The sequence below is a fragment of the Candidatus Brocadia sp. genome (genome assembly GCA_021646415.1).
Taxonomy (GTDB): domain Bacteria; phylum Planctomycetota; class Brocadiia; order Brocadiales; family Brocadiaceae; genus Brocadia.
Genome location: SOEU01000002.1, coordinates 115,344 through 173,014, shown reverse-complemented (window position 1 = coordinate 173,014; position 57,671 = coordinate 115,344). Strand labels below are relative to the sequence as shown.

Sequence of the window (57,671 nt, the reverse complement as noted above, 5' to 3'; positions counted from 1 at the left end):
CCCCTTCTTCCGGCTGTTTTCCCGTAAGGTTGATAGCTGCAGTTGCAGCCTTAGCTTGAATAAGTGCGGTAATATATTCTACAATGCTTGTGGCTATAGCGATGAGGAGGATCGCAACCCCAATAGCAGGAGGAATATTTAAATTCCCTGTAATAATTCCGGTACGCAGGGCAATCATAATGGCACAGATAAATCCATAAAAACCCTGGGTGCCTGGCAATGCCATGAGTACAAGCAGTTTTCCAAATAATTCTGGCTTTTCCGATAAAATACCTGCAGCCTGAGATGAAGCAATCAAAATACCTTTCGCAGAACCCAGACAACTTATGGTGACTACAAGAATGGCTCCAATGATAACCCAGCCGAAACCAGTTTGTACAAAATACAACTTTAGTAATTCTGCCATGATACACTCCTATGATATTCATTCCGAATCGTTTTCTGTAATATGTATCCGTTGGTTACCCAAACCGTAAGGTTGAAATTTTGGGGCACCTCCTTCATAAAATCGTCCAAAAAATTCAAGAAAGATTAACCGTGCAGGATGAATAAAGGCACCGAGAATACTCATGACAAAGTTAAACATATGTCCCAAAATCAGGGTGATTACAAAAAATACGGCACCGATAAAAGTCCCTGTTTTGAACAAAGTCGCTACGATGTTAAATGCCATACCAACAATCGTTGTTGTAAAACTAAGGGCCAGAATGCGCGTATAAGAAAGGATATCCCCAATAAAACCCGTACACCCATAGGTACCTACAATGCCGTATAAACTAACAATCCCTGTGAAAATTTTACCAATCAAACTCTTTTCGTTACGTCCCTGCGTTGAGATCAATCCAACCGCACCAATGATGGTCATATATTTCCCAATAGTGATGATGTTACCGGGTATTTTTAGAAAAATGGTTGATATCAGGATCAAAAATCCTGGCAGCATAATAAGCCATAATAATCCGTCACAGATTGCATTCAGAATATTCTTTCTTCTCAATTCTCCATACATCCTGAGCGTGATGCCGTAAAATTGGTTCAATACACCCAGTGCTATGACAAACAAGAGCGCCATAACAGGTTTTGAGAGAGGGTCCAATAGCGTCAGCCTTTCTTTTATTTTTAATAAAAGATTGTTCTTGCCTAAATACATCGGATTATAGAGATCTCCAGCCCATCCGCCGGTAACGGCACCAAAAATCATCGTGCTAATACCAGCATAAAGGAAGAGTTTCAAGAAGTTGGAAAATGTTTCAGATGATTTATATTTCCTGGCCAACCATGCGGAAAAAGCCGTTAAAAACACCCCATAAAACACATCCCCAAAACAGAGTCCAAAGAAAATGAGAAAGGATATCATCACAAAGGGCGTTGGATCGAACGTAAAATAATTGGGTAATCCAAACATGTTTATTAATAATTGGGCAGGTTTGAAGAATTCATTCAGCGCAATGGAAACGGGTACTCTGTCAGCCGGTGAAGGTTCTTCATAAACAACCGATGCCTGCGGAAATTTGCCGTGGAGTAATGTATCGAGTTTGCGTTTGTCTGTTTTTTTGACATATCCAATTAACACAAAGACCCTTTTGGATATGATACACCGATGCTGTGTAAGAATCTTATTTCTTTCGTTTTCCCAGTATCCAAGGAGTATCTCCAGAAAACGCCATTCCCCGGATAGTTCAAGGATACGACGACGAATCCGCTCTTGCTCTTGAATCATATGAGACATTTCCAGCGCTAATTCATCTCTACGGTCTTTTACGTTACCCGATAGGGCCGGGAAAGGTATCTCCTTAAAACCGAATTTTTCAAGAATTCTGAGTGCGTCATCCTTATCCTTATTTAAGTACGCGAGGAGGATTTTCAGTTTTTCTTTAGCCTTTGAAACAATCTGCCATGTGAAAAACTCATTGGTTGATTCATTTTGTAAAAACCGATTCCATCGAGACTCAGATACCTGGCAGTAAAAGAAGGAGACATGCTTAATGCTTCTGAGTTGAGTAAATTCAATTGACAAGGGTAAAAAATCTGTAAGTTTGTCCAATTCTACCTTTAGTTGTTTTTGCCTTTTTTGAAGGCTTACGTATTTTTCATATTGACTTTGACATTCCACAAAGAGGGATTCGATATCTATACGAGAAAGTGTTTGATCTAATTCTTTGCGGGTAATTTGCAATGGAAATGGAAAGAGACCCTCAACAAAGCTTTTCTTTTTCTGGACGAATGTTTTAAGAATGGAAAAGATGGTATTAAGTCTGTAAATATTCTTCTCAATATCATTAGAAGTGGTAGGAAATCTCTGAAAGGATGGAATTGCCGAATTGTCGAGTTGCGTAAAAGTGTCTGTAATATGAACGATATTCAAATAATAGAGTTGGCTGAGAAACCGCTGCGAAACCTTTTCTGGGAGTAGAATGGTCACTTTATCGACCTTCTGAATAGCCATACTAGCTCTCGTAAATGTTTTTTACTACCCAATTAACAGCATCTTGCACGATTTGATTATTTCTATGGAGGAGGTTTTTTTTTAACAATTTAAATTCATTTCTCAGACGTTCTTCTTCTGATTTTTGCAAATCGAGGGTCTTTGATTTTAATGTTTCAAGCTTTTGACGGTATTCATTCTCAATGATTGCTTTCATACATCCAATCTCATGGTGAATACCGGCAATAATCTTCTCTGCTTTTTGTTTGGCATTCCTCACAATAGTGTCAGCTTCTGACTCGATTTCCAGTACTTCTGCGATAAGATGGTTGCTCATAGAGAATTTGTTCTATAAACTTGCTGAGCCTTTAGCTCATAAGAGTGCAGAAAAGCAAAGTGTGGCAAGTTAGGTAGGGCTGTCTCTTTACAATGGTTGTTGTCAAACAGTTTCCTGTCATCCCTGAAACGGGAATTCATATTTTACCTCTGCGTTCTCTGCGGCGTACTGAACTGTTACCGACAATAATAAGGTATTTGTTATTTATGTTACGTTGAAATGTGCACCGTTTCAAGAAAAAACCAATTATCTGTGAATGAGGGATAAATAGTTTAAAATATTTGCTATTCATAGAATTGATTTTTAGAATGTGTCATAAGTTTTAAATATTTCGTTAAGGAGTCGTTTTGTATGGGAAATATATCTTCGCAGGAATTAGTGGCATTAATATTGAAATATCTCGATGTAGAAAGATTAAAAAAGGAAAATCCCTTAGCTACCGAGGAAACGATCAATGCATTTTTTCAAGAAATCTTAGAAACGAAGAAAGGGAAGAAACGGGTCGATATTTACCTGCCACACCATGATATGACTCAATACAGACAGGAAGGTTTTCGCGAACTTATCATCCATACCGATGGAGCATCAAGAGGAAATCCGGGTAAGGCGGGTATTGGTGTAGCCATATTCGATAAGGATTATCGTCTTGTTGAGGATGTATGCAGATTTATCGGAGAATCTACAAATAATGTTGCTGAATATCGGGCGATGATATTTGCAGCCCAAAAGGCAATTGCCTATAATGCTAAAAAAGTCATCTTTAGGACTGACAGCGAACTCCTGGTTCGACAACTGAACGGTGAATACCGCGTAAAGAGCCCCAATATCCTGCCCCTTTATAGTGAACTTATGAAACTCCTATGTAAAATACCCACATGGAAGATTCAACATGTACGCAGGGAGGAAAATGTCATTGCTGACACGTTGGCCAACCGGGGCATTGATTTATCGGCGTAGTACAGCGTTAAATAAATAATTGACTAATACTTACAGGTATGATATAGTTTCAGTCTGCAATTTTTACAACAAGTGTTCATTGTACATCATGAGTGTTTTAGGTCATGATAAACAGCTCTAGACTATTACAGGCTACAAATTTAGTTAAAGAATACACGAATGGTGAGCGCACAGTGCCTGTCTTGCAAGGTATTAACTTATCCATTGAAAAGGGTGAGATTGTAGCGATTGTGGGTGCCTCTGGTGCAGGGAAAAGTACGTTGTTGCATATCCTGGGGATTTTGGATACGCCAACCTCTGGTTCTGTAATATATAAAGGAATAAATCTGACTCAGTTAAGTGCGAAGAAACAGGCAGACATGCGTAACCGTGTTTTCGGTTTTGTTTTCCAGTTTTACCATCTCCTGCCTGATTTTACTGCCTTGGAAAATGTTTTGCTGCCTGGTTTAATTGGAAGTGGGTTCTCAAAATGGAGGGCAATAAATAAAAACTACAAAGATCGGGCAACTTTCTTGTTAGAAAGGGTTGGTCTGGGCAATCGCTTGACGCATAAACCTTCGCAGCTCTCTGGTGGTGAAAGACAACGGGTTGCTATCATACGGGCACTGATTAATAACCCCGAATTATTGTTATGCGATGAGCCAACGGGTAACCTTGATACAAAGACAGGCCATGAGATCCGAGAATTAATATGGGATCTAAATAAGACATTGAATCAAACAGTCGTGATCGTTACGCACGATGAAGAAATAGCCAAACATGCCGTACGGGTTGTAAGAATTGTTGACGGATGCATTCTGGAATAGAAGGAAGAGAAAGGAGTAAAAATTACAGCAATGGGATTGAAGATTTATATAAATGGCCAGATACTTCCTCAAGAAGAAGCCAAAATATCGGTTTTTGACCATGGGTTGCTTTATGGAGACGGTGTGTTTGAAGGGATACGCGCCTATAATGGAAAGATATTTACGCTGGATCAACACCTGGATAGACTTTACACCTCTGCGACGGCCATTGCTCTCAAGATACCCATGACAAAGACTGAAATGGCAGATGCTATTAAAAAAACAATGGAAGCCAACAATCAGACAGATTCGTACATCCGGCTTGTGGTTACCAGGGGAGTAGGAAAACTCGGATTGGACCCTAACAAGTGTTCTATACCACAGGTGATCATTATTACGGATACGATTGAGCTTTATTCAAAAGCACTTTATGAAAAGGGACTCGATATCGTAACCGTTTCCACGATCAGGAACCATTTTTCTGCCCTTGATCCCAAGATCAAATCTCTCAATTACCTGAATAATATCCTGGCAAAGATTGAATCAATACAAGCCGGTGCTGGGGAAGCATTAATGCTCAATAAAGATGGTTATGTAGCGGAATGCGCTGGTGATAATATCTTTATTTGTAAAGATGATATCCTTTTGACTCCTCCGGCGAGTGCAGGAATATTAATAGGCATTACCAGAAACGTCGTAATGGAATTGGCTACCAAGATGGGAATTCAGGTCCGGGAAGAATTAATGACTCGATATGATTTATACATTGCCGATGAATGTTTTCTAACCGGGACAGCCGCGGAAATTATTCCTGTTGTGAAAATTGATGGGCGAGTAATCGGTACGGGCAAGCCCGGAAGCATCACTCTTGACTTGTTAAAAAGGTATCGCGATCTTACGAGAAACGGTTTTTAGGCAGATTCTTTTAGCTTTGGAGCTGAGAATGAGGCAAAAACCATAAGAGATATGCCAACGCAAATCAGACTATCGGCAACATTAAAAGTAGGCCAATGATATTTGTCTCCGATATGCAAATCTATAAAGTCTCTTACATATCCATACCATATTCTATCCCAGAGATTTCCTGCTGCACCTGCCAGAATAAGACCTAAAGCAAAGTTTGACGCAAAAAGTGACTTATCAGATTTCATATAAATATATATAATGGCGGCAATTGCTATGATTGAGAAAATAACAAAGGCGTTGTTTTTACCGGGGAACAGCCCAAAAACAACGCCTTCATTCTTACTTTGCAATATATTGATTAATCCAGGGATTAAATTCACCTTTTCAAATTCATCTAATTTGGAGAATACAACCCATTTTGATACAATGTCTACGATAACGCCAAACACGGCCGGTATAACAAATGTCGCAGGGTTTTTCATAAAATCTATTTTAAAATGGAATCCATCTCCTCTTCCCTTTGACAATCTATACAAAGTTTTGCATAGGGTACAGCCTTTAGTCGTTCCTTATTTATTTTTTTCCCGCATATTTCACAAATGCCAAAAGTACCTTCTTCGATCTTTTCCAAAGCGGTATCGATATTACGCAGGCTTTCTTCTCCGCTCTGGATAAGCTCAATCATAAGATCTCTTTCGTAGTTGTCTGTACCTACATCAGCCATATGTATCGGAACGTTTGACAAATCACCAGACGCATCTTGCCTGGATCTTTTTAATGCCTCTCCCTGCATAGAATCCACTTTTCCGACGAGCCTTTCTCTTAAAGAAAGGAGGAGCTTTTTAAATTGAGCAAATTCTTCTTTCATTATTCCTCTCCATAGTATATTAAAAAGATCATGACGTTTCCTACTGCCTACATTAATTAACGTAAAGTCGCATTACTATAGCATATAATGAAAAACTAGTCAATAAAATTTGAGACCGTGTTATTTGCAAAAGATTTCTGGTAAACTCAAAATCCTATTCTGTTAATGATTCAGGCATACAAACTTTAGGGCAAAGCTACTACGAACGAGTCATTGGTCATAAAGTGGTGTAACTGCCTTGTTTACAGGACAAGCTCTATAAAGCAAAGCGGGACAATGTTGTACAACATTGTCCCGCTTTTTTTGACTTGAATATCTTGAATATAATGTATCAATTCTGCAATTCTTTAATGTCCCTTTTTTCTTTCCTTCGTCTTTTCTTGAACAATATCGTTTATCTGCCAATTTCGTTCAAAAGCCGTGCAAGACTTGTATGCCACATCACGCATAAGGATGTTACAAAAGACATCTTTGCCATCCAGGACAATTGCATAATTACATCCAAAACAAATACTCTTCTTATTATTATTTTTTTTATTTTTCATCTACTTATACTCCTCAAGTGGTAGTAGAAATAAGAACAGTCTAATTCTACTTGATAAACACAGAATAAGTCAATGTAAAAATACTGTACCTTTTTAACAGCCAGACAATTGAATTGTGATAGTTACGGATAATAAAAATTTTTGTAAAAATGTCCGAAATTACTTGCAAAATCTATTTGTAGATGTATTATTAACCTCAAATAAATAAAATGATTAAGTGATTATTGATCTATCCCAACTGGCCACAATATTATAGAATATTTGGATAAAGTTACTACAGTATATTGTTGTTTTACATAGCAACAATAAGCATAAGTATATTTTTGCCTTCCATCTTACTTAGGAGGAAGAGATAATGCGAATATTGACTAAACTGAAATATATCAACCTATGGATCTTTTTTGTTTTATTACTATTGACTGTAGACCGAGAAATAGCTTACGGGGTAGAGAATTTATATAAACATACGAAACATGAAGAAAGGTTTCGGAAGAGTTCCTATAGTAATTTCCATAATGAACTCAGTCATACTATCGGAGGATTGGAAGAAAAATCAGACGATCTTGAAGCCATGAATCAAAATCTTGAAGGCCGTGTTAATATGCTCGCATCAGAGAAGGATAAGTTGAAACAGGCATATGCCCAAATGAAGGCGAAACAATCTGCCATGGAAAAAGAACATGCCAAACTGAAAAAGAAGGCTACATCTTTGGAAATTGCTTATAAGAAATTGTCCAGCAAGGTTAACGTGGCGAAAACTTCTAAAAAACCAAAGTCGGTAGCCAAGAAAAAGTCCGTTACAAAAACAGCACAAAAGAAAGCTAGTACCAAGTCTAAGAGTACGGCCAAAAAAGCTTCCGGCAAAAATGTTTCCGGTGCCAGGAAGAAAGTGAGCGCACCTATTGTCCGATCCTATACCCCAAGAGTACCAGAAGTAAAAGCAACAGAAGAACAAAAAAGAGATGAGGTTAGTGGATTTGATATAAAAAAGATTAACGAGAAGGGTATTGAATACGGCAAGAAAGGTATGTATGACCAGGCAATAAAGGAATTTCAAAAAGTTGCAGCCATTGAACCCAACTTGGCTAATGTACATTATAACCTTGGTCTTGCTTATAAAAAGAAAGGTATAATATCGGAAGCCAATAGAGAATTTGCTGAATATGAACGGTTAAAGGGGCAAAATAATTAGGAATTCTTGGTAATCTAATTTCAAGTCACTTATCTCTACTGTGGATGATAAGCCAGGAAATTACCGACATCTGGTAAAACTATTTAACGCTGTAAAAGTATTTCTATCTGTCTTACGTTATCATCAACAATTGTTTCATCAGGTACCTTCTCTAATTCTGCACGTATGACATAAGTTCCTTCTTTTAATCCTTCGGTGTTCCAGGTATATACGATTTTCTGTGACGTCAAACCTTCCAACGTTTCAGCCTCCCTGCCAATTTGTTGTTTTGTTGTAGGACATGTTACCGTCAATATGGTTGTTACTTTCGATGCCCTTTCGTTCCCAATGGCTATTTCAATAGTAACTTTTCCTCCGATAGTGGCGCGCAATGGTGCATCCAGAGATACGATTGTCACACCATAGACTACAGACTCCGCTTTTTTCTTTTCATCAACACGACTATAAGATATTCCAGCTGATAAAAAAGTCCCTATGAAAAGAACTAAAATTATCCTCCCACACATCCCATTATATTTCACCCTCATAAATGATCTCCACGTTACCGGAATAAGATATACACAATGAAATTGTAATTACTTATTTTAAAAAGATCACAGAATGAAAATCGCAGGTTTTTTAGTATAAATCCATTAACTGTTTATTCTCTGCAACTACCCTGCCTTTCTTTATGGTGGTCTTTACGTGATTTATACCAAAATAATAAGGCAATTGATTGTAATCCTGGATGTCAAGAATTATCATATCCGCTTGTTTTCCGATCTCTATACTTCCAAGCCGATGTGCCATTCCGATAGCGTGTGCTGCATTTATCGTGGCAGCATTAATCGCTTGGGCAGGCGTCATACCCATCTTGAGACATGCCAGGGTTATTATCATTTGCATATTTGAAGTTGGGCATGTACCGGGATTAAAATCAGTTGCCAATGCAACTGGTAGTCCATTTTCTATCATTTTTCTTGCCGGCGCATAAGTATCTTTCATCAGAAAGAATGGTACACCCGGCAATAAAACACAAACAATATTACTCTTTTTAAGTCTTACTATATCACGCTGTTTGATATTGTCAAGATGGTCTGCTGATATTGTATCAAACTGAATAGCCAGTGACACACCACCGATATCCTTAAATTCATTGGTATGTATCTTTACCCTAAAACCTAATGCCTTTGCTGTTTTAAGAATTCTTTTCGATTGTTCTGTATTGAAAGCCCCTTCGTCACAAAAAACATCGCAAAAGGGTGCATAAGGTTTTACTTTCGGTAGCATATTGCATATTAAATTAACATAGCTATTCGGGGCGTGCTTATATTCGGGAGGAATTACATGGGCACCGAGAAAGGTGGCCACAATGTCTGTTTGATGTATTTTTTGCAGACATTGTATTGTCTTAAGTATTTTGAGTTCGCTTTTCATATCGAGTCCGTACCCACTTTTAATTTCCACGGTAGTTGTACCATGCAAAAGCATAGTGTCGAGGTGTTTTCTCGACAGTTCAGCAAGATCCTGGATTTTTAGTTTACGGGTATTTTCAACGGTACTTAATATTCCTGCCCCTTTTTTAAGAATTTCTAAATAGGTCTCTCCTTGAATACGCTGGACGAACTCTCCCGTACGGTCACCACCAAAAATGGCATGAGTATGACTATCTACAAAGCCAGGCAAAACAACTTTTCCAGCAGCATCAATGATTTTTGTGTCTTTACCATGATGCTTTTTTTTCAGTTTTTTGGTCGCGCCAATATCAATAAAATTTCCGTCTCTTATGACAACTGCACCATCCTTAATAATCCCGATTTCATCCATCCTGTGAAATGTTTTAGGTTTTTGGGATGCGCCTGCAACAGTCACCAATTGACCAATATTCTGCAAGAATAAACCGGGCAACATGCTCACGATTCCCTTCGATTGGGCACCTTATGGTCACAGTATTTATGGTATTCTTCCGGGGTATTCAGATTGACAAGGGGCTGTGTGGATGTGTCCAGTTCCTTGAATTCCTGCTCATCGACAATTTTTACCTTTACTTCTGAAAAAAAATCGATAATTCGCAGTCGCCCTTCATTAAGACAACGATACATCGGCTGTATGCACTTCTTGGAATAAAAAGCATGCAGTGGTTCCAGCCCGCGGCTTGTCTGTGGTACGACCACATCGTAGCCATCGATCCGTTCTCTGAGATAAAGGATTATCTTTTCGTGGATAAAAGGCATATCACAGGCTATCACGAAGGAGTGAAAGCTTGAAGAGCGCATGAGACCAGCGCAAATGCCACTGAGTGGGCCTCTCTCTGGCATTATGTCGGATACAACAGGTAAGTTCAGATGGTTATAAATACTGACATCGTTTGCAGACAGAATGATTTCGTCGAAGATTCTTCTCAGCCTTGCTATTTGATGTTCGATGAATGTTTTATCTCCGTACGTAAGAAATGCTTTATTAAAACCCATTCTGCGGCTTTTCCCACCTGCCAGTATAATCGCTGTCACTTAACATCTCCCAGTATTAAGCCAAAAAACATTGACACTTCAATTTTAACTGTGATATAATAAAAAATCAATTTTATATATTTTTATATTCACCATAACTCTCTTTTTTGCAAAGTTTACTCCTATGAAAATCCGTGTAGCTGTTACCATTTTTTCTTTGATGCTTTCTGTTGATATGTTTTTTATCCAACTGATCTTTGGAGAGGCAACGCGCGATGCCAAATCTGCGAAGAACGAACCCTTGGTTATTACTGATAAAAATATTGTGGCAATCGTAAATGGTCAAAAGATTACAAGGCAGGATCTTTATAGCCTGCTGATTGATACGTATGGAGAGGATGCGCTAGATGTGCTTATCCGAAGAACGCTGATCTATCAAATGGCTGAAAAAGAAGGGGTTAATGTTACAAGTAGTGAAGTAGAACAGAAGTTAAAGATCCTTATTAACAGTGAAATTGAAGGCTTAATGCGCACGTATCGGATAAAAGACAAGGAAGACCTTGAAAAAGAGTTAGTCAAGATCGGCAGCAGCATTGCGCAACTTGAAGAAAAACTCTCCAGAAGGATGAGAAAACAGGCCGAGTTAGAAGTTGTTGCCGAAAAACTTATGGCAAAGACAATTACCGTAACAAACGAAGAACTACAGAGGGCATACGAGAAAGAGTATGGTGAAAAGATTGAGGCCAGCCAGATAGTCTTTAGAACCCGCAGGGAGGCGGAAGATGCGCTCAAAAAATTAAAATCTGGTGCCGATTTTGCCACCCTAGCAAGAAATGAATCTGTCGATCGCGTCTCTGCAGCCAGGGGTGGAAAGATGCAGCCTTTTAGTCCAAAAGACAGTTTGGGTGCAGACGTGGCGCGCTTAAAGGTTGGAGAACTCAGCGACATTATCAAAACAGATTACGGCTATCATATTATTAAAATTCTCGACAGGAAACCAGCCAGTAATAAGAGTTTTAAGGCAGTCAAGGGAGAATTGGAAAAGATCGTCAGAAATCAACAGTACAAGGAAAGAATAGGACCCTGGCTGATTAGTTTGATAGAAAATGCATCGATTACTAAAAATTTGGTCCTTGATTGAATTTCAAACAGTCGTTATCTCTGTAATGATCTACAAATGTAAAATGTTCTTTTATGATAGAGCAATATCGATTTTCTAGAAAAGGATGCAATGTCAGAAGAGTTTGTGATTAATGTCGCTGATAGAGTAAAGCAATTACCGCCTTATCTGTTTGGACGATTAAACGCCTTAAAATATGAAAAACGACGTAATAATATTGATGTAATTGACTTGGGCATGGGGAATCCAAATGACCCTACACCCCAGCCAATCATTCAGAAGTTGTGTGAGGCTGTACAGGATCCAAGAAATCACAGGTATACTGTCTCTGCTAATGGCATATTCAATCTCAGGCGTGAGGTTGCCAAGTATTATGAAAAGCAGTTCAGTGTGCCCCTTGATCCAGAAGAAGTGGTTTGCACTATTGGATCAAAAGAGGGGATATCTCATTTGTGTTTGGGATTATTGGAAACGGGCGATACTGTTGTGGTGCCTAATCCTGCCTTCCCTATCCATATACATGCTGTAAATCTGGCTGGTGGCAATGTTATCAGTGTGCCGCTCACAGAAGATGAGAAGTTTTTGCCAAACCTGATCAGTACAGCCAAAAATCTCAACCCTCGCCCAAAGATACTTATTTTAAATTTTCCCCATAATCCCACTGCTGCTACCATCGAATTGAGTTTCTTTGAAGAGATTGTTGCCTTCGCGAGAAAACATAATATTATTGTTGTCCATGATTTTGCATATTGCGGAATCGCATTTGATGGGTACAAGCCGCCGAGTTTTTTACAGGTTAAGGGTGCCAAAGAGATCGGTGTGGAATTTAATACCATGTCAAAATCATTTAACATGGCTGGCTGGAGGCTTGGGTTCTGTGTAGGAAACAAAGAGATTGTCAATACCCTGGCAAAAGTTAAGGGATATTATGATTACGGTATTTTTCAACCCGTGCAAATTGCCTCAATCATTGCACTCCGGGAATGTAATAAATATACAAAGGAGCAGGCGCAAATTTATCAGAGCCGAAGGGATGTACTTTGTGACGGACTGAATCGCATCGGATGGAACGTCAAGAAACCAAAGGCATCTATGTTTGTGTGGGCACCTATCCCTGAAAAATGGCGATCGATGGGTTCGGTGGATTTTGCTTATAAGCTCATCAACGAGGCTGAGGTTGCCGTTGCCCCTGGAGCTGCTTTCGGGGAACATGGTGAGGGATATTTGCGATTGGCAATTGTGGAGAACGAACTACGCCTCAAACAGGCTGTACGCCAGATTGATCGTGCATTGAGATAACCGCTGAGCGAATGATAACCATCGTTAAATCAAAATTAAAAACTTTTGTCGGCGGTATACACCCAGGCGAGGACGGGAAGGTTCTTACCCACGATAAGAAAGAAGTATCCATCCCGCTTCCCAAAACTGTGTATTTGTTCATGAGCCAGCATATTGGTGCTCCAGCTAAACCAATTGTCAAAAAAGGGGATATCGTTAAAAAAGGGCAGTTGATCGGCGATGCACAGGGTTTCATTTCTGCAAACGTGCATGCCTCTGTTTCTGGTAAAGTCATTGATATTGTGCCTTGGCCACACCCCATCACAGGAATAAAGTCTTCGGCCGTTATTATAGAAAATTCCGGGGATGATTCCTGGACTGAAGGTGTGAATGTAGCTTCTGATATCGATCTCATCGCCCCTGATGAGATCAGAAATCGCATCCAATCTGCAGGTATTGTAGGCTTAGGTGGCGCAACTTTTCCTACCCATGTAAAACTCACCCCCCCCAAAGATAAAACAATCGATACGGTCGTTATGAACGGTGCAGAATGTGAACCATATCTTACCTGCGATTATCGGCTTATGTTAGATAAACCTCATGAAATTATCCAGGGTTTAAAACTGGTTATGAAGTGTGTAGGATGTAAAAAGGCGCATATCGGCATCGAGGCAAATAAGGTTGATGTTTATACCCTCTTTAAAGATATTTTATCAAACGAGCCCCATATGAAAGTAGACTTGATGGAGGTAAAGTATCCACAGGGGGCGGAGCATCAGCTCATTAAGGCATTATTGAATAGAGAATTTAAACCGACACAGTTGCCCCTGGAGGTAGGTGCTATTGTAATCAACGTGGGGACGGCCTTTGCCGTGTATGAAGCGGTGAAATTCAGGAGGCCATTAATTGAAAGATTGGTCACTGTTACAGGAAATGGGGTAGAAAACCCACAAAATTTTTGGGTGCGTTTGGGAACGCCTGTAAGACAATTGTTAGAAGAGGCAAAGATTACAGCGAATGTCAATAAGATTATCTTTGGTGGTCCCATGATGGGTGTTGCACAGGGGAATATAGACACCGCCGTTACTATCAAAGGAACAGGCGGTATTCTTGTGTTAAGAGACGCGCAAAAGTGGGAATCCCACGCCTGTATCCGATGTGGGCGTTGCATCGATAGCTGTCCCTATGGGCTTAATCCCAGTGTGTTAAGTATCCTCTCTGAAGCGAAAGAGTTCAGTCTGGCGCTGGAAAACAACGTTTTGGAGTGCAAGGAATGCGGCTGTTGCAGTTATATTTGCCCCGCAAAAAGACCAATTGTTCATAGTATTAAATTTGCAAAAGCTGAAATTGCAAAACAAAAAGTAAAAATATAGATGATAACTTTTGAGAAGCAAGAAGAAATACGGATCGTTAAATCTCTTAATAAACTTCGATGCCAAACCAGATTCAAAGTAATACTCCCTTAATTGTTAGCGCGTCCCCCCATGTCCGCGATACGGAGAGTATTACCGGGATTATGTGGACTGTGGTGCTTTCTTTGATTCCCGCAGGGATTGCCGGTGTTTTTACCTTTGGATATTATTGCCTCTACGTTATCTTTTTGAGTATTGTAACCGCTGTTGTTACTGAAACAATCATTTTGCTGTTACGGAAACAACCCATGGTGAATACCATCAAGGATGGCAGTGCGATTGTTACCGGGATTTTGTTGGCATACACATTGCCCCCGGGTGTTCCCTGGTATGTCCCTGTTGCAGGTTCTTTCTTTGCAATCGCCATTGCAAAACATGCCTTCGGTGGTTTAGGAAACAATATCTGGAACCCGGCTCTGGCAGCACGCGCATTTTTACAGGTGGCTTATCCTGCCGTTATCAACTCAGATTGGCGCTTCTTGCAACACGGAATGGGCAACCTCGTTCATAGTATTACCAAGGTCGATCCAGAAGGCAAGCTGGTGGATGCTATCACAAGGGCGACACCGCTGGCAAAAGAAGCAGGGGCAGAGACATATCGCCTTACTCAGTTATTGATGGGAAACGTTCCTGGTTGTATTGGGGAAACTTCCGTAATTGCTTTATTGCTGGGTGGCGCTTATCTGATTTACAGGCGTTGCGTCAAGTGGTATGTCCCTGTTTGTTATATAGCAACGGTCTTTGTTATGGTATTGATTTTACCTTCACGAATAGTAACGCCATGGGCCAATGACCCATTTTATCATATCTTTGCAGGCGGGTTATTTCTGGGTGCATTCTTTATGGCTACAGATATGGTTACGTCTCCTTTAACAAAACGCGGGCTTTTCATTTTTGCAGTTGGTACCGGTGTGCTAACGGTGCTGATCCGTTTTTATTCTGGTTATCCAGAAGGGGTATGCTATTCCATATTGCTCATGAACACAGCGACACCCCTGATTGATCGATTTACAAAACCTCGACTCTATGGAACCAGGGCGAAAAAGGTTTAATATGCAAAAGAAGGCTCAATACACGATTACCCTGACGATAGTTTCTCTTTTGGCCTCGCTTGGGGTGTCGTCGGTTTTTTTACTTACAAAAGACACGATCAAAAGGAAGGAAGTGGCAGTTCGTACAGAGGCGCTGTATATTGTGCTTCCCGGTTTGGAAGGTTCTCCGGTGGAAGTAACACCATCGACGATAGCAGATCAAGACCGTGTCTATAAGGGGCTCAACAAAGCAGGGCAACTTATTGGTTATGCAGCATGCGGAGAGGCCCAGGGGTACTCGAGTAAGATTAAAGTCATGGTGGGAACTGACCCCGGTCTTGAAAAGATTATCGGGATCAATATACTTGCACAAAATGAGACCCCGGGACTTGGTACAAAGATGACTGATGTCGAAAGTACCTCCACGTTATGGAGTGTAATCTTTGGTAAGGAACTGAAAACAATTGATTTGGATAGCGAAGAATCCTGGCAATTGCCAGTTTTTGGACAGCCGGAGAGAATAAAAAAATTTGGATTACTAAAAAAAGCAAAAAAGCCTCTCCCGTGGTTTCAGGAACAATTTAAGCATAAAACTTACAATCAACTGGTCGTATCGAAGGTGAAAGATAACGAAAAGATCACGGCCATTACAGGTGCTACCATATCTACAAAGGCGGTAATTAATGCTGTACAGAATGCCATTGAAAAAATAAAGGGCGTTGTTCAAACCCCCGTCTGGGAAATTAAGTAGTTTCTTAAGTGCATGTTAGGAATTTCAAACACCCCCATAATCCTCCATAAACGGGGAAGATAGGGGGAAAGTAGCCGAAGGCCTGATTGAATGTGTAGGAATTTCAAAGTTTGCATCATAGCATACCAGACAACCCCCTGAATCCTCCTTTTCTAAGGGGACTTGAGGAAATCCCCCTTAATAAACTAGGGGGCAAGGAAGGTTGTTTTTAACTGGCATTTGTACTATATCTAAAAAAGTCGATGCCGAAGACATCCTAATTAAAACGGCATCGTAGTACGTGGTATATGAAAAGAATTGAAGAAATCAAACCCATCGTTGAATCCTTAGTATTTGCAGCCGAAGAACCCATTACTCTGCGTAAACTCACAGACATTATCGAAGGTGTTGATAGTTCTCAAATTCAGGAAGCCATTACACAGTTAAAGAACGATTATGATGTGCAGGGCAGGGCATTCCAGATCGAAGAAATTGCAGGAGGCTATCAATTATTTACCAAACCCGAATATTATGAATGGATAGCGAAGTTACGGAAAAAATCAGGAGAAACGAAACTCTCGCAAGCAGCCCTTGAGACGCTCGCTATAATTGCTTACAAGCAGCCAATATTACGGGCAAACCTGGAAGCCATCCGCGGGGTTCAATCAGGTCAAATTATCAGACTGCTCATGGAGAAAGACCTTGTTAAAGTTGTGGGGAGGGACGAATCATTAGGGCACCCCTTGCTCTATGGTACCACAAAAAAATTTCTTGAATATTTCGGATTGAAGGATATTAAAGACCTGCCTAAGGTTGAAGAGTTGGAAATGCCATAATAACTAATAGTTTAGCACTGCATTACCAAAATTGTGCAGTTTTGACAAAGATTTACGATATGTGATTTTAGATTTATGATTTATTTCTGTACTCCCTATTGCATCCGCAGATCGAAATCGTAAATCTGAAATCCTTTTATTTCTGGATTGAGCAGGCGGGCATTATCAGGTGAAATTCAACCGATTACATTCATGGTGTGTAGACTACAAAAAGGCCGTTCAGATTCAGGATACCTTAAGAGACCTATTAACCTTTAAAAAACCTACGGGAAAAATTTGTACCATAGCAGGGGCAGATGTTTCTTACGACAAGCACAGCGGCCAATTCTTTGCTGGTGTTGTTGTATTTACATTTGGTAAACGATTAGAGAAGATTGAGGAATGTATGGCTGTGGGCAAGGTGAGATTCCCCTATATCCCAGGTCTCCTTTCCTTTCGCGAAGCGCCCATCCTGCTTAAGGCATTTAAAAAACTAAGAAACAGCCCTGACGTCATCCTTTTTGATGGGCAGGGAATTGCCCATCCCCGTCATTTTGGACTGGCGTCGCACATGGGGCTGATCCTCAACAAACCCTCCATCGGATGTGCAAAAAGCCGACTGGTAGGTGAGTATCGTTGTGTCAAAAATGTTGCGGGGGAATATTCGAAACTCTTCTATAAGAACAAAGTCGTAGGCGCTGTCCTGAGGACGAAAGTAAATACCAATCCAATCTTTGTATCCCCTGGCCACAAGACAGATCTGCCGTTTGCTATCCGTATTGCTTTGAAGGCCTGCCGTGGATATCGTATTCCCGAACCAATACGACATGCCCATTTACTGGTAAATAAAGTAAGGAACGCGCAATAGGCATGCCAGTTGTTCCCGTAAACGAACAATATAATTGAATGATTTGAAAGAAAATATATAATGGTTGGCATTAACATAAACATGAATGCGGGTTGTTTTTTATTTCAGTTATGGGCAAAGCTCACTTAGTTTAAATTGACTGAACAGTATAAAAGTATTTACTCAATCGAGGGTATTGTATATGAAAATAAAGGCTGTGATCTTTGATTTGGACGATACATTGTACGATTGTACTGGTTCACTTATTGATGCATCCAGGCGGCGTGCTGCCAGGGCAATGGTCGAGGCGGGACTGCCATGCGCTGAAGAAGATGTCTATCAGTTACAAAAGGAACTTACCGATAGGCACGGTCCATACTATCTCGTATTTAACGAAATCGTGAATAGATATCATGCCGATGACAAATTAGTCAGCATTGCCTACAAGGCGTATAATAGTAGCGAAGTTTCCGAGATTAAACCGTTTCCGGATGTTATGCCTACCCTGAAGGAACTGAGGGATAAAGGCTATAAACTTTTTCTGCTGACCGTTGGCGTCCATGAACGACAGGAAAAAAAGATAAATATCCTTGGATTAAAACCATACTTTGATGAAATTGTAATCAATGATCAGGAAATCGGCCTTCTCATGGAAGATTGCATTCGTGATCTTATCGGAAGATATAATATTAATCCAGGAGAGGCCATCATGGTGGGTGACAGGGCACGGGATGAACTACGAATTGCCAAATTACTGGGAATGACCACCATCCAGATGTTGCATGGAAGATTTAAGTGTGAGCCTGCGGTAAATGAGTGTGACAAGCCGGACTATAAGATCAAACGCATTTTCCAGATTCCTACCATTCTCCAACTCAACAATATGGGAAAGACGCCTGAAAGACTTAAGATTGTTGCAATCGGAGGAGGCACGGGGCTTCCTATCATGCTCGAAGGTTCAAAAACATACAGCAAGCATCTTACTGCTGTGGTAACTGTTACCGATTCTGGGCGAAGTTCTGGTGTTTTAAGAGAAGAATTCGGAATACTCCCACCAGGGGATGCAAGAAATTGCTTAGTGGCGCTTTCTGAAACGGAAGAACAAGAACGGGAACTATACCAGTTGTTCCAGTACAGGTTTAATAGGGGTTCACTGGAGGGTATGAGTCTTGGGAATTTACTGATGACTGCATTAACGGATATAACGGGCAGTTTCGAAGAAGCCATTAAAAAAGCCAGTAAGATATTAAACATCCGGGGAAAGGTACTCCCCTCGACCCTGGACAATACTCATCTTTGTGCACAACTGGAAGATGGAACTTACATAGAAGAAGAATTTAATGTACGCGCAGTAGGGAAGCCACCGATCAAGGAAGTCTTTTTAAAAGACAACAATGTGGCATCTCCATCCGAAGCTGTAGAAGAAATTCTGAAAGCTGATATTATTGTAATAGGCCCGGGCAGTCTTTATACAAGCATTATAACGAATCTTTTAGTTTCAGGTATTCGAAATGCCATTCGAAACAGCAAGGCTACCAAGATTTACGTTTGTAATATTGTTACTCAGCCTGGCCAAACCGATCACTACAAAGTTTCTCATCACATCAATGCAATTATAAAATACCTTGGAGAAGGTGTGCTGGATTATGTTATTGTGAATAATAATATTCCCCGCAAGGACATTCTGGATAGATACCAGAAAGAAGGAGCCGGGGTGGTTTTAATGGATGATGGTGTTTATGATTTGAACGTGAATGTAAAAAAAGCCGATCTGGTCGAAGATGTTAACCAGAAGCGTATTCTCTGGGAAAAGCAAGATTTGCTCCGGCATGATCCAGACAAACTCGCCGATTCAATTTGCAGAGTATATGCAAGTTTGCCATTATTAACAACAAGTGCCAATCAGGCATAGAATTTGTGAATTCCTTCTGCATATGATATTTAGAATCATTCTATATTAGTACTTCGGCTATGTTCTGTCCTTCATACCGAATAATACTCCTCATCTTGCAATCACACAGAAAAGGGCACTGTACTTTTAAAAGTCCCAAGTTGCCGAAGTCCTGACCCGTATTTCTCACAGAAGGGAATTTGTGACATCAAAAAGTTTCAAAATACATAATGCGTTTGCTTTGCAAAACTGATTTTTGCAGACTGAAGCTTTGCCCTTCAGTAAAAACAGGACCCTGAATGACACCGGGTAACATATGTATTGAGATTTTTCATAAAACCTTACTAACAACATAAACAAATCAATAACATGGGAAAAGTCATTTCATTCATCAATTATAAGGGTGGCGTCGGCAAAACGACTACCACCTATCATATCGGATGCACCCTGGCCCTGTTTCACAACAAGAAGGTATTGCTTATCGATGTGGATCCGCAAACTAATCTGACCTTTCACTGCGTTGTACCCGAACGATGGGAATTATTCAAAAAAGATAATGGCACAATTGCCAAACTCTTTGAATTATATTTAAAAGATAGCTTTGATGCCCATCGCATAGAGGATATTATCTGGAAATCACCCATTGAACTTGTAACAAACGGTAAGGTTAACAGAGACCTGGTAAAAAACCTCGACCTGGTCCCGTCTGACGTCGATTTATTGGGCATTGATATCGAATTAGCTGCAAAAACATGGCGGTTCATAGAGTCGGGCTTTTATCAGGAACAACTTCAAATCTTCAGGCGAACGATCAAGGGTATGAAAGAGTTGATCGGTATTAACACTTCGAATGACATACGTGATGCCCTTTATTATATAGAGCAGCGTCATATCCTCAGAAAAGCAATCGACAGGATAAAAGACAACTATGATTATATCCTCATTGATTGCCCTCCCAACCTCTATCTGGTGACTCAAAATGCACTCGTTGCAAGTAATGCCTATATCATAACTACCATACCAGACCATATGTCAACCATAGGAATAAATATACTTATCAAGAAAATCAAAGAATTACATGATAAGATGCATCACAAATGTTGTCTGACGAATACAGAAACACAAAACATAACGATGCAAGGAATAGTATTTACCATGGTGCGTACCGTTGGTCAGAGTATCGTCAGCACCCATAAGGATAAAATGAATGAGCTTCGAAAGGACTATAGTAGCGTATGCTTTGAAAACTTTATTTCATGGGGCGCTGGCTATACCGAGGCTTCTGCACTGGCAGTCCCAGTATTTTTGATGGATGATGAAAATGCAAGGCGCGTCGCAGAACAGTATAAAGCGGTAACAAAGGAATTCTTAGAGAAAGTCAGTGGTGATTAACATGGCAAAAAGGAAAAAAAAACTCGATCTGATAGATACTTTAATAAAAGCAAAAGAATGCCTGTCATTACTTCCAGAGGAGAATGAAAGGCAAAGAATAACACAAATTATCCCGGAAATAATACAAGAACTTGATGTATTACGGGAAAGCATTAGTCGTTTTCCCGATGAATCTGAGACTCGTCAGGTATCCAATGCTATTCACACACTGGTATCATTTTTTGATACCCTGAAAGACAAACCCCTCCTTGCCGAAATACTGCTTCCAAAAAAGGCCAAACCCAGAAAAACGAAAAGCAGTATCGTTGATATTGATACTCTGCAAAAACAATTAGAAGGGCTACCCACAGAGAAGATCCTTGAAGAACTCACAAAACACAAAAAGGACATCCTTATTGAGCTTTCAACGAAGATGAATATAACAGCAAATAGAAAATTGACAAAGGACGCCCTGTCAGACAGGATTTTCAAGCTGGGATTTGCGAATAAGAGAGGTTATGATCTATTAAGCGGTAAAGATAATGAATGAGATTGGATACTTCTAAAAGAAAGGGGGATAAGTTATGGGAAACAAATCATTTGACCTCATTCGGCCTGTAACGTATAGGCTTATTCAACGCTTTTGGTTTATAGGGCTCTTGGTTTCGCTATCCGCTGTACCAACTATTAGCCAGCCAGCATTCAATTCGTTCATTCATGCAGGAGAAGTAACGTTGGAACCATACAGAAATTCGCAGTTTCTGCAAAGAAAAAAGGTTACAAGAAGGCCAAACAAAAGGTAAGGTTGGAAGAAGGTGCGGCAAAGGAGATTGAGCTTAAGATGAAGAAAAAGTAGTAAAACATTCTGAATCTTCCTTGCATCAAAGCTGGCAAATGCGATTCTGATAAAATCAATAAGTTCTTACGCGTATTCTGAACCTGAGATTCATGGCAGGAAATCAGGTTCGATTACGAATATTATAGACTTTTCAAGATATTTTATGAGTTTACTGAATGCCCAATAAAGGAACAATCATCAAGGTTTCTGGCCCCCTTGTCGTAGCCCAAGGATTAAGCGGTACACGAATATATGACATGGTTCGTGTAGGTCGTTACAAACTTTTTGGTGAAGTGGTGGAAATACGCGGTGAAGAATACTCCATCCAGGTCTATGAAGAAACAGAAGGCGTGGGCCCAGGAGAACCCGCCTATCCTACTTATGGCGCCTTTAGTGTAGAACTGGGGCCCGGACTCATCGGTAGAATTTATGATGGTGTCCAGAGACCCCTGGATGCGCTGAATCGTTTATATGGTGATTACGTTGTAAGAGGAGTTGAACATCCACCGCTGGATAGGAAAAAGAAGTGGCATTTTCATCCTTTGAAACAGACTGGTGACGAAGTCTTTCCCGGCGATGTCATTGGATATGTCCAGGAATCAAAACTTGTACAACATAAGATCATGGTTCCAATGGATATTAAAGGAAAGCTTTCTATGATGGAAGAAAAAGAAGCAACGATAGAGGATGTCATTGCAAGGATTGAGACGGATACAGGAACCAAAGAGTTGACTATGCTCCAGAAGTGGCCGGTAAGACAACCGCGGGAGGTAAAGAAAAAACAACATACCACAGTTCCCCTGGTTACAGGCCAACGGATTATTGATATGTTTTTCCCTGTTACAAAGGGTGGCGTTGCCTGCATACCTGGTCCTTTTGGAAGTGGAAAGACTGTAATCCAGCATCAACTTGCCCGTTGGGCGGATGCAGATATAATTGTTTATGTAGGGTGTGGTGAACGCGGGAATGAAATGACAGAGGTGTTGATTGATTTCCCCGTCTTAAAGGACCCGAAAACGGGTGAACCTCTCATGGAGCGAACGGTATTGATTGCCAATACTTCTAATATGCCTGTAGCGGCACGGGAGGCGTCCATATTTACGGGAATTACTATTGCCGAGTATTACCGGGATATGGGGTACAGCGTTGCCCTCATGGCCGATTCCACCTCTCGTTGGGGCGAGGCCATGCGTGAGATGTCCGGTCGGCTTGAAGAGATGCCTGGCGAAGAAGGTTTTCCGACATATCTGGGTTCCAGACTTGCCAGTTTTTATGAGCGAGCGGGAAATGTGGTCTGTCTTGGTTCAGATGGACGGCAGGGAAGTGTAAGTGTGGTTGGGGCAGTCTCGCCCCCGGGAGGGGATTTGTCTGAACCAGTAACCCAAAGCACCTTGCGGGTTGTCAAGGCCTTCTGGGGACTCGATGACAGGCTGGCTTCTCAAAGACAATTCCCGGCGATTAATTGGTTGACCAGCTACTCCCTTTACCAAGATGTCATGGATGAGTTTTCTACTATTCATGTCCATAAGGACTGGAAGGCATATCGAATGAAGGCAATGGAAATATTACAAAAGGAGGCTGAACTGGAGGAATTAGTACGGTTAGTAGGTATAGAATCCCTTTCCGAAAGGGATCGACTCCGCATGGAAGTCGCCCGGATAATCCGCGAAGATTTTCTGTATCAGAATGCCTATGATCTCCGTGATACGTATAGTTCCCTGAAAAAACAGTTCCTTATGTTAGCCATAATTCTCAAATTTTATGACATGGCAAATGAATTGTTGCAATCGCACGTTGAGCTTTCAGCCATAATCTCCATACCGGCCTTATCAGTCATTGCCCAAATGCGGTTTATCACAGAAGAGAATCTTGATGAGTTTGATAAACTGGAAACGAAGATGATAAATGAATTAAAAGAATTACTACGAGGTAGAGAGGTATTACACCAGACAGATAAAATAACCGTTTGAAACTATAAAGATCGAAAATTAAAGAAATTCTATATCCCTGATTTCATTGTTTATAATGAAGTAATCGTTGAAATAAAAGCTGAGAAATCTTTAACGAGGGTTGACGAAGCACAGGTGATAAATAGCCTTGTTATTAGTCGTCATGATATAGGATTACTTCTAAATTTTGGTGAAGAGTCTCTTTGTTATAAGAAATTCATAAGTTAGATTTCATAAATACAGATTACACAGATTATTCGGATGAATAAAAAAAATCTGCGTAATCTGCGAAATCTGTGGTTAAGTTTTGGTATTATTTATTACGAGGCAGAGAATTGTTTAAGGAATATTTGAACATTCGAGATATCATCGGCCCACTTGTCCTGTTACAGGATGTAGAAGGGGTTTCTTATGGCGAACTTGCCGAAATAAAATTAATCAGTGGTGAGGTGCGGCGTGGGAGAGTACTGGAGATCGCAGACCGAAAGGCCCTCATTCAGGTATTTGAAGGAACACAGGGAATCGCCAGGGATAATGCGAAAGTAAAATTCCTGGGTAAAGGGATGGAGATTGGTGTATCGCCCGATATTATAGGAAGGATCTTCAATGGTGCAGGTAAAACGATTGATGAAGGCCCCCCTATCATTCCGACTAAATTTTTAAATATCAACGGCAATCCGATCAATCCTTGCGCCAGAGATTATCCAAAAGAATTTATACAAACGGGCGTTTCTGCTATTGATGGGATGAATTCACTCGTACGTGGCCAAAAACTTCCAATTTTTTCAGGTGCCGGGCTTCCCCATGCAAAGATTGCCGCTCAGATAGCACGTCAGGCCAGTGTGCTTCAGGCCGAAGAAAAATTTGCAGTGATCTTTGCAGCCATGGGAATCACCTTTGAGGAGTCTGATTATTTTATAACGGGTTTTAAACGGACAGGCGCCATCGAGCGGGCGGTACTCTTCATTAATCTGGCTGATGATCCAACCATAGAGCGTATTGCCGTACCGCGTATGGCACTGACCGTAGCCGAATATCTTGCATACGAGCAGGATGCACACATTTTGGTCATACTCACGGATATGACAAACTATTGTGATGCCCTTCGTGAAATCTCTGCAGCGCGAAAAGAGATGCCAGGACGCCGTGGGTATCCAGGTTATTTATATACCGATCTTGCCACCCTCTATGAACGCGCAGGACGGATAAAAGGTAAAAAAGGTTCTATTACCCAGATACCCATCCTGACGATGCCGGAAGACGACAAGACACATCCTATCCCTGACCTCACAGGCTATATCACAGAAGGACAGCTCATCCTCAGCCGTTTACTCCATTCACAAGGTATATATCCTCCCATTGACGTCTTGCCCTCACTTTCCCGGCTCAAAGACAAAGGGATCGGTAAGGACAGGACACGGGAAGATCATTTTGACGTGGTAAATCAACTCTATGCGGCCTATGCCAGGGGAAAGAATGTCAAAGAACTGGCTGTGGTACTGGGAGAGGCAGCTTTGACACCCATGGATGTGCAGTATATAAAATTTTCCGAACTCTTTGAAAAAATATTTCTTCAACAGGGCGAGGAAGAGGATAGAACAATCGAAGAAACACTGAACCTTGGCTGGAAGATTTTAGGATTTTTACCGAAAACAGAATTAAAAAGGATTAAACAAGAATATATTGAAAAATATTACAAACCCTTATCCTCTGAAACATATTTGGAATTAATGGGAACGCAGATTTCCGCAGATATACGCTGACTTTGTCGTGAGCGCTCAGTCAAACGACAATAATTTTGTTTTTATTTTCCAAATCATGATAATCCGTACTCATCCGTGTCCAAAATAAATAATAAACTATGAAATTACAAATTAATGCAACCAGGATGGAGTTTTTTAAGTTACGCCGAAGACTTTCTCTGGCCATGCGCGGGCACAAACTCCTGAAAGATAAAAACGAAGGTCTGATGAAAGAGTTTTTAACTTTGGTGAGGACGTACAAAGAAGTCCGTCAAAGATTGGATGCAGATTTACCCAATCGTATGAAAATGTTTCTCCTTGCGCAGATTACCTCTTCCTCCCATTGTATAACCACTGCTTTGGAGCAATCGAAAGGAACATTAGAACTCAAGATTCTTGAGAGAAGCATACTGAATATTAAAGTACCCATATTTGAGGTGTCCTTAACCGAAAATACCTCTTATAGTCTTATGGATACACCTGTAGAACTTGACGATGCCATTAGACAACTTAAGGAATTTTTTTCTTCTATTGTAAAGACAGCTGAACTTGAGCAATCCATGCGTTTGCTGGCAAAAGAGATAGGAAAGATCCGCAGGAGAATAAACGCCCTGGAATATATATTAATTCCACAATTACAGGATTCCATAAAATTCATCAAGTCAAAATTGGACGAAATGGAACGTTCCAATATAAGCAGGCTCATGAAGATAAAAGAGATGCTGGTCTCAAAAACACGGTAGCAAGCACAGAGAGAAATTGTAAAGGCAAAAAACGCTGGCCCAAAGCAGTTTAAAATGAGGTTATTTGCCATGAAAACAGCATCGATCACTATATCCATGGTTCTCCTGGAAGCCGTAAAAATTGCAATTGAAGAAGAAAAAGAAGTGAAAGGAATTATCGGGTCCTGAAACCATGCATGAAAAAATCAAAATAGGCATCAGCTCCTGTTTGCTTGGTGAAAAGGTGCGTTATGACGGCGGACACAAACTTGACCGCTTTATAACGGATACCCTTGGGCAGTATTTCAAATGGGTGCCTGTTTGCCCTGAATGTGAATACGGACTTCCCGTACCAAGGGAACCTTTACGCCTGGTGGGAAGACCGGAAACTCCGCGGCTCATAACCATCAGGACCGGTATTGACCATACGGAAAAGATGCTACAGTGGGCAGAGAAAAAACTCGGAGAATTAGAACAGGAAAATCTCTGCGGTTTCATCTTTAAGAGCAAATCCCCAAGTTCCGGCATTGTCGGTATCAAAGTATATACTCCGTCTGGTATACCCAGTCAACGCGGCACTGGCATCTTTGGCGGTGCTTTCATGAGACACTTTCCACTCACCCCGGTAATTGATGACGGACGTCTCCACAACCCCCAGTTAAGGGAAAATTTTATTGAGAATGTTTTTGTTTTTCAGCGATGGCAGAAGATACAGAAATCTAAGAGCATTAACGACCTGGTTGAGTTTCATACCAACCACAAACTTCTGATGCTGGCTCATAGTCCAAAGCATTACACATCCCTGGGTCAACTCGTGGCAAGTGCAAAAAGGGTAAAGCGGGAAGACCTGTTTTCTGCATATATTCAGGGTTTCACGGAAGGAATGAGATTCCTTGCAACGCCAAAGAAGAACGCAAATGTCCTGTTGCATATTTCAGGATACTTTAAAAAACTTATATCGGCTGATGAAAAGCAGGAATTACTTGAAATTATTGAAAATTATCGCATGTGTTTTATTCCACTAATTGTTCCCATCACCCTGGTAAAACATTACCTCAGAAAATACAACATCGTTTATTTACAAAGACAGCACTATCTCAATCCCCATCCGATGGAACTCATGCTGCGAAACCATGTATAACCTTTAACTACGGAAGATACGTATGGTTTAAAATGATACCGTGTTGCATTGTCTAATTTCTTTCTTAGTTTTGCGCAAGCGGGACGCATACGCTACCATATATGCAATAGAAAAGAGGCTTTTCCGCTCTTAAACAGAATAATAAATGCCAAGCCCCCTCTTTTCCCATTGACATTTATAATCAGTTAGAAGTATGCTTGGTGACAAGATAGAAACTGTATCATAATTTGTTAGCCTGTCCAAATCTCAAAACCCAAAAGGAGAACGACCATGGAAGACGAAAAGAAGAAACTGACCAACAACGCTGGAGCCCCCGTTCCGGACAATCAGAATGTAATGACCGCTGGACCACGTGGCCCGATGCTGCTGCAGGATGTCTGGTTCCTGGAAAAGCTCGCACACTTCGACCGAGAAGTCATCCCTGAGCGGAGAATGCACGCAAAGGGTTCTGGCGCATACGGTACCTTTACCGTCACCCACGACATCACCCGTTATACAAAAGCAAAGATTTTCTCCCAAATTGGGAAAAAGACCGATCTTTTCACCCGTTTTTCAACGGTGGCAGGGGAGCGTGGCTCGGCAGACGCAGAGCGAGACATTCGGGGCTTTGCCGTCAAGTTCTACACGGAGGAGGGTAACTGGGACCTCGTAGGGAACAACACGCCCGTCTTTTTTCTGCGGGATCCCCTGAAGTTTCCCGACCTCAACCACGCCGTAAAGCGAGATCCCCGAACAAATCTGCGCAGCGCCCGCAACAACTGGGATTTCTGGACTTCGCTTCCTGAGGCACTACACCAAATCACCATTGTCATGAGTGACCGTGGTATACCTGCTTCCTACCGCCACATGCACGGATTCGGCAGCCACACATTCAGCCTCATCAACGCCAAAGGCGATCGGCACTGGGTTAAGTTCCATCTGGTCTGCCAGCAGGGCATTAAGAACCTGACCGATGCGCAGGCCGAGGCAATCATCGGGAATGACCGGGATAGCCATCAGCGTGACCTTTATGAAAGCATCGAGAGGCGGGATTTCCCCCGGTGGAAGCTTTTCATTCAGGTAATGACGGAGAAGGATGCAGTTGCCTGCCCGTACAACCCCTTCGACCTCACAAAGGTGTGGTTCCACAAGGACTACCCCCTCATCGAAGTGGGAATAATGGAGCTGAATCGCAACCCTGAAAACTACTTCGCCGAAGTGGAGCAGTCGGCCTTCAACCCGGCGAATGTGGTGCCCGGCATCGGCTTCTCGCCGGACAAGATGCTGCAGGGACGCCTCTTCTCTTACGGCGACGCCCAACGCTACCGTCTCGGTGTGAACCATCATCTGATCCCTGTAAATGCCTCACGTTGTCCCTTCCATAGCTATCACCGCGACGGAGCTATGCGGGTTGATGGCAACTATGGCGGTACTCCCGGTTACGAGCCCAACAGTTACGGCGAATGGAAGCAGCAGCCGGAATTCGCCGAGCCTTCCCTCGGCCTGGAGGGATCAGCTGACCACTGGAATCACCGGGAGGATGAGGACTACTTCAGCCAGCCCGGCATGCTGTTCCGTCTCATGAGCCCCGAGCAGCAAGAGGCCCTCTTCAGTAACACTGCACGCGCCCTGGCAGACACACCAAAGGAAATCAAAATTCGCCATGTAGGACACTGCCTGAAGGCCGATCCTGCCTATGGCAAAGGGGTAGCTGATGCGATTGGTATATCGATCAGCGAAATAAATCAAATAGGAAACACTATCAGCTAACAAAGGTATACGGCAGAAGAACAGCCAAATTCAGGCGTTAGGTTAAAAACATTTTTCATGCCCTACGTGAGCGGCCAGTTATGATATGAAATAATATCTAATACAATAATTAATACTATTAATAAAAAACCCACTTAATTAAAATTGCTATACACAGCGTCATTAATCAGATACGAATCCCCGTTTTCACAGGGACAAGCATGTCATTCCCGCGAAAGCGGGAATCCAGAAAAACGCTGGATTCCGGGTCAAGCCCGGAATGACAGACAGTTGTAAACTTATGTCGCTATGTATAAACATTATCGGGACACGAGGCACAGCACGTTCTCTATGCTGGACCCAACTTTCCGGTAGGACAGGTCATGCAGCCAATGTAAATCTGGTTTGAAAAGATACCCGTGGACTTCATTGTTTACGGGTTTCCGGGGTATAATGTGCCTGAAGGTAGGCAATAACCTTCTTTATCTCATCCTCCGGGATAAGAGCCCCGTACGTGCTGATCATTTTATAAACCTCGTCTTCCCATGTGGCCGCCGGAAGCGGGGGCTGCATGGTAATATACGTAACGCTGTGGCACAAGTCGCAATAACCTTGTATAATCTCGCGGCCTTCACCCGGAGTCAATTCAGGGGTATAAAGGGGATATGGCCCTACATTATAAATTGAATCCAACGATTGTTGGATAGAATCGGGCTGAATAATACTGTGCAAAATTCCTTTACTATACTGACCACCACGAACCAGTCCGGGGAGATCCGTTTTAGCTAAAAGAGGTTTATTCAAGGTGATTACAAGAAGCCCTATGAGAATATATATTATCTTTTTCATTCCAGACCTTTCTATGGTCAGCAATTAAAATAAATATCGTCTAAATCTTATTTTTCATCAAGTTACGCACGAACACGGACAAACAAACAGACTGTGCCAAATGAAACTGTTCTTTGACAAAAAAGTTTGAAAAAGAAACCCTAGCAGGCACTATTTTTCAAAAGCGAGTTGTTTCAAGCTGAAATAATATGATAAGTGACTATCGATATCACATAGACAACGGCTCTTTCTATTTTACACCCCTTGTAACTTTAGTATCAGGGCAGGAATTCCAACAAGTGTTATCATTCTGGCTATATTGAAACAGGTAGATAAAAGAGAAAGTTCTGCATTAACACCTTTTCTCCCACGCAATAAAAATTGTCCTGCTGCTAAATTTCGTTTCATGTGGCCAAAGGGCAATTCCACCTTTTGTTTTCGTAAGCGGTAGACTTCTTGTCCCTCACGACTACGATAAATAGCTTCAAGGCGCTCTTTGAGCGGTTCCTCTCTCATGCGGGTAATTCTTCTTCCATACCGAGATGAAGTACAAACGCCAAAATGAGGACATCTCTGGCAATCTTTGCCGTTTGCCTTATAACTCATTTCACGGGGTTTAGAACCATAATACGTTAGTCTCTTTCCTTCAGGACAAACATATTCGTCTTTGGAAGAATCATAACGGAATTGCTCTTTGTCAAACGGCTTTACCGGATGAATGCCATTCTCCTTTTGCGCTTGTTTTTGTGTAGGCATGACGACCGTGATATCTTCAGGTATCTGCTTTAAATCTTCAAGGCTAAAATAGCCAGAGTCGCTACAGGCTACCCTGGGTTTATCTCCTATAACCTCACTGGCTTCCTTGAGCTGATTGTGAAATTGATTCAGATCGTTGTTTTCACTCACCGCCTCGCTTGAGACAATCAAACCGTTCTTTTCGTCAACTACCATTTGAGCATTATATGAGGCATGGGTTCCCTGACGTCCTTTCGCTTTTACACAATCCGGATCTACGGTATTGATTGAGGACTTCTTGGTCTCCTTGAGGGTCTTAGCGATATCCTGAATCGTTGCCTGTAATTTCTCTTGATCCATCAGTTCCTTTTTTATCTTAACCAAAGACTCTTTTTCTTCTTCTTGCTGGTCGATACGTTCTGCCTCATCTACCAAACGATCTATGTTCTTTGATATCTTCTCAAGATACTCTTCGCACTTTTTATCAGTCCAGGTATTCTTGATAGAAGCATCTGCTCGAAATTTACTGCCATCGATAAATAAAGTGTTCCCCTCTACAAGATCGAGTTTTATACACAGTCTTACACTTTGCTTGAGGACGTTTTTAATAGCCTCTTTATATTCACTGCGAAATCGGGCTATTGTCCGATAATCGGGTTTTAACCCAGACACCAACCAGATAAACGATAGATTATGATGGCAAGCCCTTTCCAACCTTCGGGAACTACGATTACCATAGGAATATCCGTAAATGATCAGCTTGAGCATCGCTTTAGGATAATATTCATGGGCTCCTGCTTTATCGCCTTGAAGAACAATCCCTAATTCTTCAAATTTAAGAGCATCTACAAATGTATCATACACCCTTACAGGGTCTTCAGGGCCAATGTATTCATCTATTGTTGGAGGAAAAAAGGTTATTTGTCTTCGATTCCCTATTTTGTATGACATGGTATACCTCCTTGGTTCTATTTTGGTTCTATTGAAGATATTTGATTCGTAGGAAATTATACCGTATTTGAGCCTCGTTTCATCAATAAATACTGTATATAGACAAATTTTTTCATTTGACCCAGTCTGATCGTTTGTCCGTGTTGAACTTGTACGACGACGTCTATCGTGTTATCTTGTTAAAACTTCAATGTGAACATTTTTTGGAATCTTCCCCATGCATACTTCACGTGGTTCAATACTTACCTGCGAACACCGATAGCGTTTCGGTTCCTAGTCAGAACGAGTTGGAAAAAACGTACAGATATAATTATTAAGAGAAGTATTTGATGTTCAGGATTGGCTTTCAGGAATTACATGAAAACCGGCAGCTATGAAATGTCAGTCACAGGCTGCAACCTTTAATGCACCCTTATATCTTCTCAGGAAACAAAAAGATTATTTCTGACATTTCATGCCATACAATAATTCATCAATTATTTCATTAATAGTATGACCTAAATCCACCGGGGCAGATGAAAAGAAGGAATCGTCCTTTTTTATCGGAATTGGTTTTATTTTTTTCTAGGAATTTTATGGATTTTCCATCTTCTTTTTTTGCTTTACTGTACTCATTTCTTCGCATTTACATAATTATAAAACATTTGTCAATGGGAAATTACTGGTAAATTTGACATATAATTCGGTTTGCAGTGATCTTAAAATCGGCTGGGAAAGTATGAAATGACAATAAGAAGTGTAGTTATATCCATCTTATCCATCATCATTGCCGGTTGTGCATCTTTACCACCTGTTGAAGACAATCAGACAGAACGTCAGGTAATCGATATATACGATAGTAAAGGGAAGGTAAAAGAGCATGTGGTTATCAAGAATGAATATATTACAATTTATGATAAGGATTGGAAGAGAAAAGGGCATGGAAAGATGCAACAATAACGTAACTCTGGTACATTCTTAGAATATACTTATTTTTGCTTGCTCTGCTTTTTTGCTTCTTCCCAAACTTTTTGCGCCTGCTTGTTCCCAAACCTTGTGCTGAATCTGTTGAAGCTTCCGTTTGGGAACACACGGTTATGCGAAACTCTGTTTCGCGTCCGATCTTCCCTTGATTATAATGAGAAAAAGATTACTCTCGAAACGGAGTTTTTTGGCCATTGCGCTCTAACAGAGATACACAATGGCATCATTAAATGGTTGGATTAAAAGAAGAAGATGTTATAATACAGACAATTTCCAACTTTTCAGAATTAATTTTTTCACTCTATGCAGGAAAATATTTTATGACAAAAATATATATGGACAATGCCTCGGGCACACCCATACACCCGAAGGTCATAGAGGCAATAATGCCATTTTTAAAGGAGGGTTTTGGCAATCCCTCAAACCTGCATCAATTCGGCAGGATTACGAATGATGCCATACAAGCAGCACGGGAACACGTAGCCAGTCTTATTCATGCAAAACCGAATGAAATCATATTTACATCGAGCGGTACAGAGGCTAATAATTTTGCCCTGAAAGGTATACTCGCGGCGCACAAAAAGAAGGGAAACCACATTATCACCTCGCAAATTGAACATTTTTCGGTCCTCAATCCCTTAAAATCATTGGAAAAATCAGGATACGAAGTAACCTATTTACCGGTTGATAAATATGGGATGGTGAATCCGGACGATGTGAAAAAGGCAATAAAAACAACAACATCATTGATATCCGTTATGTACGCCAACGGGGAGATCGGAACGATTGAGCCGATAAAAGAAATCGGGGCCATCACCAGGGAAAAGGGCATTATTTTCCATACCGATGCCGTTGCCGCAGCGGGAAACATATCTATTGATGTCAGAGAAGCACATATCGATGCCCTGAGCATCTCTGCCAATCAGTTTTACGGCCCTCCGGGGGTCGGGGCACTTTATTTAAGAGAAGGGGTAAGGATACTCCCTTTCATGGAGGGCGGTGTACAGGAAGGCGGACGCCGGTCGGGGACGGAAAATATTATCGGTATCGTGGGTATGGGAAAGGCGGCCGAACTGGCAAAGGCAGAAATGACCCGGCGCATGAATACAGTTCAAAACTTGAGAAACCAGTTAAGAGACGGTATAGTAAAAAATATAAATCACGTGTATGTCAATGGACACCCAACAAACCGACTTCCGGGGAACCTCAGTTTGTGCATAGAGTATATTGAAGGCGAATCGGTTTTGTTGTTCCTGGATATGCAGGGAATAGCCATCTCCAGCGGGTCTGCCTGCACATCACGGTCGCTCAAGGCTTCTCATGTCATTATGGCAACGGGTGTTGACCCTGCGCTTGCTCAGGGTACGGTGCTTTTCAGCCTGGGAATTGACAATTCCGAGGATGATGTCAAATACGTTTTGGAGAAATTACCCCCTATTGTTGAGCGTTTAAGGCAAATGTCCCCTTTATATACGAAAGGGAAATAAAGCCTTATTAATGTCTTAGAATTTTACCAAAGAGACGTAAGGGAAAAAAGACCAGGAGGTCTGTCATGGTACCGGTCGTTATCGAAAAGAAAAAATATACCTATGAAGATTATCTGAAAACCCCCGATGATAAGAGGTACGAACTTATCAATGGAGAATTAATCATGACACCATCACCAATTCCCAACCATCAAAGAATTTCGGGAAAAATTGAATTTATGTTGAAAAAGTTTATTACAGAAAATAACCTCGGTGAGGTGTTTTATGCGCCGTGCGATATTTATCTTGATAACGAAAACGTAGTTCAACCTGATATATTGTTCATCTCCAAAGAGAGATTGGGTATTATCGGTGAAAAGAATATACAGGGTGCACCCGATCTTGTAATAGAAATAATTTCAGAAAACAGTGTTTACCGGGATATGGTGCAAAAAAAAAGACTCTATGCGAGATTTGGCGTTAAGGAATATTGGATCGTACTTCCGGAAGAGGAGGAGATAGAAATTTATCTCCTGAAAGATAACACCTATCAGCTTCATAAGACATATGGCAAAGCTGATACCCTTGAATCGCCCTCTTTGAAAGGTTTAACCATAGTTTTAAAGGAAATATTTTGAGATTAGGAGTTCGAATATGCAATACAGTGCAAAGGTTATGGATCATTTTGCAAATCCGCGTAATGTGGGGGAGTTTCCCGATGCTGATGGTGTGGGTGAGGTTGGAAACCCGGCGTGCGGCGATATTATGAAGATGTCCATCAAGGTCAAGGACAATGTAATCGTCGATGTGAAATTCAAGACGTTTGGGTGTGGAGCGGCTATTGCTACCAGTAGTATTTCCACTGAGATGATTAAGGGAAAGACCCTCGACGAGGCCTTACAGCTTACCAACAAGGCAGTAGCAGAGGCATTAGATGGACTGCCCCCGGCCAAGATGCATTGTTCCGTGCTTGCCGAAGAGGCCATTGAAGCAGCCATTGATGATTATCTTAAGAAGACGACCGGTAAGGGCCTTGAGAAAAAGAAGGCGCATCCACACGATGAACATCATGAACACTGAATTACAGTTTTAAGAGATACTTTTTGCTTTTAAATATGTATTTTTAATTTTGGATTATTTTTTATAAGATACCAATTATCGTTCAGCGTAAAACAAAAAGTGAGAATTTTCTTATGAAGGCAGACGAAACACTGGATTGTTATGGGCTCATGTGCCCTATGCCTATCTTTAAAACTTCCAGCAAAATCAGAGATGTTGAAATAGGCAAGGTGCTTGAGGTCATTGCCACAGACGAAGGTATCAAGAAGGACATCGTTTCCTGGTGCAATACTACAGGAAACGAACTCCTGGAAATCAAAGAGGAGGATGGGGAAATTCACGTTTTTATCAGAAGACTAAAATAGTAAATGGTAGGGACACGGGGTACCGTGTCCTTACGATCCCTTCTCTTCTTTTCCCTTTTCAATGCTCTTCCGGATCAACTTGCGCAGGATAAAGCTACGTTCGGCGCCACCCAGGAGGCTTTTTAGATTTTCATACAGTGTCGGATCCGCTATCAGGGCACCCATGGTACCTTCCCCATCGGCAATCTTTTCGGTAATCTCATGCAGAGAGCCGGTAGTCTTAATCAGATTCTCCATGAGTTGTTTGCCTTTCGGGTCATACATAAGGAGATAGAGTAATCCGTTACCTTTTTGGAAGGCATTAACACTTTCATTAAGCGACGCAGAGATATTGTTTACTGATTCTGCAAAACCGCCCTCCTCAAGTTTTTTAAAAATTTTTGAAAAGGATTCAACGGTGCTCAGAGCGTTCTCAAGTGCAGCGGTATAATTGATCGGCTCTATACTCTTTATTGAATCGCCATCCTCCACTACAGGCTCAAGGCATGCACCAGACATAATTTCCACATAAGAATCCCCCGTCACATAGCTCAACCATTTAATAGTAGCAAAGGAATCACGGGTTATATTCTTCTGAACCGATTTATCCACCTTTAGTAACACTTCAATTCCAGTACAAGGCAATTCATTGGGCAGAGCGACGTCCTTTACCTGTCCTATTCCCACACCCATAAATCTTACCGGGGCACCTGGCTTCAATCCGTACACATTCAGAAACTTCGTTTTTAATGTAATCTGAGGTTCAAAATATCCCTTTTGAGAACCGAGAATAAAGACCATGGCACCAAAGCCTACTAACGTTATCAGGGTAAAGATACCTGCCCGTAATTCAGCAAATTGTTCTTTTGTCATAAAAGTCCCCTTTACTCACAGATAGTACCACTGATAAAATCTTTCACAACCTGTATCGTGGAGGTTGCAAGTTCTTCCCATGTCCCAACCATAACAATCTTCCCGTCGTGAAGCATGGCAATCCTGTCGGAAACGGTTTTTACACAGTGCAGGTCATGCGTCACAACAATCGTGGTGATCCCCAATTTTTTTTGCAATTCAATGATTAACTCATTAATGCGTTGGGCGGTCATCGGGTCTAATCCTGTCGTGGGTTCGTCGTACAAGATAATATCAGGTTCTGTAGCAATCGCCCTTGCCAATCCGACCCGCTTCTTCATCCCCCCGCTTAATTCTGCAGGCATCTTGTTTTCAATCCCGCCTAATCCTACGAGTTGTAATTTTTCAGCTACCCGTTTCTGAATTTCCTTCTCGGTAAGTTGAAGGTGTTCCCGGAGCGGATAGGCAATATTTTCAAATACTGTAAGTGAGTCAAACAAAGCAGCCCCCTGAAATAACATCCCCACATGTTCCCGCAACTGAATTAGTTCGTCTTCCTTCATCAGGGTCACATTCTTACCAAAGACCATAATGTCGCCTTTATCGGGCTTCATAAGCCCGATTAATTCTTTCAGGAGGACACTCTTTCCAGAGCCACTCCCTCCAAGGAGGGACATAATTTCTCCCTCCAGGATGGACAAGTTTATCCCATTATGGACCCGAAGCCCGTTAAAGGATTTGTGGACATCTTTAAATTCAATAATTACCCTGGACATAAAACTGGACACAGATTTACACAGATACCACAGATAACTATTTCCTAAAATTATCAAATATTTTACGTTTAATTGTCTAAATTAAAAAATGATCAGAAACAATTTCGTCAGGAAAAAATCAGAAATCAGGATCAGGATCGATATGGTCACAACGGTAATGGTCGTAGAACGGCCGACACCCGTTGTGCCTCCGGTAGTTCTTAGGCCAAAATAACAACCAAGCACAGCAATAAGTAACCCAAAAAACACCGTCTTCCCAATGCCACTCAATAAATCAGAGATCGTAATCGTTGTTAAAACGGAATCGATATAGAAAGTACGATCTATCTCAAGCTCAAACAGCGTAATAATCATACCCCCAAATATCCCAACGATATCTGCCGTAACCGTAAGCAATGGTAATGTAATCATTGCGGCGAGTATCTTGGGGGTCACCAGTTTTTTCACAGGGCTTGCCCCCAGTGCACGCATGGCATCGATCTGTTCCGTTACCTGCATGGCGCCAATCTCTGCCGCAATACCGGACCCCACCCTTGCGCCTACCATGATTGATGCCATGACAGGACCCAACTCCCTGACAAGGGATAAGGCAACTACACTGCCAACATATATCTCGGCACCGTACATACTTAACCCATAAATCGTCTGCAAAGCCATCACCATCCCCGTAAAAAGGGCAATGAGATCAACCAGCAGGAGCGACCCCGCCCCGAAGTTATCTATTTCCCGGAGCACCAGTTTCAGGTTGAATGGGGGTACAAAAATCCCCACAAATCCTTTGATAGCTAACAAAATCACCTGCCCTACAGAGAGGATAAATTTTTTGGCAGCTACATCAATGGATAATAAAATATTCATAGGTTATTCTTACTGCACTTAATAATAAGTAACTGCTTCTCTAAGTATCGTTTAATATTCCCACAAAACCTATGTTCACAAGGAATTATTATTTGTAAATCTAAAAGTCCTTACCATATTCTTAAAATCACCCTTCACAGAATCAAATGCATCTGCCGGGGACCAACATACCAGGTCGTAAACCTTATCCTCCATCCTGATGACATAGGAATCGATCTTTAATTTGTTATTATCCATTTTACACTCTAAAATAGTATGCAGTGCCCTTTGATTATCCATAAGCACAGACTCCAACGATATGATTTTCTTGTCTGTCATTCCAAGAAAAAGATGCCTACTGAGCATCTCCAGTGAAAACTTTTTATTCTCAATATCGCTGGAGATGATGGCAATCATGGAGTGATATTGTTTATGCCATAAGGCCATATCCTCTTTACCTATTCGAATCGGCTCCCATCCCTTCCCCGGTATGCTTACCGTATATTTTTCGTGCCGAGGGGAAAAGACGCCCTCTTTAATTTTTAGGGTGGCGCAACCACAGACATAAAGGAAACTTGATATGCTTAACCAGAAGATTGCCCTTTTGATCGAAAAACAAGTCAATACGATCTCCTTTTGTTACAAAAATATCTTGATACGAGTTAAGTCCTTATATACATTAGATTTCTTTCTGTCAAGTATTTTTCAAAAGAGAGAGTGCACTTTTTTGCGTAACAATACTTGACTTATCGTTGCCCTTCATTTAACATAAGCAAATTATGATTTCCGTTGATACAGCTATAAAGATTGTTGCGGACACCGTCGAGCCACTGTCACCCAGAACAGTACCCTTTGAAAATGCCCTGGGGTTCTGTTTAGCCCAGGATGTGCAATCCGATATCGATATGCCTCCTTTTGACCGTTCGGCAATGGATGGGTACGCTATCGTTGCGGAAGACGCTACTGCTGCCCCCGTTGAATTAGCCGTCATTGAAGATATTGCAGCGGGTCACATGCCCCAAAAAAAGATATTCCCCGGTCAAGCATCCAAGATTATGACAGGTGCCGCCGTACCTGAAGGGGCAGATGCTGTGGTCAAGTTTGAGGAAACAGAAGACCTCTCAAATAATCGTGTAAAAATTCTCAAGTCCGTTCGCAAGGGCAGCAACATTTCAAAACGTGGCGAGGACATGAAGTCCGGGCAAACCGTTCTTCTCAAAGGTATGCCCATAAGGCCTCAGGAAATTGGCATCCTTGCCATGGCAGGAAAATCCCGTGTGGAGGTATTTACTGCACCAACGGTGGGAATCATCTCTACCGGCGATGAACTGGTGGATGTGGGATGTAAGCCTTCCATTGCACAGATCAGGAATAGTAACGGTTATTCTCTGTCTGCACAGGCCAGACGTTTAAAGGCAGAGGTTGAAATCCTGGGCATTGTTAAGGATACGAAGGAAGAAATTTCAGATATCATGCGCAGGGGTTTACAAAAGGATATCCTGATCCTTTCAGGAGGTGTCTCTATGGGGGAATACGACCTTGTAGGAGATGTAATGAAGGATTTCAACACAAAGATCTATTTTGAGAAGGTGGCGTTAAGACCCGGGAAATCCGTCATTTTCGGCAGGAAGGATAAGACTTTCATCTTCGCCCTGCCGGGAAACCCGGTAGCATCTTTTGTCACCTTTGAATTATTCATTTACCCTGCTATCCGAAAGATGATGGGATTTACCGGCATCCACAGGACTCCTTTAAAGGCGTCTTTGGAGACTGAGATACTCGTTAAGAGAAAGCGTCGTGAGTACCGCCCCGCACTCCTCCGCATGCACAATAACCATTGGCTGGTTTCTCCGGTAGAATGGCATGGCTCTGCCGACCTTCTGGCTACCACCCGGGCCAACTGCCTGCTTATCGTCCGCGAAGATGCGGAAAAATTCTCCTCAGGGCAACTTGTCGATGTTATACCTCTGGATTAAATTAGGCCTTCGGCAATTTTTTATCGCGAAATATATCAACCCGTAGGGACACGGTGCACCGTGTCCCTGCTTTGAAATTCCTTACGTTAAATTATGCCTTTGGCAGTTTCCAAAACCTTGAGCAAAACGAATTTTGTAAAAATCCTCATCCTTTCCTTCTTGACCATCATTCCATTATGCCTTTCCTTTCCACCGGCAGACCTGGGTTATCTTGCATGGATCGCTTTTATTCCGTGGCTCTTCCTTATAGTAGCAGAAGAAAGGTATCTTTGCCTTAATGCCTTGTTTGTCGGGGCAGTATTCTTCTTTATCCAGCTTTCGTGGTTACGCCATATAGCTATTATTGCCTGGATTTTACTGAGTTTGTATTGTTCCGCATATTTTCTCGCCTTTGCATTCTGTACCCGATTTATTGTCTTTAGATTGAAATATCCAATCGTTATCGTTGCACCCGGAATATGGATAGCGCTTGAATTTATACGATCATTTCTCCTTTCCGGATTTCCCTGGTTTTTTATCGGACATACCCAGTATCAGTATCTGCCGGTAATACAGGTCGCCGATATCACCGGCGTTTATGGTATCTCCTTCATCATTGTCATGGTAAACGCTGCTATCGTTGATCTAATAATCCGCAGCTTTGCAAGCCGCAGCAAAATTACCCCCCCTCTTTCCCCCCCGTCGCAAGGAGGGGACTTCGTCGTGAGCGCTCAGTCGAACGATGAAGTGAAAGGAAAAAATGTATCAAAAAGGGTATTTTTTGCAGAACAATATGGTAAGTGCTTGCTTCCTGGTCGAAAATTTATCTTTTTCAACCTGGCGTGTACCCTCCCTCTAGCGCTCCTGACGGCTGTACTGTTTTATGGTTTCTACTGGCTCAAGCATTACAAACCACAGGAAGGCCCCACCATATGCATGGTACAGGGGAATATACCCCAGGATTTAAAATTTGAGTCTACGGAAGAAGATCAAATCCAGATCCTGAAGAAATATTCCGATCTTTCAATGAGTGTTAAAGGGAAATCAATTGACCTGCTTGTATGGCCAGAGACGATGGTACCTGGATTACTGAACATCAACCCTGAGCTCACGGGCAGAAAAATTGATCTCCTATCGCAGCTCACCGCCATCCAGTTAGCACAGGATCTAAACACAAACTTACTCCTGGGTGGCATCGCTTTAACACTGGCCGGAGAAGAACAGGTTTATTTTAACAGTGCCTATTATTATAACAGAGGGGGAACCTTATTAGACCGCTACGACAAGATTCATCTCGTGCCATTCGGAGAATTTACACCCCTGAAAAGATATTTCCCGTTTCTGGCGAATCTTGTTCCTTACGAAATTGGCTTAACTCCTGGTAACAAGAGGACATTATTTCATTTAGATACCCTTAAAAATGGAAGTTTTACGTTTGGTTCGTCTATCTGCTATGAGGATACAGTACCATCTTTGATCAGAAAATTTAAAAAAGATGGGGCAGATTTCATGTTAAACATAACGAATGACGGCTGGTTTCGTGATAGTGCGGAACTTGACCAGCACCTTGCCATTATGGTATTCCGGGCAATCGAGAACCGCATCTGTATGGCACGCGCAGCCAATACCGGCATATCTTCTTTTGTCGCCCCCGATGGCACTATTTATGACAAGTTATCGGATCACAGGGGAAGAAACAGAGAAATCAGTGGCACGCTCATAAACCGTATAAAATTCGTGAAAAAATACAATCCTTTCTACACCATCTGCGGGGATTGGTTCGCAATTCTTTGCATAACGGCAACGGGAATCGTACTTTTCATAGTCATCTTTCAATCCAGGGTTATTTGTTACCAAAATTCCAGGCGGGGAACTCGATAACCATTCCCTTCCTTCAAATTTTTCAACTTACTTTCAAGGGGTTGGAGGATTTCCACTTGACATTTTATAAACAGTAACCGTATAATTATTTTTTATAGGCACTAACTATAAAATACAGCAATACTTGTGAAAAATGCATAATATGATCGAGTTCCCGGCAGAAAAACAATACTCCGAATGCACCCATTAGATTTCATATTAGGTTTCGTCTCAACTGACATGGGGATCGACCTTGGTACGGCGAACACGCTTGTTTGCATTCCCGGACAAGGGATTGTGCTGGCTGAACCGTCTGTTGTTGCGGTGAAACCAGGAACAAATAAGGTTCTTTTAAATGGGAACGCGGTAGGATACGTTGCAAAGTCCATGCTGGAAAAGGCGCCAAGCAGTATCTCTGTTATACGCCCGCTTAAAAATGGCGTCATAGCGGACTTTGATATCACCGAGGCGATGCTCAAATATTTTATCACAAAGGTACATAAACGCAAGTGGGGTGTTCGTCCCAGGATATTGATTGCAATTCCATCAGGTATTACAGCTGTGGAGAAACGGGCGGTAGTTAATTCAGCAGAGCGCGCCGGTGCACGGGAGGTTTACCTCGTTTCTGAGCCGAAAGCGGCAGCAATTGGAGTAGGCCTTCCGGTAGGTGAACCTGTAGCAAGTATGATCGTTGACATCGGCGGTGGAACGACAGAAGTCGCGGTCATCTCACTTGGCGATATATTCACGCACCAAAGCCTCAGGATTGCAGGAGATGAATTTGACGAATCCATCGTCCAGTATATACGGAAAACCTATAATCTGGACATTGGACACCGCACAGCAGAACAAATAAAGATTGAAATCGGCTCTGCCTATCCTTTGGAAGACGAACTCTCCCTGGAGGTCAGAGGCCGCGATGCCATCGCAGGGTTACCCCGGGCAACGGTCATTACCTCTGCAGAGATTAGAGAAGCATTAAAAGAGGCCATCGATAAAATTGTAAGCGGCGTGAAGTCTACCCTTGAAAACACAGCCCCGGAGTTAGCATCTGATTTAATAACCAATGGCCTGGTATTAGTGGGTGGCGGCGCATTGATCAGGGGTATGGACAAACTCTTGGCAGCTGAGACGGGACTACCCGTGCAAGTGGGCAATGACCCCCTGACAGCCGTTGCAAGGGGAACGGGTTATCTCCTCGAAAACCTTGATTTATTTAAGTCTGTTCTACAGGATGAGGACATCCACTCCTAGTTTCAGCGATCTCATAAAGAATCCCCTTGCAACCATAATTACCCTTTTAGCAGTATCCCTGGTCTTGCTGTTTTTACCGCCAAAACTTTCAAATCGTATTAAAATGACCTGTGTTGCCCCTGTCAGACCAATACAATGGGCAACCTGTTTCTGCAGTAATTCAGCCAGTAATTTTTTTGACAGAGTCATCTCTGCGTGGCAAGACACACACAGAAAAAAACAACTGGAAGAACAAGTCTCCCAGTTCAAAAATCAACTTGTAGAGCAACAGGATACCATATACAAATTACAAAGTAAATTATACACCTTATCAAAATTCCAGGCAGAAAATAAAAATGCCAAAACAAAATTGTTACCGGCGGACATAATCGGATATGATACATCAAATTTAAGAAAAAGTATCATCATCAATGCCGGTTCGAAGCACGGTGTAAAACCCGATGACATAGTCGTATCAAATAATGCACTTATTGGAAAGATTACCTCGGTAAGCGGGGGAAATAGCGCTGTTCAACTTATTACAGATCCCGCGTCGCGTATACCCGGAAGAATTGTTCAAACACGGGAACAAGTCATTGTAGAGGGGGATGCTACGATTTTGTGTAAATTAAAATATGTGCCGCGCTGGGCAAAGTTAAAACCCGGTGATGATATCGTCTCTTCCGACATTGGTGGATTCTATCCATCTTCTCTGCCAATAGCTACGGTAGTGGAAAACAAAACAAAAGATGGCGACCTCTTTCAATCGGTAAAGGCATTACCAAAAGTAAATATTTCAAAGATCGAGAGTGTACTGGTTATTATAGATTAGGTTTTTACAAAATAATACAGTGGTATATAAAATATTATGCGGTGGCTTACATTTTTTTGTATCCTCTTTTGTATCTCTCTCTTTCAGTCAACCATGATACATTGGATTAATCTCGGGTCGGCGGTACCCGATTTGTACTTTCCTTTCGTAGTATTTTATTCCTTTCTCACAGATGTAAAAAGAAATACCCTTGCAAATTGGTTCACGGGCTTTTCAAAAGATTTATTTTCGGAAGGAAGCCTAGGAATAAATTCCATATTTTTTGTTGCTCTCGGTTTTTTTATCTGGTCCTTCAGAGAAATACTGTTTCGTGGACATCTGGTTACCCAGATTCTTATCACATTTATCTTTTCCGTCCTATACAACGTACTTTATGCACTGCACATCTCGGTCTCTTTTCATTCCCTCCGTCTTCCGTCAACACTCTGGATAATCTTTTCCTGCTCTTTCTATACAGCCATGCTTGTCCCTGTCCTGTTTTGGATATTTAATAAATTTCAGCCGACCCGGAAGCTTTTTTTCAATCAAGGGTAAATAACCGATGTATCCCTTTCGTTTCAAGATTATACTCATTATTTTCGTCCTGCTTTTTATCGGCATCGTTGTCCGGCTCTTTCAACTCCAGATTATTGAGAGTGATAAATACAAAGGCATCTCCAAAACCCGCCGCATTACCTCTTATCCATTAGATTCTGTGCGGGGTTCTATTGTTGACAGACAGGGGAAGGTCCTGGCGGTAGACCAGCATACCTTTGACATAACCGTCCAATACAAGAACTTGCTCTATTGCGCCGCCGCGTACAATAGCAAAGCCATCTCACGAATTCCTGAGATGGAAGTGCATAAAAAGGCAAATAAATCTTGCAAAGAATGTCATGAAAATCAAGATGTCTGGCTAAAAAAGCTATCTCAATTGTTAAATATCCCGCCGATGAAATTGCTGGAAAATGCAAACCAGGTAATCGAAAGGGTGGAGAAGCTGAAGCAAAATATGGAACAAAAATATGGGAGGGCAATTCGCATCAAGGAGGAAACAGACTTTTACCCCCTTGCTGCCAATGTTGCCTGGGAAAAGGTTATTCAAATAGAAATCAACCAGGACAATTTCCCGGGTATACGTATTACTCCCAAACCAAAAAGAATCTATCCCGAACAAGAACTTGCCTCACACATTTTAGGTTATATGAGTAAACTCAACGAGGACGAATGGAAGGTACATAGCAACAACTGGAATAATTTCATCCTGGCCTCCAGCAGTGCCGGCGACGATACCTCTTCGTTACTCTATGACGGTTATGCGAAAAACGATACGATAGGAAGGGCAGGCGTTGAGGCGCAATATGAAGAAGAACTACGCGGACTGCGCGGTAAAAGATTTGAGGAAATTATTTGTAAAAATGCCCAAATTGAAAAAACCGTATTGGAAAGACCGTCCATTCCCGGAAATAACCTTTTTCTAACTCTCGACTGTCAAATACAATCTCATGCAGAAAAATCACTCGGTAAAAATCTCGGCGCTATTATTGTTATGAACCCATGGACAGGAGAAATACTTGCCATGGCAAGCAATCCGCGCTTTAATCCCAATACTATCGATAAAGATTTCAGCAAACTTATCAGGCACCCATCAAAACCTTTTCTCAACCGGGCTATACAGGGTGCATTGCCACCAGGTTCTATCTTTAAGATTATTACAGCTGCAGCTGCCCTGGGTTCAAATTCCATAACCATGCAAACCCCTTTTGAGTGCCACGGTTACACGAAGTACAAAAATATCGTTTTTAAATGCTGGTCAGACTATGGTCACGGATTAGTTACCCTGGAAGATGCTATCCCCTATTCATGTAATGTATTCTTCTTCGAGTCTGCAAAGATGCTTGGCGGAGATACCTTGTATGCCTGGGCAAAAAAATTCGGTATCGGTGAGAAGACGGGCATCGATCTTCCCCATGAAAAAAGCGGGAATTTGCCCAAAACGGTTACTACGGCATCTCTCATGAACGTTTCCATTGGACAGGGGGCATTACTCACCACGCCACTTCAGCTGGTCCGGGCATACGCTGCTGTGGCAAATGGTGGCACACTGGTACAACCCCACCTATTATTAAAAATTACCAATAGCCAGGGGGAAACTGTCCGGTCATTTCATTCAGAGAATAAACAGAAACTTCATGTGCCACCTGCTATTATAAGCATCCTGCGCACGGCTCTTCAGGATGTAGTTACCCGCGGCACTGCCAAAGATAAAGGGCTGGATGTATACAAGGTCGCAGGAAAAACCGGCACCGCAGAAACAGGACGCCACAAAGACAATCATGCATGGTTTGCCGGCTATGCACCCTATGATAACCCACAATACTGTTTTGCCATTCTCGTGGAACATACATCAGGACATGGCGGAGATATTGCAGGCCCCATCGCCAGAGAACTTATGTCGTATCTGTTTCCCGAAGTAAATGAAGCATCGTAGCTCATGTAGCACCAAAACAATCCAATGTATGGATGGTGCGTAGGACGCACCCTACAGGATTGAAACTCCTGAACATTAAATTAAGACTTCGACAACTTTTTGTAACATTAAGGTAGGAGCCGTCTCCTGACAGCGATTGGCAATACACAACGGCGTACATGCACTAGTCGCCAACGGAATCCGACGTCTCAAGGCTGGTTCAATCTTGCAGATTGAACCAGCGAATTCGCCGAAGGCCTAATTTAAAGATGAAAAACCAAAAGGCAAAATGACAAACCAAAAATTCAAAAAGGCCAAAAATAATTTTTTCATTTTTATCTGTATTTTTCATCTTAAATCTTTTATCTTTAATTTTTTATCTTTGTAAAGGGGTTAATGAATGAAAGGCATCATCCTGGCAGGTGGCAAGGCCACGCGGTTGTATCCGGTAACGAAAGGCATCTGCAAACAATTGCTCCCTGTGTATGACAAGCCGATGATTTATTATCCGTTATCGGTCTTACTGTTGACAGGGATAAAGGAGGTCCTTATCATTTCTACTCCTGAGGCACTTCCCAGATTTAACGACCTGTTAGGCAACGGGAAAGAGTACGGAATAGAAATCGGCTATGCTCAACAGCCAGAACCCAAAGGATTGGCCGAAGCCTTTATTATCGGGGAAAAATTTATCGGCGGTGACAGGGTCTGCCTCGTTTTGGGTGACAATATCTTCTTTGGCCATGGCCTTTCAGACATCCTCAAAGAAGCCGCTGCTCAAAATGAAGGAGCAACGGTGTTTGGTTATTATGTAAAAGACCCGCAGCGATATGGTGTCGTTGAATTCGACAAGAATAACCATGTCATCTCCATCGAAGAAAAACCAGCACATCCAAAATCTAATTGGGCAGTTACAGGGCTCTATTTTTATGATAACAGCGTGGTCGAAATAGCAAAAAAAGTGAAACCGTCGAAACGGGGAGAACTGGAGATTACTGACATCAACAATGCGTATTTACAGAAAAATCAATTAAAGGTCCAGTTAATGGGACGTGGCTATGCCTGGCTTGACACGGGGACGTACGATTCGTTAATTGATGCCTCCCTCTTTATAAAAACCATTGAGGACAGGCAGGGATTAAAAATTGGCTGTATCGAAGAGATTGCCTACCGGATGGGGTTTATCGATGCTGAGCAGGTACTGAAGTTTGCAAACCAGATCAATACCAGTTACGGAGAATATTTAAGAAAAATATTACAGGAAGGATAGCGGCATGCCTTTCTCTTTTAAAAAACTAGAGATACCAGACGTACTCGTAATCGAACCAAAGGTATTTCCCGACTCCCGGGGCGTTTTCGCAGAACTTTATAAATATCCCGATTTTTCAGACTGTGGTATAACAAAACACATCGTCCAGATCAACTACTCGAAATCTGAAAAGAATGTGCTGAGAGGGCTCCACTATCAGAAAAACCCCATGGCACAAGGGAAGGTCATGCGGGTAATATCGGGTGAGATTTTTGATGTTGCTGTAGATATACGGGAAGGGTCTCCCTCTTACGGGAAATGGGTGGGTGAGACATTGTCATCGGAAAATATGAAAATGCTGTATATACCCGAAGGGTTTGCCCACGGATTTTGCGTGCTCTCTGATACAGCAGAAATTACCTATCAATGCACAAATATCTATTCTCCGGAAAATGAAAGGGGAATTATCTGGAATGACCCTGATATAAATATACCATGGCCCGTAAAAAATCCGTTTTTGTCTGAAAAAGACGCCCGGTTCCCTTTGCTGAAGGAGACGGATAATAATTTCCGTTTCAAAATATAAATTCATTTGTGTTGCCCGTTCTCATTGCTTACATTGGTGAGTGATACGATGTCATTACCTTCTTTTTTACCGCTTTTAATTACCGGTGTGACCGGGGTGCCCGGTTATAGTGCCTTTCAGTATTTTCACTCAAAATACCCAAACCACGTTACTGCAATACGTCCCGTCCGATACTGGCCGCTGAGAGGAGAAGGTATTATACCTCTGGATATAGAAGACCGTAAAGGACTTGCGGAATTGATGAAAAAGAAGCGGTTCAGGTCTGTTTTGCATGGAGCAGGTTCCTGCGCCTTAAAATCCTGTGAGATGAATGCCGTGCTGGCCTATCGTGTGAATGTGCAGTCGGTCTTAAATGTGCTGGAAATGATCGGGGGGCATGAAGTTCGGCTGGTTCATCTCTCTACAGATTTAGTATTCCCGGGAAAACCGGAAGGATTATACACGGAAGAGGATCCCGTATCCCCCGTCACGATGTATGGCAAGACTATGGCCATCGCCGAGGAAGTTGTTCTGCTCAGGTATCCGTCTGCGGCAATTTTCCGGATATCGCTGCCCATGGGGGTCAGCGTAAACGGACATGCCGGGGCCATTGATTGGATACTGTCACGGTTTAAAAAAAATAATCCAGCCACGTTATATTTTGATGAAGTACGATCGCCTTTCTATTGTGAAGATTTCAATAAGGTCGTGGAGCTGACCCTTGGAAATAAAATGAAGGGTATTTATCATCTCGGTTCGCACCGGCATCTCAGCCTCTATCAGATCGGACAAATTGTAAATAAGGTCGGTGGTTATGTCCCACACCTTCTGAAAGGATGCATGCGTAGAGAAGCAGGACCAATGCCCCCGAGGGCAGGAAATGTCACGATGAGCAACCGGAAACTCATCCAGGCTTTAGGGGTAGACCCATTCCGCAAGTGGCCTTATCTGGAACACCACGTCCCCGACGGGAGAGAGTGGCATCATGACCGTCCTTCACATATGATTTTCCATCCGGAACAAATTCATAGATGTCTATACCAAATCCCCATAGCGTGCTGAATCGGGACATACTTTATCCCAACTTCTGCGAAAGTTAGGTTAACCACTGTCCCCCGCTGGCGGGGGTGAGGGGGTGGAAAAGGCATAAGTAAGAATCCTTGCAGGTGTGCAATTTGAAGCCGCTCCAGTATCAGAAAAATTTCCTGGACAAAGCCAAATTTATTTAGCAGGTTACCGATAGTATTCTTAGGAGTTCGTACATGCGGCGCGAGTATGGAAATTGCCACTGCCAAAACATCGTTTTTGCGCAAATGGCCTTGACGCTGTCTGATTTAAACTGTACTATTGCCAAAAAACAGATTAGAAAGATAAAAAATGTTGTGCAGCATGAACCCGCGCAAGTGGTGTTACAATGAAACACAGGAGACGAACAATTGCTGGAGCGGATTACGACTAATCCCAAAGTTATGGTTGGAAAGCCTGTTATACGGGGAACACGCCTGACGGTCGAATACATTCTGAATCTGCTGGCGCACGGGGCAACGGTGGAGGAAATCCTCCAGGAGTATAAAGGTCTTATGCGAGAAGACATTCAAGCCTGTATTTTGTTTGCCACCAGGGCGCTGGAAAATACTACGTTTATGCCGTTAATCATGGAGTCGGCGTAAATGCGCTTTCTCGTAGATGAGTGTACAGGACCTGTCGTTACTGAATGGTTGCGTAGTTCTTCTGCGGCTTGATGATGTGCGGGCCGTTGTAAAGATTGAGACGCTCCTGCAATTGCTCCAGAGTTATGCGGATCAATTGCCGGGTCAGTTCGTAGTAGTAACTGAAACAAGAGTGCGGTTTGCGCGCAAATAATGCGCAGCCCAGAAGGGTCAGACTTCATAATCCAATATAATATTTGTCTCTCATTTTTGTAATTGGAATAGAGCTTGTCGCAATAACTAAGGCAATAAATTATTTGATAGAACATATTCTATTTATCAAGAAACACAATACTATATCTTGTATAGCTTTTGCTGTCTAGCAGGTTTTTGCAACAGCCTCAATATGAATGCCCTGTTTTCCCCTAGCCTGAACCCTAAATACGACGACATAGGGCTTAACAAAGATATTGAATGCAGAATCGTCTACGTGGTAATAGAGAAAAAGAAATGCAAATCAACCGTATAAGCCAATGCAATTTTGCTTCACATTTGCTTTTGCCCCAATGCGCAAAGATAATTATTCCTACAATTGTTACTCATCGATAAAATAAAATGACTTTTGAAAAAACAAATCAACTATTCAAAGCAAACACGACAGTTAAACTTATAAATGCTACGAGTGCTCCTTTGATTCTCAGTTTTCTTTTTAAGTCATTCAAACACAACAATTCTGCCGCTACGATCACAGAAAAAGATCTGATTCCTCTGCTAACAGATTATCTATTTTTCATCAATAGAGATGAAACGATTTATCCAAAACAAGCTAAAGAATATTTAACCGACTGGACTAACTCAGGATTTCTAAGAAAGTATTTTCAAAATTCTGATGAACCTATTTACGAGTTAACACCGGCAACAGAAAATGCTTTGAAGTGGATTGATGATTTGGACAAACCCGAATTTGTAGGGACAGAATCTCGATTAAAAAATCTCTTCGAAAAGCTCAAAGAACTCTCATCCAAAACAAAAAGGGATTTCGCTGCAAGAATCAAGGAATTAGAAGCAAAGAAAAAAAGCATTGAACAGGAAATTGAAAATGTGAAGCATGGTAAAATGGATATACTTGACGACAGGCAGATTAAAGAGCATTATTTTCTGATAGAAGAAACTGCAAAACATTTGCTGGCTGATTTCAGACAAGTAGAGGAAAACTTTAGAATCTTAGATAGAAATTTCAGAAAGAAGATAATCACTACAAGCCAGACAAAAGGTAAAGTGTTAGAAGAGTTTTTTCAACAACAAGATTTCCTGTTGGAAACAGACCAGGGAAGAAGTTTTCTCGCTTTTTGGGAATTTCTTTTATCGCAGTCCAAGCAAGACGAATTTGAAAAAATGATTGAAGATGTGTTGAGCATTCCAGTTATTCAGCAAATGCGAAAAGAGAATTTTAGCATAGACAATATCAGAAACAATCTGGTTGATGCAGGAGACAAAACCAATAAAACAACAAACTCTTTATTGGAACAACTCAGAAAATATTTAGAACATAAATCTTTTTTTGAGAACAAACGCATTCACGACAACATCATCGAAGTTTTAAAAATTATCAGCGAAAATACGGAAATAGATTACAGTAAACTTTCCTTATTGGAGTTAGACAAAACGATAAGAGTTGATTTGATGCTAGCTCACGATTGGGATGTGAGAGGATTTAAACCACCGCAAAAAATAAAATTCTCAAACAACAATCCCGAAGAAGGAAAATCAACAGGCAATAACGATTTGCTATTTGAACAATTTGAAATTGACATTGCCGAGTTGAAAAACAATATTAAAACTGCCTTGAAACACAAATCGCAAATTTCTTTTACCGATTTTGTAAAAGAGTTTAAGATTAGAAAAGGAGTTGCGGAAGTAGTAGCTTATGTTGAGATAGCATCAAAAGAAAAGAACAAGCATACAGTCAATGAGGCATTACAAGAAGTGATTGAGATTAGAAACTCAAAAACGAATAAAAATTTCAAAGTGAGAGTTCCTCAAATTATCTTTAGCAGATGAATAAACCATATTCAAACATATTAGTGGCTTTGCTGAAAGGGATTATTTACAATCACAACGAAAAACTTTGGGATGAACTCTTATCTAATGAATCTGACATCAAGAAATATTTTGCTGACATTTACCTTGATGTTGTAATTGACAAATCCGAAGGATTTGCTTTTCTGAAACAAAGGGTAAGTGAGGATGAGGAAGATCCATATCCGAAATTAATTGAGAAACGACAACTGAATTTTCATGTTTCACTTTTGTGTTTGCTTCTCAGAAAGCATTTGATAGAAAACGACAGTGAAGGCGAATCAACAAAAGTTGTATTGACCAAAAACGAAATCCTGAATTTGGTTAAACCCTTTTGCAAGGAATCAACTAACGAAGCCAATCTGGAAAAACAAATTAAAGCAGCGATTGAAAAAGTAATTGAAGAAGGATTTTTGCGAAAAATGAAAACCGAAGACGACCAATATGAAGTTAGCCGAATCATAAAAGCCTTTGTAAATGCTGATGTAGTAAAAGATTCTTTGGAAAAACTAAAAACTTATGCTATGCAAAAAGCCGAATGAACGAACTTGAATTCAGTAAGGACAATTCACAGATAGGTTTCCGTTTGCAATACATGGAATTGCTGAACTGGGGAACTTTTCATGGCAAGATTTGGCGAATAGAGCCAAGCGGAAATAATTCTTTGTTGACTGGTTCAATTGGTTCAGGAAAATCAACACTGGTAGATGCACTCACTTGTTTAATCGTTCCACATGACAAGATTACTTTTAATAAAGCAGCCGGTGCTGAACGCAGAGAACGGAATTTAGTTTCTTACATCAAAGGAAATTACGGTTCAAAAAACGATTGTTCAGAGGAATCGAAGATAAAAGCTTTAACACTCAGATATAGAGATGCAAGCGATTCAACCTTTTCAGTTGTTTTGGCGAACTTTACTAACACGGGTTACAGTTCCAATATTACTTTAGCACAAGTGTTTTGGATTGAGAATGATAAACACCAAAAACTTCTGCTTATTAGCATTCACCCATTAACCATTAAGGAATATTTCACGAACATTGAAGATGCAAGAGAACTTAGAAAGAGATTGAAGCAGCACAACTACATTGATTTATTTGACGATAACTTTTCATCATACAGCCAAAGATTCCGACATTTATTTGGGATGAATTCCGATAAAGCAATTGATTTGTTTTATCAAACTGTTTCAATGAAATCAGTTAGCAGCTTGACTTCGTTTGTGAGAGAACAAATGTTAGAACGAACCGACATCAAGACACAAATTGAAGAACTCAAAAAACGCTTTGCTGATTTGAACAAAGCTTATGCAGCAGTAATTGATGCAAGAAAACAAAGGGACGTTCTCAGACCATTGGTTGATTTATGCAAGAGTTATACAGAATTTGAAAAACGGATTCAGGAGATTGACAATATCGTTCAGTCAGCACCAAGCTACTTTGCCTCAAAGAAAATTACTTTACTTGAAGAAGAAGTAGTATCGTGCAAAAGAAAATTGAATCAACTTGCTAACCAACTTGAAAAACTTGAACTTGATTTGTTAGAAAAAAGAGAGGCTGTAAACCAGATAAAGCAGGATATACGCAACAATGGAGGTGCAAGGTTAGAGCAAATTGCAGTTGAAGTCGAACAAAAAGGAAAACTACGAGACAATAAAAAAGAAAAACACAAACAGTATACCGAACTCACGTTGGTTTGTGATTTACAAACTGCAAACACCGACCAAACGTTTTACAGAAATCTAAAAGCGGCGGAACAAAAACAGAGAGGGCTTGAAACAAAGCACCAAGAAATTTTAGGCAAGCATGGAACTCTTTCAGGTAAGAAAACTCTTGTTGAAGAAAACATTGAGGCTGAGAGCAAAGAACTGGAATCATTGCAAAGCAGAGTGAATCAAATTCCATTGGAGATTTTAAATATCAGAAAAGAGTTAGCGGATGATTTAGAAATTGATGAAGAAGAAATACCATTTGCAGGCGAATTGATGAAAGTGAACGAAAATGAAAAAGATTGGGAAGGTTCACTAGAAAGACTTTTGAGAGGTTTTGGAATCAGTTTGTTAGTTCCTGAAAGGCATTACAAGCAAGTCAGCGAGTATGTGAATGCAAGGAAACTCAAAGATAATAAAAACAGAGGCATGAGGTTTGAATATTTTAAAGTGCCCCACAACGTGAGGCAAAACAATTTTCAAAATGTTATTGACCCTGATTCGGTAGTAAATAAGATTGATATAAAACCTGATTCACCTTTTGAAAACTGGTTGCAGCTTGAACTGCAACAGCGTTTTAACTTACGATGTGTTCCGCTTGAAGAATTTCAGCGACAAGGAAATGTAATAACAATGGAGGGACAATTCAAAAGAGGAAATCAGCGACACATAAAAGATGACCGAAGTGATTTATGGGACAGAAGAAATTTTGTTTTGGGTTGGACTAACAAAGAAAAAATTCTTGCGGTTGCGAAGCACTTAAATGAATTGCGGAATGAGAAAAATGAAATTGACAAATCACTTTCCTTATTGAAAACGGAAATCAGGAACAATAACACACTTGATAGTAAACTTAATCAAGTAATTGCCTTTAAAAATTGGAATGAAATTAACTGGCAAGATGAAGTAAAAGCTATTGCAGCGCTTGAACAGGAGAAAAACAGTTTAGAAAGCAGTAATGATATTTTGAAAACATTGCAGAGGCAATTAGAAACTAATCAAGGTGAGATTTCAGAACTGGATAAACAAAAATCAAAATTGTATGAAGAAAAAGGAAAGCTTGATGATGAAATAAATGGGAACACCGAAGAAATTGAAGATTGTAAACTGACAGTTGCGATTCTTCTTGAGAACGAAAGACAACGATTCTATCCAGTTATTGATGAAGAACTGAAAGAAGTTTCGTTAACAGCAAAAAATATTGATAAAGCCAGGGAAAGTTTTTTGAAATCAAAAAATGAGGAACGAAAATCTATTTCAGGCAAGCAGGCCAATGTAAGAGACAAAATCATTAAGCAGATGCAGGAATATAAAAAGGAGTTTACTGCTGACTCATCGGATTTATTGGCTGAAATTGAATCAAGAGGCGAATATTTAGATAAATTGGAGAAAATACTTCAAGACGGATTACCCAAACACGAAGAAAGATTCAAAAAGATGTTGAATGAAAATACTATCAATGATATTGTTGCCTTTGATAATAAACTTGATATTCATTTCAAATCTATCAAAGAGAAAATCGGTGAGATTAACAAACACCTAAGAGAAATAGAGTTTAATAAGGGGACATATATCACCTTATTGGATGACAGAAACCGAGATCAGGACTTAAAATATTTCAGAGAGGAGCTAAAAGAATGTTACAGCAATATTTTTGATACTACCGATGCTTACACCGAGGAAAGATTTGAAAAAGTCAAAAAGATTTTAGACCGTTTCAGCAGTAACGATAGCAAGCAGATTGATTGGACAAACAAAGTAACCGACGTTCGAAATTGGTTCATTTTTAACGCCAGTGAAAAATATTTATCCGACAATATAGAAAAAGAGTTCTACGCAGGAACATCTGGTAAATCTGGTGGACAGAAAGAAAAATTAGCATACACAATTTTAGCTTCTGCTTTGGCTTATCAGTTTGGTTTGTCTTATGGCGAACCTAAAAGCAAATCATTCCGGTTTGTTGTAATTGATGAAGCATTTGGCCGCGGCGATGATGAAAGCACACAGTTTGGTTTAGGGCTTTTCAAGAAACTTAATTTACAGTTGCTCATTGTAACACCGTTACAGAAGATTCATGTCATTGAGAACTACATCAATTCCGTTCATTATGTTTCAAACACAGATGGAAATAATTCTGAAGTGCTAAACTTGACCGTTGAAGAATATAAAGAAAAGAAGCATTTACATCAAGCAACTCATCAACAGAATTGAGGTAATAGAAGTCGATCAATGATAACTCCAAAGGAAATACAAGAACAATGCTTAGGTTGGTGGAAAGGTGTTTTGCTCTCTTCCAGTAACTCTACATCATATTTTCCGAGGGAAATAAACAGGATTGGCAAAGTAAGTTCAAAAGATATTTTGAGCAACCTTTCCACTTACAAAAATTCCATTCATTTACTGCAAAGCCATTCAAGAGAAAATAATAAATATGGTTACAAATTGGTTTTGGAAGATAGACAATTTGATAAAATCGGCAAGCAGCAAGTTCCTGAAAAAATTATTATAGAAAGCATTGATGATTATTTGCGAATAACAGGAAAGCAAAAGGAGTATGAAACATTTCAAAAAAATTACTCACTGGTAATTCAAGAATTGCCGATGCTTCTCGAATGGATAAAAGCAAATCCTACAAGGTTGATTGAACATGACACTTGGTTTGATACCTTGAAAGTTTGCAAATATTTTTTGGCAAATCCGAAACCTGGCTTATACATCAGGCAACTGCCAATTGACATTCACACCAAATATATTTCTGAAAATGAAAGTGTGATTCAATCGGTTTTGGAATTTATGATTCCAGAGCAAATCAATCAAAACGAAAAGAAATTTGAAAAGCGTTTCAATCTGAAATATTCAGAGCCATTAATTAGAATTAGATTTTTGGACAACCGTCTTTCTCCAATTGAATCAGCAACAGACATTTCATTAACGCTTTCGGAGTTCAACAATTTTAATTCTCATTGCGACAACATTTTTGTTGCAGAGAACCTGATGAATTTTCTTACACTTCCCTGCCTGCCAAAGACAATTGCAATTTGGAGTGGCGGGGGTTTTAATGTGAGTTACCTGAAAGACATTGATTGGTTAAAGAGCAAACAATTTTACTATTGGGGAGATATAGATGCGCCGGGGTTTCAAATCCTCAATCAGTTCAGGACATATTTCACAAACACAATTGCGGTTATGATGGACGATGAAACTTTGGCAAGTTTCAAAAGCGGAGAAGGCAGACCGGCAACGAACCAAACTTTGCAACGACTTACAAAAACAGAATTAAACCTTTACAATCATTTGCGACAAAACAATATCAGATTAGAACAAGAAAAAATTACACAGACATTTGCAGAGAAGAAAATTAAGAAATTGTTTCAGGAACATCCGAGCTATTATGACAAATAGGGACAGGTTTTGCTTTTTTAAGGTTGACATCGTCTCTGTCGAACAGGGCAAAAAATGCCGATGTATCAACAAAAATTCTCATTTGTCGAATGCCTCTACAAGGTATTTATCGTGTGTCCTTGAAATGTCACGTTTGCCCGAACTGAATTTGCCCACTAAGCAAATAGCCCTTTTCCGCCTTTCTTCGATGCCAACCACTGTGTTGGTCCTGATAACGGTATCAACTGCTTTTCTACAAATATAAATTCAGTAAATTGAGTATCTCATCCGCTGCACGTTCAGACGCCCCGGGCTTTCCAATCCTGTCAATTAAGCCGGTTAATTCTTGTATACAGATCTGCCTTTTTTGATTATCACTGAGTAATTGTATCGCCTGGTTTGCCAACCAGGTGGAATTCTTTCTGCACATAAGGAGTTCCGGGACAATCATCTTGTGGGCGAGGGTATTCACAAGGCCAATATAAGGAGTGGTAAGGAAGGGCCTGGCTATAAAATAGGCGAAGGGAGATATTTTGTAAACAATGATCATCGGTTTGAGATAGTAAGCGATCTGTAATGTAATCGTACCTGCACCAGCGATGCAAAGATCGGAGGCCTTGATCACTTCATGGACGTTTCCTACCATAATCTTACACTTGACTCCCGACTCTCTTGTAATGTTTTGCACGAGATCAAGGTGTTGTTCATCACTGCAGGAGACGAGAAATTTTGCGGAAGGGACTGTTTGCTGTATCCGTGCCGCAGATTGCAGTAACAGCGGCAGTATGCGAACAATTTCCTGTTTGCGACTGCCAGGAAGAAAGGAGACTATGGTTTCCCCTTG

55 protein-coding genes and 1 pseudogene (2 of these 56 cut by a window edge) are annotated in these 57,671 nt (G+C 41.1%); 40 read left to right on the top strand and 16 right to left on the bottom strand.

Features of this window, described 5'->3' with window-relative positions; all coding sequences use genetic code 11:
• The 3 genes in view from E3K36_02530 to E3K36_02520 are tightly spaced (at most 18 nt apart) and all read right to left on the bottom strand, a layout consistent with a single transcriptional unit that may run on beyond the window.
• Window positions 1–406, bottom strand: the 5' portion of a protein-coding gene (locus tag E3K36_02530; protein MCF6154131.1) for a V-type ATP synthase subunit K. It extends 122 nt beyond the left edge of the window; only the first 406 of its 528 coding nucleotides appear in the window; the start codon lies at window positions 404–406; its stop codon lies beyond the left edge, outside the window.
• Between the two features lie 18 nt (window positions 407–424).
• Window positions 425–2,446 (bottom strand): hypothetical protein, encoded by a 2,022-nt coding sequence (locus tag E3K36_02525; GenBank protein MCF6154130.1) that lies wholly within the window; start codon window positions 2,444–2,446, stop codon window positions 425–427.
• Window position 2,447: 1 nt separating this feature from the next.
• On the bottom strand, window positions 2,448–2,762 hold the full coding sequence (locus E3K36_02520; protein ID MCF6154129.1) for a hypothetical protein: 315 nt from the start codon (window positions 2,760–2,762) through the stop codon (window positions 2,448–2,450).
• Between the two features lie 528 nt (window positions 2,763–3,290).
• On the opposite strand from E3K36_02520, the gene E3K36_02515 reads away from it, so the two are divergent.
• From E3K36_02515 to ilvE, 3 genes are all read left to right on the top strand, one after another.
• A complete protein-coding gene (locus E3K36_02515) occupies window positions 3,291–3,719 on the top strand; it encodes a ribonuclease HI family protein (GenBank protein MCF6154128.1) in 429 nt (142 codons plus the stop codon).
• A 104-nt stretch (window positions 3,720–3,823) separates the two neighbouring features.
• Complete coding sequence (locus E3K36_02510) at window positions 3,824–4,525, top strand: ABC transporter ATP-binding protein (protein ID MCF6154127.1); 702 nt, start codon at window positions 3,824–3,826, stop codon at window positions 4,523–4,525.
• Window positions 4,526–4,555: 30 nt separating this feature from the next.
• Window positions 4,556–5,419, top strand: coding sequence for a branched-chain-amino-acid transaminase (ilvE, locus tag E3K36_02505; protein MCF6154126.1), 864 nt, complete (start codon window positions 4,556–4,558; stop codon window positions 5,417–5,419).
• Here ilvE and lspA read toward each other — a convergent pair.
• The 3 genes from lspA to E3K36_02490 form a co-directional block, all read right to left on the bottom strand.
• Window positions 5,416–5,892: a signal peptidase II gene (gene lspA / locus E3K36_02500; GenBank protein ID MCF6154125.1), complete on the bottom strand. Its 477-nt coding sequence runs from the start codon at window positions 5,890–5,892 to the stop codon at window positions 5,416–5,418. The two genes, ilvE and lspA, sit on opposite strands and share 4 nt — an antisense overlap.
• Before the next feature lie 5 nt (window positions 5,893–5,897).
• A complete protein-coding gene (locus E3K36_02495) occupies window positions 5,898–6,278 on the bottom strand; it encodes a TraR/DksA family transcriptional regulator (protein MCF6154124.1) in 381 nt (126 codons plus the stop codon).
• Window positions 6,279–6,625: 347 nt separating this feature from the next.
• Complete coding sequence (locus tag E3K36_02490; GenBank protein ID MCF6154123.1) at window positions 6,626–6,823, bottom strand: hypothetical protein; 198 nt, start codon at window positions 6,821–6,823, stop codon at window positions 6,626–6,628.
• Window positions 6,824–7,178: 355 nt separating this feature from the next.
• On the opposite strand from E3K36_02490, the gene E3K36_02485 reads away from it, so the two are divergent.
• The gene (locus E3K36_02485; protein MCF6154122.1) at window positions 7,179–8,015 is read left to right on the top strand and encodes a tetratricopeptide repeat protein; all 837 of its coding nucleotides are present in this window, start codon (window positions 7,179–7,181) and stop codon (window positions 8,013–8,015) included.
• A gap of 83 nt (window positions 8,016–8,098) precedes the next feature.
• On the opposite strand, the gene E3K36_02480 is transcribed toward E3K36_02485, so the two are convergent.
• From E3K36_02480 to E3K36_02470, 3 genes are all read right to left on the bottom strand, one after another.
• Window positions 8,099–8,542, bottom strand: a complete 444-nt coding sequence (locus E3K36_02480; protein ID MCF6154121.1) for a hypothetical protein — start codon at window positions 8,540–8,542, stop codon at window positions 8,099–8,101.
• Between the two features lie 91 nt (window positions 8,543–8,633).
• Window positions 8,634–9,905: an imidazolonepropionase gene (locus tag E3K36_02475; GenBank protein MCF6154120.1), complete on the bottom strand. Its 1,272-nt coding sequence runs from the start codon at window positions 9,903–9,905 to the stop codon at window positions 8,634–8,636.
• Between the two features lie 2 nt (window positions 9,906–9,907).
• Window positions 9,908–10,504 carry a molybdenum cofactor guanylyltransferase gene (locus E3K36_02470; GenBank protein ID MCF6154119.1) on the bottom strand — a complete coding sequence of 199 codons (597 nt, stop codon included), beginning with the start codon at window positions 10,502–10,504 and terminating at the stop codon, window positions 9,908–9,910.
• Between the two features lie 124 nt (window positions 10,505–10,628).
• Here E3K36_02470 and E3K36_02465 point away from each other — a divergent pair, with 124 nt between their 5' ends.
• The 16 genes from E3K36_02465 to E3K36_02390 all read left to right on the top strand — a co-directional run bounded on the left by E3K36_02465 (window position 10,629) and on the right by E3K36_02390 (window position 29,080).
• A complete protein-coding gene (locus E3K36_02465) occupies window positions 10,629–11,585 on the top strand; it encodes a hypothetical protein (GenBank protein ID MCF6154118.1) in 957 nt (318 codons plus the stop codon).
• A gap of 90 nt (window positions 11,586–11,675) precedes the next feature.
• Window positions 11,676–12,863, top strand: a complete 1,188-nt coding sequence (locus E3K36_02460) for an aminotransferase class I/II-fold pyridoxal phosphate-dependent enzyme (GenBank protein ID MCF6154117.1) — start codon at window positions 11,676–11,678, stop codon at window positions 12,861–12,863.
• An 11-nt stretch (window positions 12,864–12,874) separates the two neighbouring features.
• Window positions 12,875–14,215 (top strand): electron transport complex subunit RsxC, encoded by a 1,341-nt coding sequence (rsxC, locus tag E3K36_02455; protein MCF6154116.1) that lies wholly within the window; start codon window positions 12,875–12,877, stop codon window positions 14,213–14,215.
• 59 nt (window positions 14,216–14,274) lie between these two features.
• Complete coding sequence (locus tag E3K36_02450; GenBank protein ID MCF6154115.1) at window positions 14,275–15,306, top strand: RnfABCDGE type electron transport complex subunit D; 1,032 nt, start codon at window positions 14,275–14,277, stop codon at window positions 15,304–15,306.
• Window positions 15,281–16,036: an FMN-binding protein gene (locus E3K36_02445; GenBank protein ID MCF6154114.1), complete on the top strand. Its 756-nt coding sequence runs from the start codon at window positions 15,281–15,283 to the stop codon at window positions 16,034–16,036. Before E3K36_02450 ends, E3K36_02445 begins: the two co-directional genes overlap by 26 nt.
• Before the next feature lie 287 nt (window positions 16,037–16,323).
• Window positions 16,324–16,851, top strand: coding sequence for an SMC-Scp complex subunit ScpB (gene scpB / locus E3K36_02440; GenBank protein MCF6154113.1), 528 nt, complete (start codon window positions 16,324–16,326; stop codon window positions 16,849–16,851).
• A gap of 169 nt (window positions 16,852–17,020) precedes the next feature.
• Window positions 17,021–17,698 carry an endonuclease V gene (locus tag E3K36_02435; GenBank protein MCF6154112.1) on the top strand — a complete coding sequence of 226 codons (678 nt, stop codon included), beginning with the start codon at window positions 17,021–17,023 and terminating at the stop codon, window positions 17,696–17,698.
• A gap of 181 nt (window positions 17,699–17,879) precedes the next feature.
• Entirely contained in the window at window positions 17,880–19,589 is a 1,710-nt protein-coding gene (yvcK, locus tag E3K36_02430; protein MCF6154111.1) for a uridine diphosphate-N-acetylglucosamine-binding protein YvcK, read from the top strand.
• 348 nt (window positions 19,590–19,937) lie between these two features.
• Window positions 19,938–20,960, top strand: a complete 1,023-nt coding sequence (locus tag E3K36_02425; GenBank protein MCF6154110.1) for a hypothetical protein — start codon at window positions 19,938–19,940, stop codon at window positions 20,958–20,960.
• A 1-nt stretch (window position 20,961) separates the two neighbouring features.
• Window positions 20,962–21,489, top strand: coding sequence for a hypothetical protein (locus E3K36_02420; GenBank protein ID MCF6154109.1), 528 nt, complete (start codon window positions 20,962–20,964; stop codon window positions 21,487–21,489).
• 464 nt (window positions 21,490–21,953) lie between these two features.
• Complete coding sequence (locus E3K36_02415; GenBank protein ID MCF6154108.1) at window positions 21,954–23,747, top strand: V-type ATP synthase subunit A; 1,794 nt, start codon at window positions 21,954–21,956, stop codon at window positions 23,745–23,747.
• Window positions 23,748–23,780: 33 nt separating this feature from the next.
• The gene (locus E3K36_02410; GenBank protein ID MCF6154107.1) at window positions 23,781–23,954 is read left to right on the top strand and encodes a GxxExxY protein; all 174 of its coding nucleotides are present in this window, start codon (window positions 23,781–23,783) and stop codon (window positions 23,952–23,954) included.
• A gap of 107 nt (window positions 23,955–24,061) precedes the next feature.
• The gene (locus E3K36_02405; protein ID MCF6154106.1) at window positions 24,062–25,489 is read left to right on the top strand and encodes a V-type ATP synthase subunit B; all 1,428 of its coding nucleotides are present in this window, start codon (window positions 24,062–24,064) and stop codon (window positions 25,487–25,489) included.
• Between the two features lie 98 nt (window positions 25,490–25,587).
• The gene (locus E3K36_02400; protein MCF6154105.1) at window positions 25,588–26,211 is read left to right on the top strand and encodes a V-type ATP synthase subunit D; all 624 of its coding nucleotides are present in this window, start codon (window positions 25,588–25,590) and stop codon (window positions 26,209–26,211) included.
• Between the two features lie 172 nt (window positions 26,212–26,383).
• Complete coding sequence (locus tag E3K36_02395; GenBank protein ID MCF6154104.1) at window positions 26,384–27,331, top strand: DUF1722 domain-containing protein; 948 nt, start codon at window positions 26,384–26,386, stop codon at window positions 27,329–27,331.
• Window positions 27,332–27,601: 270 nt separating this feature from the next.
• The gene (locus E3K36_02390; GenBank protein MCF6154103.1) at window positions 27,602–29,080 is read left to right on the top strand and encodes a catalase; all 1,479 of its coding nucleotides are present in this window, start codon (window positions 27,602–27,604) and stop codon (window positions 29,078–29,080) included.
• Between the two features lie 405 nt (window positions 29,081–29,485).
• Here the strand turns inward: E3K36_02390 and E3K36_02385 are convergent, their stop codons facing one another.
• Together E3K36_02385 and E3K36_02380 are read right to left on the bottom strand one after the other, a co-directional pair.
• Entirely contained in the window at window positions 29,486–29,908 is a 423-nt protein-coding gene (locus tag E3K36_02385) for a cytochrome c (GenBank protein MCF6154102.1), read from the bottom strand.
• 234 nt (window positions 29,909–30,142) lie between these two features.
• The gene (locus tag E3K36_02380) at window positions 30,143–31,573 is read right to left on the bottom strand and encodes an IS1182 family transposase (GenBank protein ID MCF6154101.1); all 1,431 of its coding nucleotides are present in this window, start codon (window positions 31,571–31,573) and stop codon (window positions 30,143–30,145) included.
• A gap of 723 nt (window positions 31,574–32,296) precedes the next feature.
• On the opposite strand from E3K36_02380, the gene E3K36_02375 reads away from it, so the two are divergent.
• The 5 genes from E3K36_02375 (at window position 32,297) to E3K36_02355 (ending at window position 35,426) form a co-directional block, all read left to right on the top strand.
• A complete protein-coding gene (locus E3K36_02375; GenBank protein ID MCF6154100.1) occupies window positions 32,297–32,512 on the top strand; it encodes a hypothetical protein in 216 nt (71 codons plus the stop codon).
• A gap of 344 nt (window positions 32,513–32,856) precedes the next feature.
• On the top strand, window positions 32,857–34,023 hold the full coding sequence (locus tag E3K36_02370) for an aminotransferase class V-fold PLP-dependent enzyme (GenBank protein ID MCF6154099.1): 1,167 nt from the start codon (window positions 32,857–32,859) through the stop codon (window positions 34,021–34,023).
• Window positions 34,024–34,088: 65 nt separating this feature from the next.
• The gene (locus E3K36_02365; protein MCF6154098.1) at window positions 34,089–34,640 is read left to right on the top strand and encodes a Uma2 family endonuclease; all 552 of its coding nucleotides are present in this window, start codon (window positions 34,089–34,091) and stop codon (window positions 34,638–34,640) included.
• A 16-nt stretch (window positions 34,641–34,656) separates the two neighbouring features.
• Window positions 34,657–35,082, top strand: a complete 426-nt coding sequence (nifU, locus tag E3K36_02360) for a Fe-S cluster assembly scaffold protein NifU (GenBank protein MCF6154097.1) — start codon at window positions 34,657–34,659, stop codon at window positions 35,080–35,082.
• Window positions 35,083–35,195: 113 nt separating this feature from the next.
• The gene (locus E3K36_02355) at window positions 35,196–35,426 is read left to right on the top strand and encodes a sulfurtransferase TusA family protein (GenBank protein ID MCF6154096.1); all 231 of its coding nucleotides are present in this window, start codon (window positions 35,196–35,198) and stop codon (window positions 35,424–35,426) included.
• 30 nt (window positions 35,427–35,456) lie between these two features.
• On the opposite strand, the gene E3K36_02350 is transcribed toward E3K36_02355, so the two are convergent.
• The 4 genes from E3K36_02350 to E3K36_02335 form a co-directional block, all read right to left on the bottom strand.
• The gene (locus E3K36_02350; GenBank protein MCF6154095.1) at window positions 35,457–36,278 is read right to left on the bottom strand and encodes an MCE family protein; all 822 of its coding nucleotides are present in this window, start codon (window positions 36,276–36,278) and stop codon (window positions 35,457–35,459) included.
• A gap of 11 nt (window positions 36,279–36,289) precedes the next feature.
• Complete coding sequence (locus tag E3K36_02345) at window positions 36,290–37,033, bottom strand: ABC transporter ATP-binding protein (protein ID MCF6154094.1); 744 nt, start codon at window positions 37,031–37,033, stop codon at window positions 36,290–36,292.
• A gap of 81 nt (window positions 37,034–37,114) precedes the next feature.
• A complete protein-coding gene (locus tag E3K36_02340) occupies window positions 37,115–37,891 on the bottom strand; it encodes an ABC transporter permease (protein MCF6154093.1) in 777 nt (258 codons plus the stop codon).
• 75 nt (window positions 37,892–37,966) lie between these two features.
• Window positions 37,967–38,494 carry a hypothetical protein gene (locus E3K36_02335; protein MCF6154092.1) on the bottom strand — a complete coding sequence of 176 codons (528 nt, stop codon included), beginning with the start codon at window positions 38,492–38,494 and terminating at the stop codon, window positions 37,967–37,969.
• 155 nt (window positions 38,495–38,649) lie between these two features.
• Between E3K36_02335 and E3K36_02330 the strand changes: the two genes are divergently transcribed.
• The 15 genes and pseudogenes from E3K36_02330 to E3K36_02260 all read left to right on the top strand — a co-directional run bounded on the left by E3K36_02330 (window position 38,650) and on the right by E3K36_02260 (window position 56,848).
• Entirely contained in the window at window positions 38,650–39,846 is a 1,197-nt protein-coding gene (locus E3K36_02330) for a molybdopterin molybdotransferase MoeA (GenBank protein MCF6154091.1), read from the top strand.
• Between the two features lie 93 nt (window positions 39,847–39,939).
• Window positions 39,940–41,706: an apolipoprotein N-acyltransferase gene (lnt, locus tag E3K36_02325; protein MCF6154090.1), complete on the top strand. Its 1,767-nt coding sequence runs from the start codon at window positions 39,940–39,942 to the stop codon at window positions 41,704–41,706.
• 177 nt (window positions 41,707–41,883) lie between these two features.
• Complete coding sequence (locus tag E3K36_02320) at window positions 41,884–42,939, top strand: rod shape-determining protein (GenBank protein MCF6154089.1); 1,056 nt, start codon at window positions 41,884–41,886, stop codon at window positions 42,937–42,939.
• Entirely contained in the window at window positions 42,920–43,750 is an 831-nt protein-coding gene (gene mreC / locus E3K36_02315) for a rod shape-determining protein MreC (GenBank protein ID MCF6154088.1), read from the top strand. The genes E3K36_02320 and mreC overlap by 20 nt, the downstream gene beginning before the upstream one ends.
• Before the next feature lie 36 nt (window positions 43,751–43,786).
• Entirely contained in the window at window positions 43,787–44,284 is a 498-nt protein-coding gene (gene mreD / locus E3K36_02310; protein MCF6154087.1) for a rod shape-determining protein MreD, read from the top strand.
• Window positions 44,285–44,291: 7 nt separating this feature from the next.
• A complete protein-coding gene (gene mrdA, locus E3K36_02305; GenBank protein ID MCF6154086.1) occupies window positions 44,292–46,220 on the top strand; it encodes a penicillin-binding protein 2 in 1,929 nt (642 codons plus the stop codon).
• Window positions 46,221–46,599: 379 nt separating this feature from the next.
• Window positions 46,600–47,466, top strand: a complete 867-nt coding sequence (gene rfbA, locus E3K36_02300) for a glucose-1-phosphate thymidylyltransferase RfbA (GenBank protein ID MCF6154085.1) — start codon at window positions 46,600–46,602, stop codon at window positions 47,464–47,466.
• 4 nt (window positions 47,467–47,470) lie between these two features.
• Window positions 47,471–48,031, top strand: a complete 561-nt coding sequence (gene rfbC, locus E3K36_02295; GenBank protein ID MCF6154084.1) for a dTDP-4-dehydrorhamnose 3,5-epimerase — start codon at window positions 47,471–47,473, stop codon at window positions 48,029–48,031.
• A gap of 48 nt (window positions 48,032–48,079) precedes the next feature.
• Entirely contained in the window at window positions 48,080–49,072 is a 993-nt protein-coding gene (locus tag E3K36_02290; GenBank protein MCF6154083.1) for an NAD-dependent epimerase/dehydratase family protein, read from the top strand.
• Between the two features lie 407 nt (window positions 49,073–49,479).
• Window positions 49,480–49,680, top strand: a complete 201-nt coding sequence (locus tag E3K36_02285; GenBank protein ID MCF6154082.1) for a DUF433 domain-containing protein — start codon at window positions 49,480–49,482, stop codon at window positions 49,678–49,680.
• Window positions 49,681–49,873, top strand: a pseudogene (locus E3K36_02280) (hypothetical protein).
• A gap of 401 nt (window positions 49,874–50,274) precedes the next feature.
• A complete protein-coding gene (locus tag E3K36_02275; GenBank protein ID MCF6154081.1) occupies window positions 50,275–51,720 on the top strand; it encodes a DUF3375 domain-containing protein in 1,446 nt (481 codons plus the stop codon).
• Window positions 51,717–52,280: a DUF4194 domain-containing protein gene (locus E3K36_02270; GenBank protein ID MCF6154080.1), complete on the top strand. Its 564-nt coding sequence runs from the start codon at window positions 51,717–51,719 to the stop codon at window positions 52,278–52,280. Before E3K36_02275 ends, E3K36_02270 begins: the two co-directional genes overlap by 4 nt.
• Window positions 52,277–55,657: a hypothetical protein gene (locus tag E3K36_02265; GenBank protein ID MCF6154079.1), complete on the top strand. Its 3,381-nt coding sequence runs from the start codon at window positions 52,277–52,279 to the stop codon at window positions 55,655–55,657. Before E3K36_02270 ends, E3K36_02265 begins: the two co-directional genes overlap by 4 nt.
• Window positions 55,658–55,675: 18 nt before the next feature.
• Window positions 55,676–56,848, top strand: a complete 1,173-nt coding sequence (locus E3K36_02260) for a DUF2399 domain-containing protein (GenBank protein ID MCF6154078.1) — start codon at window positions 55,676–55,678, stop codon at window positions 56,846–56,848.
• 232 nt (window positions 56,849–57,080) lie between these two features.
• On the opposite strand, the gene E3K36_02255 is transcribed toward E3K36_02260, so the two are convergent.
• Window positions 57,081–57,671: the 3' portion of a lipid-A-disaccharide synthase gene (locus E3K36_02255; GenBank protein ID MCF6154077.1), read on the bottom strand. Its footprint extends 552 nt past the window's final position; 591 of the gene's 1,143 nt are visible here — the last part of the coding sequence; its start codon lies beyond the right edge, outside the window; its stop codon occupies window positions 57,081–57,083.

Excerpts from the sequence above, each read along its gene's own strand:
- mreC (MCF6154088.1), top strand. The coding sequence starts at position 42,920 with ATGAGGACATCCACTCCTAGTTTCAGCGATCTCATAAAGAATCCCCTT.
- yvcK (MCF6154111.1), top strand. The coding sequence starts at position 17,880 with ATGAAAATAAAGGCTGTGATCTTTGATTTGGACGATACATTGTACGAT.
- lspA (MCF6154125.1), bottom strand. The coding sequence starts at position 5,892 with ATGAAAAACCCTGCGACATTTGTTATACCGGCCGTGTTTGGCGTTATC.
- E3K36_02420 (MCF6154109.1), top strand. The coding sequence starts at position 20,962 with ATGGCAAAAAGGAAAAAAAAACTCGATCTGATAGATACTTTAATAAAA.
- nifU (MCF6154097.1), top strand. The coding sequence starts at position 34,657 with ATGCAATACAGTGCAAAGGTTATGGATCATTTTGCAAATCCGCGTAAT.
- rsxC (MCF6154116.1), top strand. The coding sequence starts at position 12,875 with ATGATAACCATCGTTAAATCAAAATTAAAAACTTTTGTCGGCGGTATA.
- E3K36_02330 (MCF6154091.1), top strand. The coding sequence starts at position 38,650 with ATGATTTCCGTTGATACAGCTATAAAGATTGTTGCGGACACCGTCGAG.
- E3K36_02445 (MCF6154114.1), top strand. The coding sequence starts at position 15,281 with ATGGAACCAGGGCGAAAAAGGTTTAATATGCAAAAGAAGGCTCAATAC.
- E3K36_02460 (MCF6154117.1), top strand. The coding sequence starts at position 11,676 with ATGTCAGAAGAGTTTGTGATTAATGTCGCTGATAGAGTAAAGCAATTA.
- E3K36_02495 (MCF6154124.1), bottom strand. The coding sequence starts at position 6,278 with ATGAAAGAAGAATTTGCTCAATTTAAAAAGCTCCTCCTTTCTTTAAGA.
- E3K36_02515 (MCF6154128.1), top strand. The coding sequence starts at position 3,291 with ATGACTCAATACAGACAGGAAGGTTTTCGCGAACTTATCATCCATACC.
- E3K36_02340 (MCF6154093.1), bottom strand. The coding sequence starts at position 37,891 with ATGAATATTTTATTATCCATTGATGTAGCTGCCAAAAAATTTATCCTC.
- mrdA (MCF6154086.1), top strand. The coding sequence starts at position 44,292 with ATGTATCCCTTTCGTTTCAAGATTATACTCATTATTTTCGTCCTGCTT.
- mreD (MCF6154087.1), top strand. The coding sequence starts at position 43,787 with ATGCGGTGGCTTACATTTTTTTGTATCCTCTTTTGTATCTCTCTCTTT.
- E3K36_02260 (MCF6154078.1), top strand. The coding sequence starts at position 55,676 with ATGATAACTCCAAAGGAAATACAAGAACAATGCTTAGGTTGGTGGAAA.
- E3K36_02355 (MCF6154096.1), top strand. The coding sequence starts at position 35,196 with ATGAAGGCAGACGAAACACTGGATTGTTATGGGCTCATGTGCCCTATG.
- E3K36_02390 (MCF6154103.1), top strand. The coding sequence starts at position 27,602 with ATGGAAGACGAAAAGAAGAAACTGACCAACAACGCTGGAGCCCCCGTT.
- rfbC (MCF6154084.1), top strand. The coding sequence starts at position 47,471 with ATGCCTTTCTCTTTTAAAAAACTAGAGATACCAGACGTACTCGTAATC.
- E3K36_02415 (MCF6154108.1), top strand. The coding sequence starts at position 21,954 with ATGCCCAATAAAGGAACAATCATCAAGGTTTCTGGCCCCCTTGTCGTA.
- rfbA (MCF6154085.1), top strand. The coding sequence starts at position 46,600 with ATGAAAGGCATCATCCTGGCAGGTGGCAAGGCCACGCGGTTGTATCCG.
- scpB (MCF6154113.1), top strand. The coding sequence starts at position 16,324 with ATGAAAAGAATTGAAGAAATCAAACCCATCGTTGAATCCTTAGTATTT.
- E3K36_02265 (MCF6154079.1), top strand. The coding sequence starts at position 52,277 with ATGAACGAACTTGAATTCAGTAAGGACAATTCACAGATAGGTTTCCGT.
- E3K36_02320 (MCF6154089.1), top strand. The coding sequence starts at position 41,884 with ATGCACCCATTAGATTTCATATTAGGTTTCGTCTCAACTGACATGGGG.
- E3K36_02385 (MCF6154102.1), bottom strand. The coding sequence starts at position 29,908 with ATGAAAAAGATAATATATATTCTCATAGGGCTTCTTGTAATCACCTTG.
- E3K36_02285 (MCF6154082.1), top strand. The coding sequence starts at position 49,480 with ATGGTTGGAAAGCCTGTTATACGGGGAACACGCCTGACGGTCGAATAC.
- E3K36_02290 (MCF6154083.1), top strand. The coding sequence starts at position 48,080 with ATGTCATTACCTTCTTTTTTACCGCTTTTAATTACCGGTGTGACCGGG.
- E3K36_02270 (MCF6154080.1), top strand. The coding sequence starts at position 51,717 with ATGAATAAACCATATTCAAACATATTAGTGGCTTTGCTGAAAGGGATT.
- E3K36_02380 (MCF6154101.1), bottom strand. The coding sequence starts at position 31,573 with ATGTCATACAAAATAGGGAATCGAAGACAAATAACCTTTTTTCCTCCA.
- E3K36_02275 (MCF6154081.1), top strand. The coding sequence starts at position 50,275 with ATGACTTTTGAAAAAACAAATCAACTATTCAAAGCAAACACGACAGTT.
- E3K36_02490 (MCF6154123.1), bottom strand. The coding sequence starts at position 6,823 with ATGAAAAATAAAAAAAATAATAATAAGAAGAGTATTTGTTTTGGATGT.
- E3K36_02525 (MCF6154130.1), bottom strand. The coding sequence starts at position 2,446 with ATGGCTATTCAGAAGGTCGATAAAGTGACCATTCTACTCCCAGAAAAG.
- E3K36_02510 (MCF6154127.1), top strand. The coding sequence starts at position 3,824 with ATGATAAACAGCTCTAGACTATTACAGGCTACAAATTTAGTTAAAGAA.
- E3K36_02370 (MCF6154099.1), top strand. The coding sequence starts at position 32,857 with ATGACAAAAATATATATGGACAATGCCTCGGGCACACCCATACACCCG.
- lnt (MCF6154090.1), top strand. The coding sequence starts at position 39,940 with ATGCCTTTGGCAGTTTCCAAAACCTTGAGCAAAACGAATTTTGTAAAA.
- ilvE (MCF6154126.1), top strand. The coding sequence starts at position 4,556 with ATGGGATTGAAGATTTATATAAATGGCCAGATACTTCCTCAAGAAGAA.
- E3K36_02485 (MCF6154122.1), top strand. The coding sequence starts at position 7,179 with ATGCGAATATTGACTAAACTGAAATATATCAACCTATGGATCTTTTTT.
- E3K36_02365 (MCF6154098.1), top strand. The coding sequence starts at position 34,089 with ATGGTACCGGTCGTTATCGAAAAGAAAAAATATACCTATGAAGATTAT.
- E3K36_02465 (MCF6154118.1), top strand. The coding sequence starts at position 10,629 with ATGAAAATCCGTGTAGCTGTTACCATTTTTTCTTTGATGCTTTCTGTT.
- E3K36_02345 (MCF6154094.1), bottom strand. The coding sequence starts at position 37,033 with ATGTCCAGGGTAATTATTGAATTTAAAGATGTCCACAAATCCTTTAAC.
- E3K36_02520 (MCF6154129.1), bottom strand. The coding sequence starts at position 2,762 with ATGAGCAACCATCTTATCGCAGAAGTACTGGAAATCGAGTCAGAAGCT.
- E3K36_02350 (MCF6154095.1), bottom strand. The coding sequence starts at position 36,278 with ATGACAAAAGAACAATTTGCTGAATTACGGGCAGGTATCTTTACCCTG.
- E3K36_02395 (MCF6154104.1), top strand. The coding sequence starts at position 26,384 with ATGCATGAAAAAATCAAAATAGGCATCAGCTCCTGTTTGCTTGGTGAA.
- E3K36_02450 (MCF6154115.1), top strand. The coding sequence starts at position 14,275 with ATGCCAAACCAGATTCAAAGTAATACTCCCTTAATTGTTAGCGCGTCC.
- E3K36_02375 (MCF6154100.1), top strand. The coding sequence starts at position 32,297 with ATGACAATAAGAAGTGTAGTTATATCCATCTTATCCATCATCATTGCC.
- E3K36_02475 (MCF6154120.1), bottom strand. The coding sequence starts at position 9,905 with ATGTTGCCCGGTTTATTCTTGCAGAATATTGGTCAATTGGTGACTGTT.
- E3K36_02425 (MCF6154110.1), top strand. The coding sequence starts at position 19,938 with ATGGGAAAAGTCATTTCATTCATCAATTATAAGGGTGGCGTCGGCAAA.
- E3K36_02480 (MCF6154121.1), bottom strand. The coding sequence starts at position 8,542 with ATGAGGGTGAAATATAATGGGATGTGTGGGAGGATAATTTTAGTTCTT.
- E3K36_02400 (MCF6154105.1), top strand. The coding sequence starts at position 25,588 with ATGAAATTACAAATTAATGCAACCAGGATGGAGTTTTTTAAGTTACGC.